Here is a 57,671-nt window from a genome sequence, read left to right as displayed (position 1 = left end):
TTGGAGAAAGCTGACCGTGAGCGTCGCGCGACGATGAGCGAGCTGCAGTCCCTCTACGTCATCGGACTCGAGCATGCTGCGGACGCGCTCTATAAAATCCGCGACTACACCCCGCGAAATCCGTGGGCCCAGGACCTCGCCGTCGCGGACGCCCTCACCATCGTCAGCGCCTTGGACGCCCGGCACCTCGCTAGGGTCGAGGAGTTGCACCAGGACTTCTACGACCGTCACCAGCCGCAGCATCGAGACGCCGTCGTCACGGCCCGATTCGCCGTCGGGCAGGCGTTGAGAGACACTGACGCCATCATCATCCCGGGTGGACACGTGGGGGTGCTGCTCGGTCTGATGCACATGTTCAACCTGGCCCCCGCCCTTGCGCAGTTCGGCCACGACGAGGCGGGACGGCAGGTCTCCACCCCGCGTTTGCACCGACCCATCATCGCCTGGGGGGCTGGCGCGATGGTGCTGACCGAGCGCGTCCTACTCTTCTATGACGACGCCGTTCAGGGGCCGGATGTGGCGGAGATGCTGATGAAGGGCCTCGGCCTGACGCGGGACATCGTCGCACTTCCCTCGCCCAGGGACCGGCTCGACCTCAAGAATGTGCCACGGATGGCCGGGCTGGTCTCTCGAATCGCGCCCGCGCGTGCCCTCCTGCTGGACGAGCGCGTCACGGTCACCCTCGAGGCCGACGGTCGGCTGCCAGCCGGGGCGCGGATCCTCGGCGCCGACGGGACAGTGACGACCTACCAACCAGCGCCTCCTGACCAGCACGAGACGGAGCCGGCTAGCGACACGTCATACCCGGATCATGACCCGCTCAGCACCGACTTCGGAGCGACGACCCCGTGAGCCTGCTACCCCCACCGCTGCCCATCCCGCCGCGCCACAATGGCAAGCTGGCAATCAACGAGCTCAAGGCGCGCGCGCAGCACGGACAGGCGGACATCGACGCCTTCATCACCGGGCGCGTGATTCCTATCGTCGAAGGCCCAAAGTGCACCTTCCTCTATCGCGGCAACGTCGATGCGGTCGCGGTGCGCCACCGCATCGTCAACCAGCCCAACCATGTGCCGATGAAGAAGCTGGAGCAGGTCGAAGGCCCTCCGCTGTGGTACGTCACGATCGAGCTGCCCGCGCACTCGAGGGTGGAGTATCAGATCGAGGTCCGGGTCGGGGCCGCAGTCGAGGTCTTCAACGATCCGCTCAACCCCCATGTCGCCCACAGCCCCGTCGGTTCCTCCAGCGTGCTGCAGGCTGCTGGCTACCAGACGCCGGAGTGGGTGCTGCCGCAAAGCGATGCCCGTCCCGGAGAGCTGATCGACTTCAAATTTGCGTCCAAGGCGCTACGGCGGGTCACCACCAACCGTCTCTACCTGCCGGCACGGTTTCGGCGGTCCAGCCGCTATCCCCTGCTGATCGTGCACGACGGCTCCGACTACATCACCTATGCGGCGATGAAGGCGGTGCTCGACAACCTCATCCACGACCTCGACATGGCCGAGACGATCGTGCTCTTCACCAACTCCAACGACCGGTTGAAGGAGTATCCGAACTATGCGTCCCACGCGCGACACATCGTCCGTGAGCTCCTCCCGGCGGTCGAGGCCAAGCTGCCAGTGATCCCGCGGGCGGACGCGCGCTGCCTGATGGGCGCCAGCTTCGGAGGGGTCGCCTCCCTCTCCACGGCCTTCCGCAACCCAGAAACCTTTGGCAGCCTCTTCCTGCAGTCCGGGTCGTTCGTGTTCACCGACATCGGCAGCGACCACGGGGGCGGCCCAGCCTTTGACCCCGTGGTGAAGTTTATGAACCGCTATCGTGAGAAGCCGCGGAAGGTCGCGGACCGGATGTTTATCACCTGCGGGATCTATGAGCCTCTCATCGTCGCCAACCGCTCCATGGTGCCGGTCTTCGAGTCAACGGGCGCGCAGGTGAGGTATGTCGAGTCCCGCGACGGTCACTCCTGGGAGAACTGGCGGGACCGGCTGCGGGGCGGGTTGTCCTGGATCTTCCCCGGCCCTAAGAAGCTTGTCTATGAATAAACTGAGAAATGTATATATTTTGATAGGAGGCCCTTCATGGCCCTGACATATCTGCTCGTCGACGGCGAGAACATCGACGCGACCCTCGGCAACTCGATCCTGGGCCGGCGGCCCACGCCGGACGAGCGCCCGCGATGGGACCGGCTGCTGAAGTTTGCCGAGAAAACGTGGGGGCAGACCGCGCAAGGCCTGTTCTTCCTCAACGCCAGCTCCGGCCTGCCCATGGCCTTCGTCCAGGCGCTGCGTGCGCTCGGCTATGCGCCGGTGCCGCTGTCCGGCACGGCCGACCAGTCGGTCGTCGACATGGCGATCCAGAAGACCCTCGAGGCGCTCCTGGACCGCGACGACGACGTGATGCTGGTCAGCCACGACGGCGACTTCCTGGAAGCGGTGGAGCCCCTGCTGGGTGGCGGACGTCGCGTCGGCGTGGTCGCCTTCGAGGAGTTCCGTAACCACGGCTTCACCTCCCTGCGATCCAAGGGCCTGGAGTTCTTCGACCTCGAGCACGACACCAAGGCGTTCAACACCACGCTGCCCCGCCTGCGGATCATCCCCATCGAGGAGTTCGACCCGCTGCAGTTCCTCTGACCGGACGGTCGGTCCTGCCACTCCGGACGGCCGGTCCTGCCACACCGGGCGGTCGCCTCTGCCACGTTGCGGGGCCAGCGGCCGGTTTCACCTAGAATCGGGCCGTCCTAGCGCGACCTCGATCGCTCCCGCGAGTGCTTCCACCACTGGCCATGCGCCCTGCGAGCTGTTCCCAAGCACGCTCGCCGTGGTCTCCTCGCCGACGATGTGTGTAGACCGGAACGACGCTCCGGCGTCATACCCCTCCAGGATGAGTGCCTGGTGCCTCGCATGTATCCAGAACCCCATCCCGTATCTCATGTCTTCCTCTGGGACCTCGTGGCGCGGACGCGTCATTTCCTCGACGGTCGTCAGCGACACGATGCGGCCCTCGAGCAGCGCCAGCCAGAATCGGTGCAGGTCATCGGCAGTGGTGAACGCGCCGCCGTCCCCGTTGCCGAGCACCGGCAGGTGCAGCGTATTCACCAGATCGCCCTCGTTGAGCAGGTAGCCGAGCGCGGCATCGGCTGGTAGGTCGTTGAGCGGCAGGAATCCCGTGCGTTTCAGGCCGGCGGGCTCGAGGACCAGGCGCTGCACCGCGTCGTGGTAGGTGCCGCCCGTGGCCCGCTCGAGCAGGACCGCGAGCACCATGTAGCCGCCGTTGCAGTATGCGAACCGCTCGCCCGGAGCGAACTTCGGCAGACGCCCTTCGAGCATCGGCAGGAATGCCTGTGCCGTCGTCAACGTGTGCACCGGAAGAGTGAGGACGTAGTCGGAGATCTCTGAATCGCCGTCCTCATCGAGATAGTCGCCGATCCCCGATGTATGGGTAAGCAGGTGCTCGATCGTGACGCCGTCGTCGATGAGCGGCAGGTCATCGCCGAGCAATCCGCGGACCGGATCTCCGAGCCGCACCACGCCGTTTTCGACGAGCCGCATCACCGCCAGGGCCGTGAATGCCTTGCTGCCGCTGGCTATCGCGATCCGCGCCGCTGGCTTCATCGCCACCCTCAGCGCACGGTGGAGGAAACCCGCGCAATGCTCTAGGACGCGACGGTCTCCCACATCGAGCGTCACCACGCCAGTGAACGCCCGCGCAGCGACCGCTTCGTCGAGCGTCGAGCGTCTACGTCCATGTCATACCTTTCGGAGCCATCGCGCCTTCCGTCTCCGTCACGGCGAAGAGGGAAGATAGAGCTCCCACGCTCCCATATGGATGGCGAACACCGCGCGATCTGACGGGATCGCAACGCGCAGTCCCATGCGGAAGAGGCCCTCCCCGTCATGGGAAGGGCCTCTGATCTCGGTGGAGACTAGGGGGCTCGAACCCCTGACCCCTGCCTTGCAAAGGCAGTGCTCTACCAGCTGAGCTAAGTCCCCTTGATGGGTCGATATGAAGTTGTGGGGCCCGCTTGCCAAGCAGATGCTTGGCCCGGCGAGTTACAGACCAGTCGCGTCGTCGGTGGCCTCGGCCCACAGGTCGCGCTCCGCCCGGGTGTCCTGCATCTTCTTCAGAGCGGCCAGGCCAAAGGCGGCGGCCGCGAGCAAAAGTATGCGCTTCATCGTCGCTCTCCCTCGATCGGTGGACTAGATCCCAGTGGGGATGAAGTGGTGGGCCTAACAGGACTTGAACCTGTGACCTCTTCCTTATCAGGGAAGCGCTCTAACCGACTGAGCTATAGGCCCGAACCTGCGTCAACAGACGCGACGTCCGAGATTACCTCACGCCTCCGCAGCGCGCCAAAACACGGCCGGCCGCAGACCCGCACCCATAGCATCCCTTGTATGGAAGGACATACTTCTACTATGCTGTCCGCCATGCTGATGGAGAGGGACATGGTCGTCTCGTGTCGAGAGTTGCGGATGATGTATGGCGATCGCGTCGTCCTGGACGGAGTCGACCTGGACATCCCTCGTGGGCAGACGGTGGCGCTCCTCGGTCCCAACGGTGCGGGCAAGACGACCACCGTGGAGATCCTCGAAGGGTTCCGTCGCCCTTCGAGCGGGCACGTCGAAGTCCTGGGCCAGGACCCGGCAAGGGCACCGGAGGCCTGGCGCGCACGCGTCGGCGTGGTCCTGCAGAGCTGGCGCGACCACGGCACCTGGAGGGTCCACGAGCTCCTCGATGTGATCGGCGGTTACTACGCGCCCTACTCCACCCCGCAGATCCGTCGCCCGTGGCCCACCGAGGAGCTCCTGGAGAGGGTCGGCCTCAGCGAGCATGCCCGTCAGCGCATCGACAGTCTCTCCGGCGGTCAGCGCCGTCGACTGGACGTCGCCGCCGGTCTGGTCGGGCGCCCCGAGCTGCTGTTTCTGGACGAGCCGACCACCGGGCTCGACCCAGCGGGACGGCGCGATGTCCACGACCTGCTCAGCGATGTCGCCGACCTTGAAACGACGGTCCTGATGACCACGCACGACCTGGCGGAGGCAGAGACGGTCGCCGATCGGTTGCTGATCCTGGCCGGCGGGACCATCGTCGCCGACGGCACTCCTGACGCTCTCCGCCTCGGCCTGTCCCGATCGAGCGAAGTGCGCCTGCGCGATCTGAGCACGGGAGAGGTGAGTGTGCACGCAGAGCCCGACCCCACGGCATACCTGGCCACGGTGCTGGCCACGCGCGCGGACGAGGTGCAGGTCGTCGAGGTCCGTGCCGCGTCCCTTGAGGACGTCTACCTCGACATCGTGCAGCACTCTGACGCGGGGAAGAGTCTCACCCAGCTCGAGGCGTTGGCACCGCGCCCAACGCCGGGCGCTGCGTTGGGAGCCACCCCCGAGGAGACGTCCCGATGACTCGGCCGAGCGTCGCGGCCGCCGTCGTCCGCGCCGCCTGGCGTCAGGCGAGGACGACTCTCGTGCACAAATACACCTCCGCCACCGGCATCACATCAGTGGGCATGGCCCTGGTTGTCCTGGTCGTCTTGTGGTTCGTCCGCGACATGGACTTCCAGGACGGGGCGGTGGCAGCGGGCGGTTACATCTTCACCGGGTTCCTCGCGTTCGGGGTGATCGCAGCCGCGGTCATGGGAGTCTCCGGCGAGCTGCAGACCGAGCGTGAGGACGGCACCCTCCTGCGCGCGAAGGCGGTGCCGCACGGCATGAGCGGTCACCTGCTCGCCAAGCTCATCGTCGCGCCCTTCGACGCGTTGCTGCCGATCCTCCCGGTGGTGATCGGCGCGGCGCTGCTCTTGCCGGGCACCATGCCGACCGACCCATGGCGGTGGCTCCTGCTCGGACTTGTCTTCCTGCTGAGTGTGGCCGCGATGTTGCCGTGGGGCGCGGTGCTCGGGTCGGTGTTCACCTCGATGATCGGCCTGGCGTGGTCGATGATGGCGATGTATGTCGTGGCCGCCGTCTCGGGCGTGTTCTACCCCGTGACGGCACTGCCGGTGTGGTTGCAGTGGGTCGCGCAGGCCACTCCGCTCTACTGGATCGGACTGGCCGTCAGGGCAGTGCTTCTGCCCGAGAGCGCGGCCGCGATCGAGATCGGCGGTCAATGGCGGAGCGGTCTGACGGTCGCGGTGCTGGTCGGCTGGGCGGTCATCGGGCTGGTGGTGGCGCCGATCCTGCTGCGGCGTATGGCCAGGCGTCAGTCGGGCAGCGTCGTCGCCGCTGCGCGTGACCGGGTGCTGAGCAGGGGATACTGACGTCGATGTCGATCACGCCGGAGCAGGTCCACAACCGGATCGCCATGCTGCGTGCAGAGCGGGGGATCAGTCGGCGCGAGCTGGCCGAGGCTCTGGGAGTGCACTACCAGACCGTCGGCTATCTCGAGCGCGGCGAGTATAGTCCCTCGCTGCACCTCGCCCTCCGCATCGCCGGCCACTTCCAGGTGCCCCTCGAGGTGGTGTTTTCCCTGGAGGAGTTCCCGCGGCTGGGCGCACTATCGTGACAGGGCGCTCGCCCGGTCGGCCGCAGCGAGCACGACCCACTCAGGTGAGTGGCGCGTGCCAGGTATGCGGTGCCGCAGCAGGCGCAACCCACTCAGGTGAGTGGCGCGTGCCAGGTATGCGGTGTCGCAGCGAGCACGACGCACTCAGGTGAGTGGCGCGTGCACCGGTGACCGTGTGGTCCCGGCCGTCGAAGCCGGCTGGCTCACTCGTCGGAGAGGGTCACCTGCGCGCCACCAACGAGCGCCGCGCAGATGTTGTAGAGGAAGGCGGTCAGGGTCGCCAGGGCGGTGAGCAGGAAGACATTCAGGACGCCCATCACCGCCGCCAAGGAGATGACCCGACCCACTCCGAGGTAGTCCATCAGATCGAAGGACGCACCACCCGTCTCGCCGCTCGTGACCCGGGTGAAGAAGTCGCTGATCGTGGAGAAGACATTCATCCCCGACAGCACGGTCCACAGCACCGCGATCATGACGACGCCAGCGATGCCGAGCGCCACCGACACCAGGAAGCTGATCTTCAGGACTGACCAGGGATCGACCCGCTGGGCGGTGAGCCGCACCCGGCGCGGACCTCCGCGACGCGGAGCGCGAGGCTGCGGCCGCACCGTGTTGCCGCTGGTGCGAGCGCTGGAACTGCCGGCTGTCGACGTGCCTAGCCCGGAGCCACCCGGCCCCGAACCACCAGCGGCAGAACCAGCAGCCAGCCCACCAACGCGGCCCGAGGCTGCGGACCCCCTGCTGGCGGACGCACCAGCAGCAGAGCCAGAGGCGAGGCCGGCCGTGGCACCGCGCAGGGCGCGTGCGCGACGAGACGCGAGATCACGGCCCTGGGCCGTCCGCGCCATCGCTCCGTCACGCATCTTGGCAGCGGTCGATCGCTCGTCGTCGGCCTGACCATCCGCGTCGCCACCAGCCCGCTCGCGGACGTCGTCGGCACTCACGTCGGCGGAGACTGCGGTCTCATCGCCAGACGTGGTTGAGCCTGCCTGCGCGTCTGTGCTCATGCATCGTCTCCCGTGCCGGAGTCGTCGGTCTGCTCGTTCGAGTCATCCCCGATCGGCTCCTCGAACGGTACGCCATCCGCGCCATCGGCGAGGACTTCCGCGCCGTCCTGCGCCAGCTCGGCACCGCCGGGCTCCGCGCCCTGCACCGGAGCGGCCTGCGTCTCCTCGCCTTCAAGGAGGTCGATCCCATCGACCTCCTCCGCCTCGGCGTTGCGGGCCACCGCGACGATCGAGTCACCCTTGGTGGGGGTCGCAAAGATCACGCCAGAGGTGTCGCGCCCGGTCGCGCGGACCTGGTCGACGGAGGACCGCGTGACATTGCCGCGCTCCATCACGACCATGACCTCGTCGCCCTCATCGACGGTGAGCGCCCCGACGAGGTTGCCGCCCTTCTCGGAGGCCTTGGCGACCTTGATGCCCAGGCCACCACGACCCTGCACGCGGTAGGCCGACACCGGCGTCTTTTTCGCCATACCAGTCTCGAACACGACGAAGACATAGGGATCGTCGCCGTCGTGGACCACCGACATCGCCAACAGGTGGTCGTCCTTGCGAAACCGCATGCCGCGCACGCCCGACGTCGCCCGCCCCATCGGTCGCAACGTCTCGTCGGTGGCCGTGAAGCGCACCGACTGACCCTTGCGCGAGACGAGCAGGATGTCGTCCTCGGAGGAGGAGAGTGCGGCGCCGACCAACTCGTCGCCATCGCGCAGGTTGACGGCGATCAGGCCGCCGCTGCGGTTGGAGTCGTAGTCGGCCAGGCGCGTCTTCTTCACCAGGCCGTTGCGGGTGGAGAGCACCAGGTATGGCGAGGTGTCGTAGTCCGTGATCGCGAGCACCTGAGCGATCTGCTCGTCGGGCTGGAAAGCCATCAGGTTAGCGACGTGCTGACCCTTCCCGGTCGGGCCGCCCTCGGGGATCTCATAGGCCTTGACCCGATAGACCCGGCCGCTGTTGGTGAAGAAGAGCAGCCAGTGGTGGGTGCTAGTGACGAAGAAGTGCTCCACGACATCAGCCGAGCGCAGCGCCGCACCGCGGCGACCCTTGCCGCCACGGTTCTGGGCACGGTACTCCCGCACCGGCGTCCGTTTGGTGTATCCGCCCCGGGTGATCGTGATGACCACGTCCTCCTCGGGGATGAGGTCTTCCATCGACATGTCGCCGTCATAGGGCACGATCTGGGTGCGCCGGTCGTCGGCATACTTGTTGACAATCTCGGCCAGCTCGGTGGAGACGATGTCTCGCTGCTCCTGCGGGTCTGCCAGGATCGCCTCGAAATCGACGATCTGCGCCTCGAGCGCGTCGTGGCGAGCGAGGATCTCCCGGCGCTCCAGCGCCGCCAGGCGACGCAGCTGCAGCTCCAAGATCGCGCGCGCCTGGTCGTCGTCGATGTCCAGCAGCGCCTTCAGCCCGAGCCGCGCCTCCTCGGCATTCGGGCTGCGGCGGATGAGCGCGATGACCTCGTCCAGGCTGTCAAGCGCCTTGAGATAGCCGCGGAACACGTGGATCTGCCGCTCAGCCTCGTCCAGGCGATACTGCGTCCGCCGGACGATGACCTCGATCTGGTGGTCCACCCAGTGCCGGATGAAGGCCGACAAGGGCAGCGTGCGCGGCACGCCGTCCACGAGGGCCAGCATGTTGGCACCAAAGGTGTGCTGCAGCTGGGTGTGCTTGTACAGGTTGTTGAGCACGACCTTGGCGACAGCGTCCCGCTTCAGGACGATGACGAGCCGCTGACCGGTGCGCCCCGACGTCTCGTCGCGCAGGTCGGCGATGCCGTTGATCTTGCCGTCGTTGACCAGTTCGGCCATCTTGCGGGCCAGGGAGTCGGGGTTGACCTGGTAGGGCAGCTCGGTGACCACCAGGCAGGTGCGCCCCTGGATCTCTTCGACCTGGACCACCGCGCGCATGATGATCGAGCCGCGTCCGGTGCGGTAGGCGTCCTCGATGCCGCGACGACCGGTAATGAGCGCGCCGGTCGGGAAGTCCGGCCCAGGGATGAGCGTCAGGAGCTTCTCGAGCAGCTCCTCCTTGCTGACGTCCGGGTGCCTCAGCAGCCACTGGGCACCAGCGGCGACCTCGCCCAGGTTGTGCGGTGGGATCTGGGTCGCCATACCGACGGCGATGCCGGCCGAGCCGTTGACGAGCAGGTTCGGGAAGCGCGCCGGCAGAACGGTGGGTTCCTTGTTCTTGCCGTCGTAGTTGTCGACCATGTCGACGGTGTTCTCGCGGATGTCGCGCACCATCTCCATCGCGAGCGGCGCCATCCGGCACTCGGTGTATCTCGGCGCAGCCGCCGGGTCGTCACCGGGAGTGCCGAAGTTGCCCTGCCCCTGGATGAGGGGGTAGCGCAGGGACCACTCCTGCACCAGGCGCACCATCGCGTCGTAGATAGCGCTGTCGCCGTGCGGGTGGTAGTGACCCATCACGTCGCCGACGACGCGCGCGCACTTGTTGAAGCCACGGTCGGGCCGGTAGCCGCCGTCGTACATCGCGTAAAGCACGCGACGGTGCACCGGCTTGAGTCCGTCGCGGACATCCGGCAGTGCGCGAGCCACGATCACGCTCATGGCGTACTCGATATAGCTCTTCTGCATCTCGTCGTTGAGGTCGACGATCTCGACCTTGTCCGTCTCCCCGGGACTGCGGTCCACGGGCGCGTAGCCCGGGTCCACAGGCTCCTGCTGGGTCTGGTCGCTGCCCCCGTCGTCGGTGGGCAGGTCGGGGGTCTCGTCGTCAGCCATGGATTCCCTTGGTCATTACATGCATGTGCAGGTATGGAGATGGAGCGGGCGCAGCAGCGCCGGCCCCGGTCGGTCTAGATGTCAAGGAAGCGGACATCGCGGGCATTGCGCTGGATGAAGTTGCGTCGGGACTCGACGTCCTCACCCATCAGCACCGAGAAGATCTCGTCGGCGGCGGCTGCGTCCTCCAGGCGCACCTGGAGGAGCACCCGGGTGTCCGGGTTCATCGTGGTCTCCCACAGCTCGGTGTAGTCCATCTCGCCCAGACCCTTGTAGCGCTGGATCCCGGTCTCCTTGGGCAGCCGGCGGCCGTTGGCCAGACCGGTCGCGATCATGGCGTCGCGCTCACGATCGCTGAAGGAGAACTCGTGCTCGGCGTTGGTCCATTTGATCCGGTAGAGCGGCGGCTGCGCGAGGTAGACGTAGCCGGCCTCGATGAGGGGCCGCATAAACCGGAAGAGCAGGGTGAGCAGCAACGTCCGGATGTGCATGCCGTCGACGTCGGCATCGGCCATCAGCACGATCTTGTGATAGCGCGCCTTGGTGATGTCGAACTCTTCGCCGATCCCGGTGCCGAAGCCGCTGATCAGCGCTTTGACCTCCTGATTGACGAGGATCTTGTCGAGCCGGGCCTTCTCGACGTTGAGGATCTTGCCGCGGATGGGCAGGATCGCCTGGTTGTGCGGGTTGCGGCCCCGGACGGCGGAACCGCCAGCGGAGTCGCCCTCCACGATGAAGACCTCGGAGATGGTCGGGTCGTTTGACTGGCAGTCGCGCAGCTTGCCCGGCAGGCCGCCAGACTCCAGCAGGCCCTTGCGCCTGGTGGCGTCGCGCGCCTTGCGAGCCGCCATCCGGGCGGTCGCGGCATGGACTGCCTTGCTGATGATGGCCCTGCCCTCACGGGGGTGGGCCGTCAGCCAGTGGCCGAACTGATCAGTCATCGCGGACTGCACGAAGCCCTTGACCTCGGAGTTGCCGAGCTTGGTCTTGGTCTGCCCCTCAAACTGAGGATCGGCCATCTTGACGGAGATGACGGCGGTCAGACCCTCACGGACGTCATCGCCGGTGAGGTTGGGGTCCTTCTCCTTGAGGATCTTGTGCTCCCTGGCGAAGTCGTTGACCAGCCTGGTCAGCGCGGACCGGAAGCCCTCCTCGTGGGTGCCGCCCTCATGCGTGTTGACCGCGTTGGCGTAAGTGTGGACCGACTCGTTGTAGCCCGTCGTCCACTGCATCGCGACCTCGAGCTCGAGCATCCGCTCGTCGTCCTTGACGTCAAAGGCGATGACCTCATCATGCACCGGCTCGGTCCGCTTGGACTTGTTGAGGTGCATGACGTAGTCGAGCAGCCCGTTGTCGTAGCGGTAGCTGACGTGGCGGGCCTTAGTGACGACTGCCTCGGCCCCTGCGGTCGGCTCACCGACCGGGGTCTCGGACTGGTCCTCGGCGACCTCGTCCTCGTCGACGTCGAGCGCGTCCACCGGTGCGGCCACCCGCGGGCGCTCGTCGGTCAGCGTGATCGTCAGACCCTTGTTGAGGAAAGCCGTCTGCTGGAAGCGCGCCCGGATCGTGTCGTAGTCGAAGTCAGTGGTGTCGAAGATGTCGACGCTGGGCCAGAAGGTGATCGTCGTGCCGGTGTCCTCGGCAGGGATCGCCTCGTCCTTGGACAGGGGAGCGACCGGCACACCGAGGTGATAAGTCTGACGAAAGACGTGGCCCTTCTGGCGGACTTCGACGTCCATCCGCGAGGACAGCGCGTTGACCACGGAGGAGCCGACGCCGTGCAGACCACCGGAGACCTTGTAGCTTCCGCCGCCGAACTTTCCGCCGGCGTGCAGCTGGGTGAGCACGAGCTCGACGGCAGATTTGTTCTCCGCCGGGTGGATGTCGGTCGGGATGCCTCGGCCGTTGTCCTGCACGCGCACCGCGCCGTCCCGCTGGATCGTGACGTCGATGTGGTTAGCATAGCCAGCGAGGGCTTCGTCCACGGAGTTGTCCACGACCTCCCAGACCAGGTGGTGCAGGCCGCGAGGTCCGGTGGAGCCGATGTACATCCCCGGGCGCTTGCGGACCGCTTCCAGTCCCTCCAGCACCGTGATCGTCGAAGCGTCGTAGGCGCCCTCGACGTCGTGCAGCCGAGGGTCAATCTGGTTCGGGACGACCTCCCAGTGCACAGCCGTGGCTAGCTCCGGCGTGGACGCTTGGTCCGGGACTTCGGGTCCGCTCTCAGACACAGTGCTCCTTGACGTGCGGGATGTGGACAACAGATCCATATTACCCGTAGGGGAGCCTCAAACCGTCATTGGACCGGCCTAAAACGGGCTTTCTTGGCCGATCTGAGCAAAGTTTGGGGCCCTTCCTGATCCCCGGCACGAACCACGGGTCCTCAGCGCCCCTACGAGGCCTTCTTGTCACTCACCCGTAGGTGTCGCGCGGGCCCCGTCCACCGGAGGAGAGTCGCCCCTTGCGCCAGGTCGGTCCGCCGGGGGCATGGACCACGATCTCGGTGACCACCCCGATCCCCACCTCGTGCTCGATCCTCGCCAGCACCGTCGAGCAGAGCAGCCTCATCTGGGTTGCCCAGGAGGTTGATGCGGCCCGGACGGTCAGCACCGTCCCCTCGAAGGCGACGACCTCCACGTTGGCGGCGACCGTGGCCCCCACGATCGCGGCCCACCGTCCGACGACGGATCCCACCTGCACGTCACTGTCCCAGCCCCTGCTGGCGACGAGTCGGTCGATCTCAGCTCCGACCTGGTGGGGATCGCGCCGGTCGCCCTCCTTGACCGTCTCTCCCACCGCCCGCTTGCGCCGACCCGCGCCGGCAGGGGCGCCAGGACGCAAGCCTCGGGAGCGTGCGCTGCGGCGGGCCCGGGCCAGGGCGTCGTGAGCGGCGTGCAGCGGGTCATCTTCTGTCGCTGGCTCGTCTGTGGACAGCTCGTCTGTCGCCGGCATACTTGCCGTCGGCTTATGCGCCGTCGCCTCGTCGGTCGCCCTCTCGCCAGCGGAGGGATCGGCCTGGGAAAGTCCGTCGGTGCTGGTCAACGGGGGGTCACCGTGCCCAGCAGGACGTCAAGGATCTGGCCGTCGTCCCCGAGCAGATGCTCCGGGACGTCCTGCGGGACGGCCGCGGTCACCAGGACCTGCTCGACGTCGCCCACCAGCTCGGCCAGCCGGTCGCGCCGTCCGATGTCGAGCTCGGCGAAGACGTCGTCGAGCACGAGCACCGGATCGGTGCCCAGATCATGCTGGAGCAACCGGAACCCAGCCAACCGCATCGACAGCGCCAGACTCCAGGACTCCCCGTGACTCGCGTAGCCCTTGGCGGGCAGATCTCCCAGGGTCAGGAGGAGGTCGTCACGGTGCGGTCCGACCAGGCACACACCGCGTTCCTGCTCCTGGCTGCGAATCTGCTCCATAGAATCGAGCATCGCAGCGACGAGGTCGTCCTGACTGGGGACGTCGCCGGCCGCGACGGCCTCGGTCACCGGCAGTCCCTGCGCCAAGCTGGAGCGGTAGGTGGCATCAGCGGGCGTCTCGCTCTCGCTGATCGTCTGATAGGCCGAGGACAAGTACGGCTTGAGGTCACGCAGCAAGCGAAGACGCGCATAGAGCAGAGCCCCACCGATCCCGGCGAGCTGCTCGTCAAAGACGGCGAGCGTAGTCAACGCCGAGGACCGGGCCTCCTCCAGGCTCTCCCCAGCCGCCAGTCTCGGCCCGGCAAAAGCGTGAGAGCCACTGCGGCCACGCCGCGGTGCCCGCCACAGGTGGGCCGCCGACTTCAGCAGCGCCCCGCGTTGTCGCAGCGCCTTGTCATAGTCGGCCCGGACCCCAGCCCACCGGGGCTGCCTGGCCACCAGCAGATCGTCCAGGAAGCGACGTCGCTCCGACGGGTCTCCCTTGATCAGGGCCAGATCCTCGGGAGCAAAGAGCACCGTCCGCAAGGTGCCCAACACCTCCCGCTGCCTTGCCACGGGCGAGCGGTTGAGTCGAGCTCGGTTGGACCGACCAGGCAGGATCTCCAGCTCCACGAGATTCTCGTGACCGTCGCGGACGACAGTCGCGCGCACGATGGCGCTGTCCGCACCGGCCCGCACCAGGGGAGCATCCGCAGCGACGCGATGGCTGGCCAGCGTGGCGACATACCCGGCCGCCTCAACCAGGTTGGTCTTGCCCTGGCCGTTGCCGCCGAGCAGCACCGTCACCCCGGGCCTGAGCGCGACCGACGCCGAGGGATAGCTGCGGAAGTCGGTGACCTCCAGGTGGCTCAGGTACACCGCGTGATCGAGCGCCTCAGGCGTGATCGGTCGCGTCGCGGGTGCCCGAGGTAGGACCATCGGTGTCCGTCGTCGACCCCGTGCCGCTGGACGGGCCCGCGTCGGAGGCCCCGGAACCCGACGACTGTGGTGGAGCGCTGTGGCCACCATCCTGCTTCGCCTCGGCGCCTTGGTGCACCTCGACCTGCCCTTCGTCCAGCCGCGGGTCATCAAGCAGCTTCACGGCGTGGCCACCGAACTGGCCGCGCAACGCAGAGACCATCTGCATCGCCGGGGAGTTTTCCTGCCGGCTGGCGAAGCGCGCAAACAGCGCAGCGCTGATGACCGGCATCGGGACCGCCATCTCGATGGCTTCCTCGACCGTCCAACGGCCTTCGCCGGAGTCGGTCGTATAGGCGCTCACGCCTTTGAGCTCGGGGGTCTCGTCCAGCGCCTTGACCAGCAGGTCCAACAGCCAGGAGCGGACGACGGTGCCCCGGCTCCAGGCCTGGAAGCAGCCCTTGACGTCCTTGACGATGTCCTTGGCGGCGAGCAGCTCATAGCCCTCGGAGTAGGCCTGCATGAGGCCGTACTCGATGCCGTTGTGCACCATCTTGGCGTAGTGCCCGGCACCGACCTCGCCGGCGTGGACGAAGCCTTCCTCCCGCGGACCCTCTGGGCGGAGTGCGTCGAAGATGGGCATCGCGATCTCGACGTGCTCCGGTCGGCCGCCGCACATCAGGCCGTAGCCGTTCTCCAGTCCCCAGACACCGCCGGAGACGCCGCAGTCGACATACCCGATGCCCTTGGGCGCCAGGATCTGGTCGAGCTCGACATCCTCGGTGAACTTGCTGTTGCCGCCCTCGACGACCAAGTCACCCTCGGAGAGCAGCTCACCCAGCGTCTCGACCGTCGTTCGCGTCGGCTTGCCGTGGGGCACCATCACCCAGACCACCCGCGGAGCGTCGAGCTCGGCGACCATCGCCTCAAGGCTGTCCGCGTCGCGCAACTTCTCGTCGAGGTCGTAGCCGACCACCTCGTGGCCCGCGCGCCGCAGCCGGTCGCGCATATTGCCACCCATCTTGCCCAGGCCGATCATGCCGATCTTCATGCTGGTTCGCTCCTCTGGGTGTCCGGATAGGTCAATACAGTTGGTGCGTGCCCACCCTGTGTCAGCCGGCGAACCGGACCGGCATCAGGACGTAGCGATAGGACTCGTCGGACTCGCCGTCGATCTCGGTCTGGCCGGAGATCACGGCGGGCCGGGAGGGCTGGGTGAAGGAGAGGCGAGTGAAGGGGGCGTTGAGGACCCCGAGCCCGTCAAGCAAGAACTGCGGGTTGAACGCGATCTCGACGTCGGGGCCGGTCAGCGTCGCCTCGACCGCCTCGCTGCCCTGCGCGTCATCACCGGTGCCGGCCTCGATCGCGACCTGACCTTCGGTGAACCGGAGCCGGACAGGGGTGTTGCGCTCCGCGACCAGGGCCACGCGGCGCACCGCCTCGATGAGGGAAGCGGTGTCAACCACGGCCACCGTGTCCACGCTGGTCGGGAAGATCGAGGTGACCTTGGGATACTCACCGTCCAGCAGTCGGGTGGTGGTGCGCCGCTGACCGGCCTCGAAGCCGACCAGTCCGTCGCTGCGCTGGTCGTCGCCGAAGGCGACGTGGACGGACGCGGCCGCACCGAGGGCCTTCGCGGTCTCGGACAGGGTGCGCGCCGGGATCAGGCTGACGTGGCTGGCGTCAGGATTGTTGGGGCTCCACGTCAACTCGCGCATCGCTAGGCGATAGCGGTCGGTGGCCAGCATGGTGATCTTTTCGCCCTCGATCTCCACGCGGACACCGGTGAGGATCGGGAGGGTATCGCCCCGGTCGGCAGCCACCGAGACCTGGTGGACGGCCTGGGTGAAGACGTCGCCAGCGACGGTGCCACTGGATTCGGCCTGCGAGGGCAGCTGTGGATAGTCGGTCACCGGCATCTGGATGAGCGAGAACCGGCTCGAGCCACAGGTCAGCTGTACTTTGGCGCCGTCCGTGGCGATCTCCACCGGCTTAGCCGGCAGGTTGCGGGCGATGTCGGACAGGAGTTTGCCGAGCACCAGGACCTGACCGCCCTCGCTCACCTCTGCCTCGATGGTGACCGTGGCCGACACCTCGTAGTCGTAGGCCGACAACGTCAAGGTGCCTTCCTCGGCAGCCGTCAGCAGGACACCAGCAAGCACGGGCACCGGGGGCCGGCTGCTCAGGCCGCGAACGACCCAGGCGACGGCCTCGGAGAGGACCTCGCGTTCGACACGAAATTTCACGACACACGGCCTTTCGGCTCACACGGAAACAGGCAACCAGCACCGCCACGCCTCCGGACAGACAGCGTGCGGAAGTGCAGCATGTCACGACTCTCGTCTCGTAGTCCATGTGGGTGCTCCGGTAGTCCTTTGTCATTCGGCACGGAGCGCGCTGTCCCCAGGGACGTGGGACGAGATCTCATAGTTGAGGGTACTCGTCGTAGTCATAGGGCCTGTGGACACTGTGGATAACTACATCGGGGAGGGTATGTCGTCGCAGGTCCGATGCCGTTCGGCGCGGGGGTTCCCGATGTGCACAGGCGGGGGACATCCGTGGGACCCGCGAGGTCGTGCTGTGGAGGACCTGACCCGGTCCACAGGTCTGGTCGGCAGACCTCGGTGTTATCCACAGGTTGACCTGCATCGATACGCAGGACGTCCCCCGGTTGTGCACACGCCGTCGAAGGTGTGATGGATCGAGTCGGAAGGGAAGAATGTGACGACGGTGAACAGGTGAGCAACAACCCACAGGGTTATCCACAGGTGTGGATAAGAGGGAGACGCACGGCGTCAGCGGATGGACGCCTTGCGGATGATGCCGGTGAGCTCGCTGATCTGGTCGTACAGCGCGCGCCTTTCACCGATCAACTGGCGGATCTTGCGCTCGGCATGCATCACGGTGGTGTGGTCCCGGCCGAACTCCCGGCCAATCTGTGGCAAGGAGTTCTCGGTGAGCTCACGACACAGATACATAGCGATCTGTCGGGCATTGACCAGGGCCCGGGAGCGTGATGTCCCGCACAGGTCGTCGACCGAGATCTGGAAGTAGTCGGCAACCTCGGTGATGATCGTCGGCCCGGTGATCGCGACCGACTCAGCGCTGGGGATGATGTCCTTGAGGACGTGGGCGGCCAGCTCGGCGTTCGGGGGACGGTTGGACAACGACGCGAAGGCCGTGACGCGGATCAGGGCACCTTCGAGCTCGCGGATGTTGGTGGCGATCTTGGTGCCGATCAGCTCCAGCACCTCGTCCGGCAGCTCCATCCGCTCCTGAGCAGCCTTCTTCTTCAGGATCGCGATGCGCGTCTCCAGGTCCGGCGGCTGCACGTCGGTCAACAGGCCCCACTCAAACCTGCTGCGGAGCCGCTCGGCAAAACCAGACAATCGCTTCGGGGGCTGGTCGGAGGTGATCACGACCTGCTTCTCGGCGTTGTGCAGCGTGTTGAAGGTGTGGAAGAACTCTTCGACCGTCTGTTCCTTGCCCTGCAGAAACTGGATGTCATCGACGAGGAGGAAGTCGACATTGCGATAGCGCCTTTGGAAGGCACCGGCCTTGTCGTCACGAATGCTGTTGATGAAGTCGTTGGTGAACTCCTCGGAGTTCACGTAGCGGACGCGGACGCCGGGATAGAGGTTGCGGGCGTAGTTGCCGATCGCGTGCAGCAGGTGCGTTTTGCCCAGGCCGGACTCACCATAGATGAACAACGGATTGTAGGCCCGCGCAGGTGCCTCGGCCACGGCGAGTGAGGCCGCGTGCGCAAAGCGGTTGGAGCTGCCGGAGACGAAGGTGTCGAAGGTGTACTTCGGGTTGAGGCGGGACTCCTCGGCGCTGGTGGCCGGCGCGGAGTTCGCCCTGCTCCCGGTCGGGGAGGGCGCTAGCCTCTGCGGATCGTCGAGGCTGCCCGGCCCACTCCCAGAGTGATCGACCATGTAGCCCGGACGGGTCGAGTCCCGGTCCTGCGTCGCCCCCGGGTCCTCACTGCCCTCCTGCTCGATCTGCCGGCGCAGGTCGTCATCGACGGTGATGGCCAGGCGCACCTCGTGCCCGATCTGAGCGGAGAGCGCGTCGACGATGGGCTGGCGCAGGCTGGTCTCGAGGATGTCCTTGGTGTGCGGGTAGGGCACGGCCAGGAGAGCGGTGTGGTCCAGGAGGCCCAGGAGCCTGGTCAGGCCTAGGAAAGCCCGCTCCCGCGGGGCCAGGCCGGTCTCTTCCAGGGAGTTAATGACGTGTTGCCACACGGCGGAGGTGTCGACCGCGGGCTGCTGAGTCATAGTGTCGCAATCCTCTGGGTCGGTGCGAGGGAACATCCACAGAGTTATACACAACCTGTGGATAACTCAGTGGACAACGGTGACGAAAGCGTGACGTTAACAAGGACGACGGCCTGTGGCAAGTGCACTGTCGGGTGATTCTTCCACTCTGCGGCGTGTCGTGCAGTGCGAGCGACGCGATAGACCGACCATAGCGGGTTCGGTAGTTGTCCGGACGTGCCCGGGTCTGCAGTTTGACCCGCAGGAGCGGCTCCCGTACCGTGGGGTAAGCCGATCTTCCGGACACTTTCGCCTGCCCATGGGTCACGCGTTTTGGCGAGTTCACCCGTCAAAACTTCGAGACTGCCCCTGGGTTGTCGTGGGTGGCCGACTGAGCTCGGTCCCTACCAGACCACCAGGTCGTCGCCGGTCGATTCCGACGGGCCTGATCCACGGACGCAATCACGTCCCTGTCTCCGGAGCACCCAGCCATGAGCAAGCGCACGTTCCAGCCCAACAACCGCCGCCGCGCCAAGAAGCACGGCTTCCGTCTGCGTATGCGGACCCGCGCCGGTCGCGCGATCCTGACCGCCCGCCGTCGCAAGGGCCGCGCCGAGCTGTCCGCCTGAGTCGGCTGACGACTCAGGCGGTCGCATCTCTTTATGCTTCCCCAGCGTCACCGTCTGACCAACCCAGCGCACTATCGCGCCGTGATGCGGGGCGGCGACGGTAGGCGTAGGCAGCGCGCGGGCACTGACCTCTTGGTCGTGCATGCGGCTCTCGACGACGATTCTGCACTCACGCGCCCACCGCGCGTGGGATTTGTGGTGTCCAAGAGCGTCGGCAACTCGGTCGTGCGGCACCGTGTCGTGCGACGCTTGCGTGCCCTCGTGGCGGGAAGGCTGGAGGGTATGGCGAACGGGTGCGACTTTGTGGTGCGCGCGCAACCCGCCGCGGCGACGTCCACCTCGGATCAACTGGGAGAGGCACTTGACCGGGCGCTACGACGGATCGCCAGGTCGTGCTCAGCGGGTGTGCGATGAGTGGTGCGCGATGAGTAACGACCTGAGGGATGCGCACCGTGGTGGTGTCCCCCACGGTGAGCATCGAAGTGTGAGCGCTCGGCCTCTTATCTGGCTGGTCATCCTCTACCAGTGGACGATTTCCCCCATCCTGGGGCCAGTCTGTCGTTACTACCCCTCCTGCTCGGCCTACTCGCTCACCGCTCTTGAGCGGTTCGGCCTGATCCGCGGCACCTGGCTCACGATCCGTCGGCTGCTGCGATGCCACCCGTTTGCACCCGGGGGCGTCGACCATGTCCCGCCCCGTCCCGACGAGGGCACCCCACCTAGCCACGTCCACACCAAGCAGGGCCTCATCAGCCCCGCGGTGTCCACCCCGGTGAGCCCAGCTCACCATTCACGCTGAGGACCCCATGGGATTCTTCGACACGCTGCTGTTTCCCTTCATCTGGTTCAACTCGGCCATCCTGGTGGGCTTTGAATGGGCCTTCGTCAGGCTCGGCATGTCCGACACGAGTGGATGGACCTGGGTCCTGGCCATCGTGGGACTGGTCATCACGCTGCGAGCGATGCTGACGCCGCTGATGGTCAAGCAGATCAAGAGCCAGCGGCGGTTGCAGATGGTGCAGCCAGAGCTGATGAAGATCCAGAAAAAATACAAGGGCAAGAAGGACCAGGCGTCGCAGAAGGCTTTCCAGGAGGAGACCTTCGGGCTCTATAAGGGAGCGGGCGCGAACCCGTTCAGCGCATGTCTGCCGATTCTGATCCAGATGCCGTTCTTCTTCGCGCTCTTCCGGCTGCTCAACACCGCCAAGGCGGTCTCGCTCGGCACCGCCGAGCCGATGGGACTCTTCTCCACCGAGCTGGCTACCAAGATGGCCAACTCGGAGATCGTCAGCGCGGGCCTCACCTCAACCTTCCTGCACGACCAGGACTTGTCGGCCAAGATCCTGGCTGCAGTCTTGATCGTGATCATGTCGCTGACGCAGTTCGTGACCAGCCACCAGATCATGCGCCAGAACATGTCCGAAGAGGCGCTCAACAGCCCCATGGCGCGTCAGCAGCGGATGCTGATCTACCTGCTGCCGATCATCTTCGCGGTCACTGGCGTGAACTTCCCGATCGCCCTGCTCATCTACTGGACGGTGAGCAACTTCTGGACGATGGGACAGCAGTTCTTCATCATTCGCAATATGCCGTCACCCGGGACTCCGGCAGAGGTCGCCTACCGCGCCCGCATGGAACGCAAGGGCAAGGAGCCGGTCGGCATCCAGCTCAAGAACCCAAACCTGATGGCCGAGCGGGCAGCCGTGCAGACCGATGGTGACGAAGCGCGGGCAAGCCGCCAGCGCGTCCAACCCAAGAGCAAGAAGCGCGCCAAGCGCCGCTGACCTCCCCCTCAGACTGTGGTCGACCGGTCGCCACCACTCCCAGTGGCCCGCCGTGCGACCGTGACCCAAGGAGAACGATCATGAGCACAACCCCGCAGGCCTCTGCTGCTCCCGAGTCCACCGACGACTCGGCGGCGACCACCGAAGTGATGACCAGTCTGCAGGAGACAACCATCGCTCCCACGCCCGCCGCTGTCGCCAGTCCGGAGGCGGAAATGTCCGAGGGTGAGCAGGAAGGTGGACCCGAGAGTGAGGATGAAGAGCAGGCTGAAGGTGGGGACACGCCTGGCGTGCCGGGCCGCCGCTCGGCCCGGACGGAGGACCTCGTCAAGGAGGGCGAGATCGCGGCGGACTTCCTGGAGGCGCTGCTCGACATCGCCGACCTGTCCGGGGATCTGGAGGTCGACATCGAAGGCAACCGTGCCGCGGTCGGCATCGTCGACTCCGAAGATGGCGCGGCACCCAGCCGTCTGGTCGGGACTGGCGGTCAGGTCCTTGAAGCCCTGCAGGAGCTCACCCGGCTGGCTGTCCAGGCCGAGACGGGGGAACGCAGTCGGTTGATGCTCGATGTGGCTGGCTACCGCGCGGACCGTCGCGCGCAACTAGTGAAGGCGGCGCACGCCGCGATCAGCGAGGTGCAGGAGTCTGGCCGCCGCCGCGAACTGGAGCCAATGACCGCCTTCGAGCGCAAGGTGGTCCACGACGAGGTGCTCGCAGCCGGCTTGCACTCGGAGTCTGAGGGCGTCGAGCCCTCCCGCTTCGTCGTGATTCTTCCTTCGGCCTGATCTCGCACGACCACGACGACCAGCTAGATGAGCCACATCCCCGAGCCGGTCCAGAAGGCCCCGGCCCCGCCGGCAGAGGCGAGGGAGATTTTTGGCGACCGACTCGAGCTGGCAACCCGGTATGCCGACCTGCTGGCGACGACAGGCATCTCACACGGACTGGTGGGCCCCCGTGAGGCGCCACGGCTGTGGGAGCGGCACCTGGTCAACTGCGCGGTGATGGAGTCGCTGCTGCCCACGGGAGCGCACGTCATCGACATCGGTAGCGGTGCCGGCCTTCCTGGCATCGTCCTGGCGATCGCGCGACCGGACCTGCAGATCGACCTCGTGGAGCCTCTGCTTCGGCGCACCGTGTGGTTGAGGAGCACCATTGAGGCACTGGAACTGCCTCACATCAGAGTGCACCGAGGACGGGCCGAAGACTCGTGCCTGACAGCACCGTTCGTGACAGCCCGGGCGGTAGCGTCCCTCGACAAGCTCATCCGGTGGACCTTCCCGCTGCTTGAGCCCAAGGGCCACCTGCTCGCGCTCAAGGGTGAGGCGGCTGCCGCTGAGCTAGCCGCTGCACAGAAGTTGCTGCGCAAGCTGGGTGTCGAGCGCGCCGAGCTCCGGGTGATCGGGCAAGACAGTGTCAGCGAACCCGTGCGTGTGGTCGACATCGAGGTCCCGCGTGGGCACCACCCGAGGGATGCGCGTCAGAAGGGCGCAGGCGGACGTCAAGGCGCCGGTGGGCACGTTGAGACAGATGGGATAGGTGAGGTGAGAGCAAAAGCGAAGGACCGACAGGACACTGCAGGCTCTCAGTCCCGGGACAAGGCCGCCAAAATGCGCTCCAAGTCTTCCTGACCGGCGAACTCCACGGTGATTTTCCCCTTGCGACGGCCCATCACGACCTGGACCCGCGTCTCCAGACGCTCCGAAAGGTCATGAGCGGCCCGTTCTAGCTCCGGAGCGACCTCCCGGGCGGCAGTGGTCCCACGAGTGCGCGGCGCCGCGTCGCCGCCGAGCAGCACAATCTCTTCGACTGATCGGACCGACAGCCCTTCGGCCACGATCCGCTGCGCCAAGCGTTCCACCGCGGCCCCGTCGCCCAGACCGAGCAGCGCGCGAGCATGGCCAGCCGACAGTACGCCAGAAGCGACCCGCCGCTGCACCAACGGAGGCAGCTTGAGCAAGCGGATGGTGTTGGAGATCTGCGGGCGTGAACGACCGATCCTGGTGGCCAGGATGTCGTGGGTGCATCCGAAGTCGTCCAGCAACTGCTGATAGGCAGCCGCCTCCTCCAACGGGTTGAGACCGGCCCGATGGAGATTCTCCAAGAGGGCGTCGCGGAGCATGTGCTCGTCCTCGGTGACCCGGATGATGGCGGGGATGGTGTCCTTGCCGGCCGCCCTGCAGGCGCGGAGCCGACGCTCACCCATGACCAACTCATAGGGGGGACCGTCGACCTCGTCTGTCGGACGCACCACCACCGGCTGCAAGACGCCCAGCTCGGTGATGCTCGCGACGAGCTCGGCCAGGTCGTCCTCATCGAAAACTTGGCGCGGCTGGCGAGGGTTGGGCGCGATGTCGTCGATCAAGACCTCGGCGAAGTGCGCACCCGGAACCGTCCGAAGGCCAGATTCTGGCGCGTCAGACTCGGGCGCGTCAGGTTCTGGCGCGCCAGAGTCGGATCCCACGGCCGATCGGTCTTGCTGCCTCTGCGAGGTGCTGATGTTTCCCGTGAAACCTTGGTCACCACGCGGGAAGAAGACGTCCGAAGGACGATCCCCCGTTGGTGCGGACGGGATGAGGGCGCCCAGTCCCTTACCAAGACCTCGGCGACGGTCGGTGCTCATGGGGAAACCTCCTGGAGCCGCATCTGGGCGGCTGCCTCTATGTAGGACAATGCCCCGGAACTTCCCGGGTCGTAGGTAATGACGGTTTCGCCGTGGCTTGGCGCTTCACTGACGCGAACCGACCGCGGGATCGCGGCGCGGAGCACCCGGTCACCGAAGTACTCACGGACCTGACCTGCCACATCGGAAGCCAGTTTGGTCCTGGCATCAAACATGGTCAGCAGGATGGTGGAGACCTCAAGGTCGGCATTGAGATGCTGCTGGATCAGGCTGACATTCGCAAGGAGCTGACTGAGCCCCTCCAGCGCGTAGTACTCGCACTGGATGGGGATGAGCACCTCACGGGCTGCGACAAAACTGTTGACCGTGAGCAGTCCCAGGCTGGGCGGACAGTCGATGAGCACCAGGTCCACGTGTTCGCCAGGCCTCAGCCCGGAGAGGTAGGACTGAAGAGCCCTACTCAGTCTGCTTTCACGAGCGACAAGGGGGACCAACTCGATCTCGGCGCCGGCGAGGTCGATGGTCGCGGGGACGCACAGCAAGCCGGGGACGTGGGGACACTCCTGCACCACCTCCGCCATCGTCAGACCGTCGATCAGGACGTCGTAGATCCCCAGAGCCCCGCTCAGGTGCGGGATGCTCAGAGCGGTGCTGGCGTTGCCCTGGGGGTCCATGTCGATCACGAGGACACGCAGCCCAGCCATGGCCATGGCAGCCGCCATATTCACTGCGGTCGTGGTCTTGCCCACGCCGCCCTTCTGGTTGGCGACCGTCACGATCCGAGTTCCGGTCCAGGCGTGGCTGACGATCGGATCCACCCTGAAGGCGTCCGGGAGGGCGGCCGTGGAACTACTGCGGCTATCCACAGGGGGCTCTGGGGTCTCCGTTTCACGTGAAACGAGCTCTTCCTCTGTTTCACGTGAAACGGCGCCCGATACATTGGGTGGGATCGACTCCGGTTCCACAGTCAGGGTGTGGGGCCACCCTAAGGAGCTTGGCCGCTTCGCAGGACTTTGACCTGCAAAGATGCGTTCATCACTGGTGCTAGGCCAACCGAGTGCGGCGCTATCCGTAGAAGTCATGAGAGTCCTATCATCCCCTACGCTCTCGGGCTGCACGCCCACTGGGGTGGATCCGTCGGGAGTGTCGTCGAGACGCCACACACAGAGAACGGCCGTCCACAGGGCTGTGGATAACCCGTGGACGGCCGTGGCTGGGCGCTGAACGTTGCAGCGTGCGTTATCAGCCGGTGAAGTCAGCCAACTCGGCCGCCAACTTACGCTTCGGCAGCGCCCCGACGAGAGTCTTGACGACCTCGCCTCCGGAGTAGACGTTCATGGTCGGGATGCCGGTGATGCCGTACTGCTGCGTGATCGCAGGATTCTCATCCGTGTTGAGTTTGACGATCTTCAGCTTGTCGCCCCACTCTGCGGAGAGCTCTTCGAGGATGGGAGCGATCATCTTGCAGGGACCGCACCAGGGCGCCCAGAAGTCGACGAGCACCGGCCCGTCGTGCTCGAGGACGTCCTGAGAGAAGTCATTGTCGTTGGTCTCGATGATGGCCATGGTGGGGTTTCCTTTCGGCGGTGCGTGGATCAAGCGTAGGGGAAGTGCAAGTGGCGCCTTGCGAGGTGGCTCAGGCGTCGTCGAGAAGAGCCAGGTGTCGCTCAGCGTCGAGGGCAGCGGCGCAGCCGCTGCCCGCGGCAGTGATGGCCTGGCGGTAGATGTGGTCGACCAGGTCGCCGCAGGCGAACACGCCGGGGAGGTTGGTGGCCGTGCTGCGGCTCTCGACGAGGACGTAACCTTCGTCGTCCACGTCCACCTGACCGACGACCAGCTCGTTGCGCGGGTCATGCCCGATAGCGATGAACAGACCGGTGGCTGGCAGGTCGCGAGTTTCGCCAGTCTCGGTGTCCTGCAGGGTGACCGAGGTTAACTTCGGGGATCCGTTGAGGGTGGCGACCGCGGAGTTCCAGGCAAAGCTGATCTTGGGGTCGTTCTGGGCTCGATCGACCATGATCTGGCTGGCACGCAGCTCGTCACGACGGTGGATGACGGTGACGGACCGCGCAAACTTGGTCAGGAAGGTCGCTTCCTCCATCGCCGAGTCGCCGCCCCCCACGACCGCGATGTCCTGGTCGCGGAAGAACGCGCCGTCGCAGGTCGCGCACCAGCTGACACCGTGGCCGGAGAGCTCCTTCTCCCTGGGCAGACCGAGCTCGCGATAGGCCGAGCCCATGGCCAGGATGACCGTCCGCGCTCGATGCACCTTTCCGTCACCGTCGGTGACCAGTTTGATGTCGCCGCGCAGATCGAGGGCGATCGCGTCGTCGCGGACCAGTTCGGCACCAAAGCGTTCAGCCTGCTCCCGCATGTTCATCATCAGCTCGGGACCCATGATGCCGTCGGCGAAACCGGGGAAGTTCTCGACGTCGGTGGTGTTCATCAGCGCCCCACCTGCGGTGACCGAGCCCTCGAAGACGAGGGGCGCCAGGCTGGCTCGCGCCGTGTAGACGGCAGCGGTGTAGCCGGCGGGACCTGATCCGACGATGATGACGTCACGCACCTGCCCGGGCTCGTCCGTCACAGGCGGCGTCTTCGACTCGTCCTGCGGCTGTGGGGAGATCTCGATGATCATGTCGTCCTTCTTCGGGCAAGGGAGTGCCCGGGGTGGTGGTCGGCGTGCATTGGACTCAACCGATCCTAGGTGCCCGATGTTCCCGAGCGACATCGTCTCCTGCGTCGGCGGCTTCGGGGATGAGGTGGCCGGTCAGGGCGCGATGGCGGCGTCGGACAAGGGCTGAGTGTCTGCCGCGTCGACGCATCCTGCGGGCAGGACCCATGCGTGTCCTGAGCCATCGAAGTCACGCCCCAGCAGCACGACGACCGGTTCCTTCGCAGCGTGGGCCGTCGCAGCGAAGTAGTTGTCCCAGGCCCCGTCGCCTGCGACGGCGATCCAGCATGAGTTCGCTTGTGTCACAGTCAAAGTCGACGCCGAGGAAGGTTTGGAGGCGGACTCTGCGGCGGCGCTGATGAGGGGCGCGTAGCCGTCCGTGCTCAGGGCAGGAAGGTCGCCGAGGTCGGGCACCAGGATGATGGAGCGTGCCGCGTAAGGCAGGGAGGTGTCGGCCTGACCACTATCGGTCTGGCTCCCCTCGTCCGCTGCTCCGGCAGCGGCCTGCTCCTGCGCCTCCCCCGACGCGGCTGCTGCGGGCGGTCCTGCCTCAGCGCCGCCGCTCGCATCGTCAGCCTGAGCGCCGGAGTCCGCCCCAGCACCGTCGTCGGCGGAACGCCCGGTGGTAGGGGCGAAAGCGGCAGAGTCCGCCCCGGGGGTGCCACCGAAGCCGACGAACTGGTTGATAGCCACCGTGGTGAGCATGAGGCCGACCGCAGCGGCGCCGAGGATAGCCAGCGTCCGTCCAGGCCGGCGGGAGGAGCGTTCGGCGGCCAGGTCGATGAGGTTGTCCCCCCGACCCAGTGCGGCCGCCGGAGAAAGGTCGGAGGTGCCATTGGTCCGGTGCTCCTGCTCGATCGCCAACCGAGCCTGGATCCGGGCGATCAGCTCTTCCGGCATCGGTCCTGGCTCCGGGAGGGCCCGTAGTAGTGCGCGCATCCCCGTAGGGTCGGCCTCCCATGGCGTTTCCTCGCCGGGGACGAACGTGCGTCCTAGGTCGTCAGGCACCATCGGTGACCTCCGTTCACGGTTGCATGCTCGAGTGACTCGAGCTGGGCTGGCGGTGGTGGCACGGTCCGGGCGTGCTCATCGGGTATGACGAGCAGAGGCGGCCTTCGGTTCCGAGCGCGGGCGTATGACTCGGGCGGTGCAGGAGAGTAGTCATGGGTCCTCCTTCGAGGGCCGGGATTCGTCGGGGCCCAGCAGTGCTGCCATAGCCTCCCGGCCACGGGAGCATCGCGATTTGATCGTCCCCTCCGCCACCTCGAGGATGGCTGCGGCCTCCGCGACGCTCAGGCCGTGCATGTCGACGAGGGTCAGGGCGAGGCGCTGCCCTTCCGGGAGTTGAGCCAACGCAGCCTGCACGTCCAGACGCACGTCCACGGAATGATGCCGATCCCGTGGCTCGACCGGGTCATGGTCGGCGATGTCAGCAGTCGGCCGCACGCGACGGATCCGATCGAGGCAGGCATTCACGGTGATCCGATGAAGCCAGGTGGTGACCTGGGCATCTCCGCGGAAGGATCCAGCTCGGCGGAACGCATTGAGGAAGGCGTCCTGCACGGCGTCGGAGGCCACCTCGGGGTCCCGTGTCGTGCGCAGCGCCACGGCCCACATGCGATCGCGGTGCCGACGGAAGAGCTCACCGAAGGCGTCCGGGTCGCCGGCTGTATGCCGTTGCAGGATCGCGAAGTCGTCGACTCCTGCGAGCCCTTCCACGTCCGTCATCTGCGTCCACGCGGCCTTTGCTCATGCGCGCCGGGTCCTTGCGTCACACCAGACCCCAGCGGCTCGTGGGCGATCAACGCACCGTGATCTCACGCACGCTGACGATCTCGCCGTCGGGTGAGGTGAAGGCGCGATCAAACCAGAGGATGAGATAACGCCCGGTAGCGGTCTTCTCGGGGGTAGCGGTGAAAGTGCCGCTCGCGGTGTCGTCGGAGCCGAGCACGGTGGCGTCGGTCAACGATGCCTGGTCACTGAGGTAGGCCTTCACGCCCATGTCGCCCTCGCCCAGCAGGACCTCCACCTTGGAGACCTGCGCTCCTTCGCCGAGGTCCAGGACGAGCCCGGTCCCTGTTTTGAGGCTTCCCCAGCCAGGTGAGAGATAGGTGTGGGACTTCCACTCGGTGGCCTCGTCACCATCCACAGCCAACGGGGCCAGAGAGTTGTTCTCGTTGCCGTCACCTTGCGGGTCGAAAGAGGTGATCCCCAGCACCGGTAGCGCTTCGCCATTGCTGACCGGTGCCTTCGGCACGTCCGAGGTCTGGTTGGCCTTGTCGGTCTGGTTGGCCTTGTCGTTGCCCTTGTCGCCCTTGTCTGGTTGGGCAGGAGTGCTGTTGCTGGTGGTCGGTGCGGCTGCGCTGTCCGTGGGTGAGTCACCCATCCCGTTGAGCACGCTCCAGCCAAGGACGGCGGCAAGGCCGAGGATGCCCAGCACGACGAGAAGGACGGCCAGGGTCTGGCCACCAGTGCCGCGTTCCTCTGGCAGCCCGTCCGGATCCGGCTCAGATCCCGAACGGCCAGGTGGCTGCGCCCGTCGTGGGCGACTCTCAACGCGCTCACCCGTGCTCCGGATGCCGAGCAGGTCGGCGGTGGAGGTGCGATCAGACCCGCGCGCGCCAGCGCCTGCCCCGGAAGCAGCCAGCGGGGCGTCGGTGTCATCGCGGCCCCCGAGCAGCCGGTCCACGTCACCGGTGCCCTCCCGGTCGGCTTGCGGACGGGCATCGCCAGCCTCGCCATCGGACTGACGGTCGGGTCCGCCGCGGCTCCGGTCTGCCGGGTTGAAGGGCGCACCCCCCGCTGCTGCGGACCGGTAGAACGGCTTAGGCACCAGCGACGTCGCGTCGTCATCGGTCCTGGTGGGGTGCGCGGCCGTGGCGGCGGCGCTGGCGCCTGCCACTGCGGCCATCGCCCCCTTGGTCGCATCGTCCAGCCCGTGCTCTGGTGGAGGCGGCGTCAACGCAGCGGGGCGCTGGTCCCGCACCATCTCCGATGCCCAGGGCGAGAGCTGCCGGGCGAGCTCACCTGGCGTGCCGGGTGCCTTGGCCAGGTCGGCGTCCGAGCCGTGGACCAGGCGGCAGAGCGCGTCAAGGTCGCCGGGCACGCCACCGACCAGCTCCGACGGGGCGGGGAAGGAGCCGTCCTCGAGCCTACGGGCGCTTCGAACCCCCACGAGCTCTTCTGCAGGCCACTGGCCGGTGAGCGCGACATACAGGAGGGAAACCAGGTCGGCGGCGTCGATGAGGGACGCCTCCACTGGCGTCACATCGTCGACGCCCTCCAGGGCCGCCGACATCCCGACCCCAGAGACCTTGACGGTGCCGTCGCTGGTGCGCAGGACCGAGTGTGGGTTGAGGTAGAGGTGGTGCAAGCCTCTACGGCGGGCGGACTCCAGGCCTGCGGCACTCTCACCCACGATGCGCCGGGCCTCTTCAGCTGGGAGCGGCCCGGTGGCGACGAGGGAGGCGAGAGACTCAGCCTCGCTCAGACCCTCCTCGATGATCCACGCGAGCCCGTCCTCCTCGCCGACGTCCAGGACGCGGACCAGCCGGGGGTCGTCAACAGAGGCGACCTGTCTCGCGGCGTCGAGCACGGCGTGCGCGGACTCGGTGTGCTCCGCTCCCGCGGGCAGGGCGGTCACGGCCACCAGCCGCCCCAGCGTGATGTCGTGCGCCGACCAATAGTCGAGCGTGCCACCCTCGCGCCGGGCCAGCAGCTCGTCGAGGATGTAGCGGTCGCCCAGCCGGGTGCCCACCTCGAGCCGGTCCATCTCGCCGTCCTTCCCAGCCACCCCGGTCGGGGGGCCGTCCCACCCTAGTGTGTCAAGGACAGGCACCGTCTCGGTCACAGACTCGCTGGTCAACTGATGGCCGATGGTGCCCACGCCCGGTCGGCTCGTGTCGTCGGGGTGCGTGGCCGTGCCGGCAGGTAAGTCTTGGGCAGGGGCAGGGGCAGAGGCAGAGGTTGGGGGCGGGGGAGCCGGCGCCCACCGCTTGAGCCCCGGAATGCGGCGTAGGAGCGGGCTGGTCACCTCGGCGACCTCGCGGACTCCGAAGAGGTGCGCGAGCACGGCATACACGAGGAGAAACACCGCCCCCGAGACCGCGAGGGTGATCGCTGCTCCCGCGAATCCGGGGCGGTCCAGCAGGCGGATCAGCAACCACATCGGGACCAACGCCAGCGCGGCAGCGGCGGCGGCACGCAGATAGCTCATCCCGACGGCCCGCAGGCCGATCCAGGGGAGCCGGCGACGGACGGCACGCAACCCCAGCACCGCGGCGGTGACCTGGCCCAGAGCCTGACCAAACGCGATGAAGACGGCGACGTGGATGGGGGCTTGCAGGAAGGCGAGGAAGCAGACCGTCAGCAGCACAGTGGTGATGGCCACCTGGAACAGGAAAGGGGTGCGCGCGTCCTCGAAGGAGTAGAAGACTCTGGCGCAGAACAGATAGACGCCATAGGGCACGAGGCCGAGGACCAGCGCGATGAGAATGGTGCTGATCGCGCGGTGCGACTCGGGACTGTTGCCGGGATAGATGACGCGGGCCAGCAGTGGGGCCAGCACCAGCATGCCGATGGCTAGCGGCACCATGGCCGTCCCGAGCAGCCGGAGCCCGCGTGCGACGTGGACCGCCATGCCGCGGCGGTCACCGACCGCGGCCGCCTTGGTCAACACCGGGTAGATGGTGGTGAGCAGGGAGAGCGCGATGAGCGAGTGCGGCAGGACGAAGATGGAGAAGGCGTAGTCGTAGGCGGCCTTGCCCGGCGCGTCGGGGACGATCTTGACGGCCCAGTTGAGCAGGTTGGTCGCGGTGATCACGCCCGTCTGGGAGAGCGCGACGTCGGCCAGGGCCCAACCGGCCATCACGGAGGCGGTGCCCAGCCCGACCCCGCGGAAACCCCAACGGAAGCGCCACTGAAAACCGGTGGCTCGGACCGCGGGGAAGAGCACGAGCGCCTGGACGACGATGCTCAGCGTCGCGGACCCCGCGAGCAACCAGATCATCCCGCTCGTCCACTCCTGCAAAGGGAGCAGGGCCGCGTCGGGATAGCGCCGCATGAAAACGAGGATGCCGGCGATGGCGATGACGTTGGCCAGCGCGGGGGACCAGGCGAAGGCGGCGAACCGGTGATAGACGGCCAGGATCTGTCCGAGCAGGGTGTGCAGTCCGTAGAAGAGCATCTGCGGGATGCACAGGTAGGCGAAGAGGATCGCCAGGTCGAGCATGGGATCGCCCCACGGGAAGGTCAGCATCGTGACCTTGGTGGCCAACGGCGCAGCCAGCACGAAGAGCACGGTGCCGACTCCGAGGATCACCACCGACAGGGTGAGGAGCCGGTCGCTGTAGTCCTGCCCCTCCTTGCCGCGCGTGAGCGCCCGCGTCAGCTGCGGCAAGAGGAGCACGTTGAGGACGCCTGCGGCCAGCAGCAGATAGATCGTGTTGGGGATGGTGTTGGCGGTCTGCCAGACGTTGGCGGCCGGCGTCAGGTTGCCGATGGCGTAGGCCAGCAGCGCCATCCGGACCACGCCGAGCACCCGGGAGACCAGGGTGCCACCGGCCATCACCACGCTGGAGCGGGCCAGGGAGCTCGTCGAGGACGGGTTGCCGCTCATGGATGTTTCTCCTGGTGCTTCGCCTCGGGCGGGGTGCTGGCGGCTGCGACGACCCGGCGGGGCGTCGATCGAAGCGTGCGCACCAGACCCAGGACCAGGACGATACCGGCGATGCTGCCGAGCACCCAGTAGATCCACACCCCGGTCGGTTGCACGCGGACCTCGACGGCCGTGCTGTCGCCGAGCGTGGTGCCGTTGGGCGCGGTGAGCCGGGCCGTCACGGTGGTCTGTCCCCGGGTGACGGCGCGCGCGGTGAAGGAGACCGTGGCCCTGCTGCCGGCACCGATCGAGACGGGCTCTGGCTGATCCACGATCTGCAGGATGCTCGATCCGGAAAGCAGCTCCACCTCGACGTCCTCGACTGCGACCGGCAGATCGTTGACGATGGTGACCCGCATCAGGCCTTGGTCGGACAGAAAGTTGACGGTGCTCGGGTTGACGTGCAGGGCGGCGCGGGAGGCCAAGCTGTCATCCCGGATGTGACGCCAGATCCTGGACCAGTCGTCGGTCGAGGCCCGCCAGCGCGTTGACCACATCCCGGCCAGGACAGGTTGCCAGGAACGGACGGCGTCATCATCGGCCAGGACCTGCACGAGACCTTCCAGCTCTTGCTCCAGACGCGTCAGGCTTGCAGCCGAGCGTGGGTCGAGCGGGCTGTCAGGGGTCTGGAGGTAGGTCGTGAGGTCGCGCAGGGCGCTCGGGTCGGGACCGACCTGGGTCAACTCTGCCGGCGCAGTGGTGGCCGCGCCCGCCAGGATCGAGCCCGCCGAACGCGGCTGCACCCAGGGCGCCGAGGCGATGCCGTCCGTCAGTTCTTCGAGCACCGCGGCAGGGGCGAGCGTGCCGCGCTCCGCCGCCACCAGCAGGGAGCGTTCGGCCTGGGGGTCTTCCAGCCAGGCCGCGAGACTGTCGCCCAGCATCCGTTGCACGGTGGCGCCCGCGCCGGTGTCCGCGGCGATCTGCCGGGAGCCGGTCAGCAGCGCCGAGGCCCGGGAGTCCGCGGCGAGGGCGATCAGGTCGTCAGGATTCTGCAGGGGGACTCCGGCCCGCGTGGTCGGGGCGTCGGTGGAGCCTGTCACCGACTCCCGCGGCAGCACCACCGCACGCAATCCCTCCTCGTCCTGGCTGGACGTCACCCTCGTCGTCATAGCGCTCGCGGCCGAGTCCTGGTCGGACGTCCTGCTTGGCGTCGCAGCGCTAGGAGGGCTTGCAGTGCTCGTAGGGCTCGTAGTGCTCGCAGCCGACCAGAGAGTCTGCAGGAGGCGAAGGTCGGTCGGGGTGGCGGTCGGCAGCAGTGGCCAGGCGATGTCGGTGCGACCGCGCCGCAGCAGCCTCTCGACCTGCACTGATCCCTGCGGCGAGCGCTCAAGCAGGGCTGCCATGGTGGCGCGCGTGCGCTCGGAGACAGTGCTGTCGCGCTCCAGGCCGACCATGGCCGCCAGGTCCGGGTCGTCGGTAGGCAGCCACCACAGGTTGTCGTCCGGATGCGCAGCGAGCAGGCCGCGCAGCGTGACCAACACGTCCTCCACCGATCTCTTGGTCGGGATGTCTGGGGCTGGAGGCGGGGAGTCCTCCCCGGTGGTGCTCGGTGCCGATGGCGTCCCCGGCTCCCCGCTCGTCACCGCGGCACTGTCGTCACTGGTGGCAGTGTCGTCACTGTTGGCACCGCCGCTCCCGTCGGCACCGGTCGACGCCTCCGCGCCATCCTGCCCGGTCGGGGCCGGTGCGCCAGTGCCGGAGACGCCAGGCGCTGCGGTCGTTGTGGCGGTGGGTGGTGCCGGCTCCTGGGTGAGGTCCGTGGTCGGTTCGGGCGTGGGTTGCGAGTCGGGTGCCTGCGATGGCTCCGGTGGGCTCACCACGAGAGCGCTCTGGGGATGGCGAGCCACCAGGAGGGCAGGGTCGACCATCCAGGTGATCCCGGGGACATCCATCCTCTCCAGCCACGTGCGGGCGGGGGAGCCGGGTCCGGTCGCCTCCACCCAGGCACGGTTTCGCACCTTCTCCACCGGGTCGCTGAGGTCGGGGTCGGCAGGCACGGTCAGGGGGACCAGCCACGACATACCCAGGGGTTGGTCGACCAGTTCGGTGCCAGTGACAACCAGGACCGTGCGCAGCATGGTCGAGCCAACGTCCTGTTCCACCTGCTGGCTTGCAGAGCTGTCCGCCACCGTTGCGACCTCGGCCGGCGGGGCGTCGAAGGTCTCTAGCTCCAGCGCCAGGACCCCTGGGTCGGCGGGCAACCCGGCCAGCACCTCTGCCTCGAGGGTGACTGTGAACGGGATCTGCGCACCCGCGGCGACGACCGGCCCGACCGTGTCCTGGCCCAGGCGCCAGGTTGCCTCCCGGCCCGGCGACTCGGGGTCACCGACCCAACGGTCGATGGCCCGGCGATCGCGCAGGGTGGTCCAGGAAGCGTCCACGACGAGAGTATTGACCCGGCGGGACGTCGTCGAGCCGTTGACGATGTGACCTCGGAGCACCACCGGATCACCGCGCCGCGGCACCGTTGGCTCGACGTCGTCGAGCAGGATCTGCAGCTGCCCGTCGTTGGCGAGGTGGCTGGGGATGACGCTCTCACCCAGAGGGCGATGCGGCCCGGTCAACGGGCTCGACGAGCCGGCTGCCAGCGCAGACGAGCCGACGGCCATCGGCTCGAATGTCAGGAGGAATGCCGCGACGGCCCCGATAGCGGTCCTGGATCGGAGCGCCCACGCGCGTCGGCGGGCAGAGCTGGTCACCGGTCGTCAGGCGCTGCGCGTCAGGCGGGTCCACGCCTCGCGCGCGATCCGGCGTTCGTTGGGGAAGGTGAGCTTGCGGTGCACCTCGTCAAGCGGCACCCAGATCGCGTCGATGGCCTCCTGGTCCGGATCGTTGTCGATCGTGAGCGTGCCACCGGTCGCCTCCAAGAGGTAGTGGTGGACCATCTTGTGGATCCGGTGCGACGGAGTGGTGAACCAGTACTCGATCGTGCCCAGGGTGACGAGGACGCGTCCCTCGATGCCGGTTTCCTCCGCGACCTCACGCTCGGCCGTCTGGATGAGGGTCTCGCCAGCCTCCACATGGCCCTTGGGCAGGCACCACTCGACTCTCCCAGAGCGGTTGCGGCGGGCGATGATCGCGATCCGGGCACGGCCCTCGTGGACGTCGATGACCACGCCCCCGGCAGAAGTCTCGCTCACCGACGGCAGGCGCCGCGCGGACGCTTCAGGCCGTGATGAGGTGGTCATCGCCCCACTGTAACCAGTGTGCCTAGACCTGCCCATGGTTACGCTGCCCGGGTCGAAGGTCGCCTACCCTGGATCCCAATGTCCACTCCCAGCACTCTTGACGACGCCGCCCTCCTCGTGCGGGCGTTGCGCAACCTCACGCCGACCCTCCCGCTGCTCACCGAGATCGGTGATCTCTTTGCAGCTGCCGGGCAGGAGGTGGCGCTGGTCGGCGGTCCGGTCCGCGATGCCTTCCTCGGGCGGACCTCGCCAGACCTGGACTTCACCACGTCAGCCTCACCCGAGCAGATCGAGGCAATCCTGACCGGATGGGCGGAGAAGACCTGGGACATCGGTCGCGCCTTCGGGACGATCGGTGCGCGCCGGGGCCATCGCACGCTGGAGTTCACCACCTACCGGGCGGACGCCTACGACGCCGAGTCACGCAAGCCGGTGGTGGCCTTCGGGGACAACCTGGACGAAGACCTGGTGCGCCGCGACTTCACCGTCAACGCGATGGCGCTGCGGCTGCCCGACCTGACGTTCGTCGACCCCCACGGAGGTCTGGCTGATCTGGCCGAGAAGGTCCTGCGGACACCGCATACCCCCCAGATCTCCTTCAGCGATGACCCGCTGCGGATGATGCGGGCGGCCCGGTTTGCGTCGTCACTGGGTCTGGTTCCCTCCCTCGACGTTCTCCACGCCATGTCAGGTATGGCGAGCCGCATCAAGATCGTCTCCGCCGAGCGGGTGCGTGACGAGTTGGTCAAGCTCATCCTGGGGCAGCATCCCCGTGCCGGCCTGGAGGTCCTGGTGGAGACCGGGCTGGCTGCGGAGGTGCTCCCGGAGCTGCCGGCGCTGCAGTTGGAGGTCGACGAGCACCACCGCCACAAAGACGTCTACGAGCACAGTCTCACCGTGCTCGACCAGGCTATCGGCCTGGAGGACCCTCCGGAAGCGACCGGCGAGGACGAGGTGCCCGGTCCTGACCTGGTGCTGCGCCTCGCCGCCCTGCTGCATGACATCGGCAAGCCGGCGACGCGCCGGTTCGAGCCGGGTGGGGGCGTGAGCTTTCACCACCACGAGTTGGTCGGTGCCCGGATGACCCGGGTCCGGCTCAAGGCGCTGCGCTTTGACAAGGACACCGTGAAGGCGGTCTCTGCGCTGGTGGAGCTGCACCTGCGCTTCCACGGCTACGGCGCGGGAGAGTGGACGGACTCTGCCGTGCGTCGCTATGTCAGTGACGCGGGCGATCTCCTGGGCCGGCTGCACAAGCTGACCCGCGCCGACTGCACCACGCGCAACCGCCGGCGCGCGGCCCGCCTCGCCGCGAGCTATGACGATCTCGAGCGGCGGGTGGACCGCCTGCGTTCGGAGGAGGAGCTCAAAGCGATCCGTCCGGAGCTGGACGGCAACCAGATCGGTGAGACGCTGGGCATCACTCCGGGGCCGGTCCTCGGCCGTGCCTACAAGCACCTGCTGGCCTACCGGCTCGACCAGGGCCAGGTCGGGCAGGACGCGGCGCGGGAGGAGCTGCTGCGATGGTGGCTGGAGCAGCCGGAGTCGGGGGATGGCTAGGCATCGGCAGAGCGCACGCTCCCGAGCTGGAGAGTCCTCCCAGGACGCCCGGCGCGCCCGGGCCGCTCAACGCGTATGGTGGCCTGCGCTGGCGTCGCTGCCCTGGGTCACCGTGGTGCTCGTCGCCCTAGTCACGGTGCTCGGGGTCGTGCTGGCTGGACCGGACACCTACGCCTCGACCGCCACGATCACCAACACGACCGACCACGTCGGCCAGCGGGCCGCGGTCGCGCTCACGGCCCTGGACCTCGAGCCCCGGGTCGAGCAGGAGATGGAGCTGGACCAGCGACGGCGGGGAGAGGTCCGCCTGTCCGTGGACCGGATCCCGCAGGAGCACCTCATCCTCGTCTCGGCCCGCGCGAACGACCCGCGGCTCGCGGCGCTCGCGGCCGACACGGCGGCGGCCCTGGTGATCTCGCAGTTCCCCGGCGAGCTGGACCTGTCCATGGCCGCCCCCGTGCCGACGGCCGCTGAAGGTCGCCTCTCGGGCTGGTGGATCGGTGCGGCCGCGGTGTCCCTGACCGTGGCTCTGCTCACCGAGCGACGGCACCGGAGGTGGGAGCAGCTCGCGACCCAGCCCGGCGCCCCAACCCAGGTCGCCGCGTGAGCCCCCTGTCCGCCTCCACCCGCGGCGGCCGCGTCGACCAGCAGACACCCGGCCCCGACACGGAGGCGCCGCTGACCCGAGCCCGCCTGCGAGCCCTCCGAGCAGCCCGGCACGCCCTGCAGGTGCCACCGATCCGTCGAGACTTCCGCACCGACATCGAGGGCATGCGCGCCATCGCGGTGATCGCGGTGATGCTCTGGCACGCGGGGGTCAGCGTGGTGCCGGGCGGTTTCGCCGGGGTCGATGTCTTCTTCGTGGTCAGCGGCTTCCTCATGACCGTGCTCCTGCTGGAGGAGGGTCGTGCCCGCGGACGGATCGACGTGCCGAAGTTCTACGCCCGCAGGGCGAGGCGGCTGCTGCCCGCGTCGTTGACCGCGCTCCTGGGCAGCACCGTGCTGACGTTGGCGGTGCTTCCCCGCACCCGGTGGGCCGACATCGGCGCAGACATCCTGTCCTCGGCCGCCTATGTGGTCAACTGGCGCCTCGCGAGCGGGGCAGTCGACTATCTGGACGTCTCGCGCGCGCCCAGTCCGGTGCAGCACTACTGGTCGCTGGCGGTGGAGGAGCAGTTCTACCTGCTCTGGCCGCTCTTGCTCCTCGCGCTCCTGGTGCTGGCCAGCGGCCGCGCCAAGGTCTTCCTGGTTGGCTCCTGGGTCCTCACGCTGGTCCTGCTGATCGCCTCGCTCGGGATCTCGTGGTGGTGGACGCAGGTCTATGCAGCGCAGGCCTACTTCGTGACGCCGACCCGCATCTATGAGCTCATGCTGGGCGCCGTCGTGGGGTTGGGCGCGCTGCGGTGGTCCTCCATCCCCCGCTGGTTGATGTTTGCGCTGGGCTGGTTGGGGTTGGGCATGGTCGTCGCCTCGATGTTCGTCATCAACGCTGACATGGCCTTCCCCGGCACCGTGGCGCTGCTGCCCACGGTCGGGGCGGCGCTGGTGCTGATCGCGGGCTTCCGCAGCAACCGCTTCGGTCCGGACCTGCTGCTGCGCGCGCGGTGGATGCAGTGGGTCGGTCGGATCAGCTACAGCCTCTACCTGTGGCACTGGCCCTTCGTGGCGGCGGCGGCCTCGCTGGCGGGCGTCGGCCGGGGCGGTCCTGAGACGTTGCCCGTCCACTGGGGGTTGCTGGCGGTGGTCATCTCGATCGTGCCGGCATGGCTGTCCTTCAGGTATGTCGAGGACCCTATCCGGGTCCGCGGGCGGCTGCTCAGCCGTGCGCTGGGCCCGGGCGTCGCGACCCGCAGGACCTTGCTGCTGGGGATCAACTGCACCCTCGCTGGCGTGTTGGCGGGGATGGTGCTGCTCTTCAGCGCGCCACCGTCGGCCACCACCGACGCGGTGGCCTGGCGCACCCCGGAGCTGGTCGATCAGTTTCGGGCGCCGGTAGGGGCCGGGATGCTCTCCCCCGAGGACCTCGCGGGCGCCTTCGATGATCAGCTGCTAGCGGGGTCAGACCTCGGGGAAGGAGCGCAGGGGATGCTCCCCGCGCCCGCGCCGAGCCCCCGGCCAGACCCACCAATACCCGACCAGCTGGGCACCCTCGCCATACCCGTGGAGCAGGTGCCCGACGACCGTCCCGTCAACGAGCCCGAAGGTTGCTTCATCGGGCTGGCTCAGAGCAAGCCCGGCGTCTGCCGCGCCGGCGACCCTGACGGGGACGTGACGGTCGCCCTCTTTGGGGACAGCCACGCCGGTATGTGGATCACCGCGCTCGACGAGATCGGCCGCGACCGTGGGTGGCGCGTCCTGTCGATCACCAAGTCTTCCTGCCCTCCGACCGAGGAGCTGACCTTTGCGCGTGACGCCGGTCCGGCGGGCTACCAGCAGTGCCAGGCCTATCAGCCGCGCGCCTGGGAGCAGCTGATCGACAGCAAACCGGACGTGGTCGTGTTGTCCTCGGCGGCCTACCGCGTGTCGGGGGGGACGATGGCAGAGGCGCTGGCCCGGCGGGTCGACGGACTGCGGGCCGCCGGCATCATGCCGGTGCTGATCCGGGATGTCCCACGCCCCGACTTCGACGTGCCCGAGTGCCTGCTGGCGCACCCGGACAAGGCGAGCGCCTGCGCCTTCGACCGGGCGGAGGGACTGCAACGTGCCGGCACCGGGCAGGGGGAGCTCGAGTCCATGCGGCCGGGGCTGCCGATGATCGATCTGACCGAGGCGATCTGCCCCGGAGCGCGCTGCTCCCCGGTGCTCGGGGACGTCGTCGTCTGGCGCGACACCAACCACCTGTCGGCGACCTATATCCGCTCCCTCACCGACCTCGTCGACGAGGCACTCACCCCGTGGGTGGAGCTCAGCCGGCTCCCGGCACCCGCTGGATCGACGCTGCTGGAAGGTCGGCGGATCGGCGAAGAGTGATCGGCAGAGCGTCCCCGGCAAGGTCGGATCTCCTGCGTGGCTCCTCCCAGATCCGCCACAGGATCCAGGACCACGCCGCCAGCCGGAGGACGATCACCAGGGCGTAGGTCTCCCCAGGCAGGCCACGGCCCGGGTCAGAGGCGAAGGCGATGTGCAGCCAGGTCATCACGAAGTGCAGAGTCTCCGCGGCGGCCCACACCAGGTGCTCCCACCATGGACGGGCCGACAGCGCGAGCAATGGCAGCACCCACAATCCGGACTGCACCGACAGCGACTGTGCGGATAGCACGACCACCAGCATCATCAGGGCCGCGACCTGCTGCTCCTGCAGCCGGCGCCACGCTGACCGGCGGACCACGACGGCGCCCAGGATGAGCGCGCATGCCCACCCGGCCGACGCGATCCAGGCGCTGGGACCGTACGGGAGCCCGCTCAGCTGCGGCACCATCTGCAGCGCGCCATACCCCGCGCCCTGTCCCCACCAGCCACGGACGGCGGTGAGCGACTGCGGCTCAATCGTGACCAGCGGGACCAGGACGAGCAGGACTCCCAGGAGGCCACCGACGACCACCTGGGCGGCGCGCATGGCTTCTCCTCGACGCCACGCCAAAAGGGCGATCGCCGCCAGAAAGACGATGGGGAAGGGCCGCACCAGGCAGGCGAGTCCCAGCAGGACCCCAGCCAGCCAGGGTCGGTCTCTTCGCCAGGCCCACAGGCCGATCATCGTCAAGGCCACCCCGAGGAGGTCGGTCGAGACCAACGCCAGGGTGACCAGCACCGGGCTGGCGCCCAGTTGGGCGGCCTGCCAGGGGCGACCAGGCTGGAGCGCGACGGCGGCGACGATGGCGGCCGCCAGGAGGAAGACGGCGATGAGCACCCAACCGATGAAGATCGCCTGCTGCGCGTCGACCCCCTGCCCGACCCGTGGGGACACCTGCGCGAGGACCCACATCACTAGCCCGGACAATGGTGGCTGGGTGGAGGGTGTGGACCCCACCCAGGGCAACTCTCGCAACGCCAGTGACGAGCTCACGTGCGTGACGGGCAGGTCGGAGTAGCAGGCTCGCCAGAACTGGCTGGGCGTGCTCCACCCCTTCATCAAGCAGTGGCCCTTCTGCCACACGCCCAGGGCGAGCATCGCGGTCCCCAGCGACACCAGGGCGATCGCGACGCCGAGCAGGCCACGACCCCCGATCACGGCATACCGCCCGACGGGTCCGCCGATGATCCTGGTGGCCCTGGCCACGACGGGGTCGGTCCACGACGGCACGACGTAGGGGACGTCACGCCGCGTGCGCTCGCGAGGCACCGACGTCATGACAGCCAAGAGTAGGTGGTGCTCAGCCGGTCGGTGCGGGCGTGCTGCCGTTTCCCTGCCCCGGGGGTTCATTTCCGGGGGGACTGTTGCCTGGGCGGGGGGGTGGGGGCTGGGTGGGTGGGGGGATGGTTGGTGCGGCCGAGGTCGGGGCCGGCGGGGGGGGGGCGGGGGGGGACGGCTCGGGGGTAGTGGGCTCCGGAGCGGTGGGCTCGGTGGTGGTCGGCTCCTCCGAGGTCGTCTCCGTGGGCGCGTCGGAGGTGGTCTGCGTCGGTTCGTCCACGGTGGTGGGCGCCACGGTCGCCGGCCCCTCGTCGATGACCGGTGGTTGCGTCTGCTGCGTCACATCGCCGACGCCGGCGCGCTCGGGGAAAGCCTGCACCGGCTCGTCCTCCATCGCCCGACGCATGAACTCTCCCCATACCTGAGCGGGGAAGGAGCCACCGGTCACCTGGTCGACGCCGCCGATGTCCTGCATCGGCACCGTCCCGTCTCCCTTGTACATCACGACACCGGCTGCGAGCTGGGGGACGAAGCCGTCGAACCACGCGGAGACGTTGTTTTCGCTGGTGCCCGACTTGCCGGCGCTGGGCCGACCGAGGTCGCCGGCGGTGGTGCCCGACCCCTGCGTCATGACGTAGGTCATCGCGTCCGTCACGTCCGCAGCCACGTCTGGATCAATGCCGCGGGCGGTCTCTGGTGTGGCCTCGAAAATCGACTCGCCCTTGGCGTCCAGCACCTCGGAGACGAGGTATGGCGTGGCGCGCTCACCCTGGGCTGCGATGGTCGCGTAGGCGTTGGTCATCTCGACCAGGGTGGGGCTTGCCGTGCCGAGCACATTGGTCAGGTCGGTGCCCAGGCCAGGGGTGTCTTTGGGCAGCCCCAGGTCGAGGGCGGCCTGGACCGTCTTCTCCGGACCGATCTGCTCGTTGAGCTGGACATAGATGGTGTTGACCGACTCGGCCAGCGCCACCCGCAGGTCCAGCGTGCCGAAGGAGAGGTCGCGGAAGTTGCGGACGTCCACCGTGCCACCGTCGTTGCCGAACGTCATCGGGCTGGGCCCTGAGAAGGTGGACAGAGTGCTCACGCCGTCTGCGACCGCTGCCGCAAGGGTGATCGGTTTGAACAGCGAGCCGGCCTGCACCTGGGCGTCCGTCGCCGCGTTGAGCTGGGTCTTCTGGAAGTCGTCGCCGCCATACATCGCGGTGATCGCTCCGTCGCCGGGCCGGACAGCAGACAGCGCCATGGTGATGTCGTCGGCACCCTGGCCCGTCGGTCGAAACTCCTTGATGGCAGCCTTCGCGGCGTCCTGGTGCGCCTTGTCGATGGTCGTGGTGACCCGCAGTCCACCAGAATCGATCTGGGCGTCCTCGATCCCGAGCACCGATCGGAGGTCCTCGCGGACGGCCTGCGCGACATAGCCGTTGACCCCTTGGACCGCAGTCGCGGGCGGTGTCTTGGCGATCTTGGGGAAGGTGGCGGCGGCGCGGTCAGCGGCGGAGAGCCAGCCTTCGTCGACCATCCCGTCCAGCACATAACTAACCCGTGCCTGCGCCCGTTCCTTATTTCCTTCGGCGGAGTCGGGGTCGAACAGCGACGGGGCGTTGGTCACTGAGGCGAGGAAGGCGCCCTCGGCGACGGTCAGGTCCGCGACATCCTTGCGGAAGTAGGCGCGGCTGGCAGTCTGGATGCCGTAGGCGCCGCGGCCGAAGTAGATGGTGTTGAGATAGTTCTCCAGGATCTGCGACTTGGTCTGCTCGTTATCGATCTTGACGGCGATGAGCAGCTCCTTGACCTTGCGGTTGAGGGTCTGGTCGGTGTTCAGGTAGTAGTTCTTGACGTACTGCTGAGTGATCGTCGACCCGCCCTGCAGTCCGCCACCAGTAAAACTGCGATAGGCCGCGCGGGCTGTTCCAGTGATCGAGACCCCCTGATTCTCGTAGAAACTGCGGTCCTCGGCTGCCAGCACCGCCTTCTGCACGTGGTCAGGCACGTCGGTGAGGGCGACGTCCTCCCGGTCGTAGCCTCCGGTGAATCGCGCTAGCTCGGTGCTCCCGTCGGCGTAGTAGAGGATCGTGCTCTGCGCGTCAGCGAAGTCGTTGGGTGCGGGCAGCGAGGTCCGTGAGTAGGCGATGGCAAAAGCCGCCGCCAGGCCGGCGACGGCAGCCAAGCCGAGCGCCAGCAGCCAGATCAGGACGCGGCGAAGTCGACCTGACCTTCGAGCGGGACGACGGGCAGCTGCGCGGGCCTCGCGGCGGGTCGACGGAGGGGAAGTCTTGGGGCTCACCGAGCCATTGTGCCCGCAGACGCTGGGCAGTTTCTGGACCTCACCGGAATCTGGAGGGGTCCAGCGGTGTTGTGCAGGGGTGGTAGGCGCCCGCTCTGGGGCGACCGCAGACATTTCATCCGCACGAAGGAGTTCGAGTCAATGACATCGATACGGGTAGCGATCGTTGGCGTGGGCAACTGTGCCAGCTCACTGGTCCAGGGGGTCGAGTACTACAAGGACGCCGACCCGCAGGCCACCGTCCCTGGGCTGATGCACGTCAAGTTCGGCAACTATCACGTCAACGACGTCGATTTCGTCGCCGCTTTCGACGTGGACGCACAAAAGGTCGGGTTGGACCTTGCCGACGCGATCGGGGCGAGTGAGAACAACACCATCAAGATCGCTGACGTGCCACCGACTGGCGTCACGGTGCAGCGTGGACCGACCCTGGACGGCCTGGGCACCTACTACAGCCTGACCATCGAGGAGTCTGACGCCGACCCGGTCGATGTCGTGCAGGTCCTCAAGGACGCACAGGTCGACGTGCTGGTCTCCTACCTGCCTGTCGGCAGCGAGGAGGCCGACAAGTTCTATGCCCAGTGCGCGATCGACGCGGGCGTGGCCTTCGTCAACGCGCTCCCCGTCTTTATCGCCTCCGACCCGGAGTGGGCGGCCAAGTTCGAGGCAGCAGGCGTCCCGATCGTCGGAGATGACATCAAGAGCCAGGTCGGCGCGACCATCACCCACCGCGTCATGGCAAAGCTCTTCGAGGACCGTGGCGTGGCCTTGGACCGCACCTTCCAGCTCAATGTCGGCGGCAACATGGACTTTAAGAACATGCTGCAGCGGGAGCGGTTGGAGTCCAAGAAAATCTCCAAGACCCAAGCGGTGACCTCCAACCTGCACCAGCACATGGCGCCTCGTGACGTGCACATCGGCCCCTCCGACTACGTGCAGTGGTTGGACGACCGCAAATGGGCCTATGTGCGCCTCGAGGGTCGGGCTTTCGGTGACGTGCCGCTGAGCCTGGAATACAAGCTCGAGGTCTGGGACTCCCCGAACTCGGCGGGCATCATCATCGACGCGATCCGCGCGGCCAAGATCGCCTTGGACCGCGGCCAGGGTGGACCGGTCGTCAGCGCCTCGGCCTACCTGATGAAGTCCCCGCCGGTGCAGCTGCCCGACGAGGAGGGTCGCGCCGCGGTCGAAGCGTTCATCCGCGGCGACATCCCGGCCTCGGCGGAGAGCACGAAGTCCACCGACGCCAGTGTCGTGGCGGAACAGATCGGCGTCTAAAGCCACTTTTGGAACGCCGAGGTCTCTCCGACCGGTGCCACACTGGTGCCATGTCGTCCCCCTCTCGGCCAGTGCGGCTCGACTCCCGGCGGGTCCTCTTCGTGGCCAGCGACGTGGAGTCGCTGGAGCGGGTCGCCGGGTGGGATCGGGGATCGCCGTGGTGGCCTTGGTCGGTGGCGCTCATCTGCGAGGCATCGACCCCGTCGACGAACATCGACTTCGTGCCTGTCCTCGCGCGACCTGTCGACGGCTGGCGGGCCAGGCTGCGCCTCATACCTACACTCGCCCGAGCGGCAGCTATCTCAGCACGTGTCCATGCTCCTTTCCGGCTGGTCTGGGCCGTCAAGCGGAGCCGTGCGCTGCGTGAGGAGCTGCTCGACGCGCAGATCGTCTGGAGCCTGGATCCTGCTGCGGCGGCAGCTCTAGGGGCAGTGGATGAACTCTTGGCCGATCGTGCCGTGCTGGGACCCGTGCAGTGGTCCGCGGCCCAATCCGATGTCGCTGCGCTGGAGGCGATCCTTACCGGCCTGCTGGAGGACCCGCTTTGCGCCGCTGCAGACCGAGTGCGCGCACCGAACGTGCCGTCCTCGTTGCGGCCGCTCGACGCCGTCGTCGACGCGTGCCACCAGTCTCGCGGTCGGCACGGTCTGATCCAGAGTGAGCACGTCGTACTCGATCTTGACTCCGCCGGCTGGCCCCCAGCCGAGCGACTCACTTCGGGGCTCGCCGCGTGCGCGGCCGCTGCTGATCTTTCCCTCGGACTGATTGACGGTGAGGCCGTGGACAACGCCCAGTTGGCCCGGATTGTTGACGCAACCCTGGACGGCGCAAACACGGCCCTTGCAGCGGGACTGTCGATGCGCGCCCTCAGCAGGCTCGGAGACGCGATGTCACTGCTGTTCCATCGGGCTCGCCACAGCGAGGTGTCGCAGACCCCGTTGGTTGACGATCCGGAGTCCTTCCTGAGCTCCCTCGTCCGCTCGGACACCTTCCGCGAGCTCCTGCCCCCCTGCCGCGAGCCGGGACCGGTGCAGAACGTGGAGGGTCCCGACCGCCCACAGGGACGGCGGCAGCGGGTGCTGGTCGTTACCGGCGCCTACGGCCAGTTCCACCGAGGTGTAGTCGCGGCGTTGGAGGGAGTCGCCGAGGTAAAAATCCGCGACTACACCCGCAAGCACCCTCACCTAGGTCGCAAGATCCTTGACCCCACGACATTGCCGAGGCTGGCCGCGTTGCTGAGCTCCATCAACCGCGGTGGAGGGGCCTTGGCCGACGAGGTCGGCGCGCAACTGCAGCAGGAGGCCCAGGAGACCAGGGAGGGGATCGGCACGATGCTCGCGTGGGCCGACGTCGTCTTCAGCGACTGGGCCGACCCAGCCACCGTGTGGGTTTCTCACCTGTGCCCACCGGACGTACGCCTGATCCTGCGGATTCACGCACTCGATGCTCTGGATCCTTGGCTGCATCTGGTCGCATGGGACCGGATCGAGCAGGTGGTCGTCGTCAGCCAAGCCATGCGAAGCGTGGTGATCGACCTGCTTCGCTTGCACGGGGTGAGTGTCCCCGTGGAGGTCCTGGACGTCGTGACCTCACTCAAGGAAATGGCTCGCCCCAAAGTGGCCGACGCGCCCACCACCCTGGGGATGATCGGGTGGGGGAGACGAGTCAAGGACCCGCTGTGGGCGTTCGATTTGGTGGAACGGGATCCGAATTGGCGTCTCGTGCTGATCGGGCCGGGATTCAAGGACGACCCGGGGCCGATGACGGCCGACTACGTCGAACTATTCCGGGAGCGCCTGGCGTCGCCGGCTCTGCGCGACAGGGTGCAGATCGTCGGACCCTCCCGGGACGTCGCCGAACCCATGCGCCAGGTGGGGATCATCTTGTCCACGAGCCTCCGAGAGGGCTGCCACCTCGGTCTCGTCGAGGGCGCCGCGTCAGGGGCCGTTCCGGTGGTGCGCAACTGGCCAATGCTCGCTGCCCGCGGGGGACCGCGCACCCTCTATCCGCCAGAATGGGTGGTGGACGATCTCGACGCTGCGGAGCGACGCATCCGGTTAGTGACCCAAGAGGAGCGTTGGCCGGAGGAGTCCAGGACGGCGGTTGAGAACGCCCTCAAGCTCTTCCACCCTGATCGGGTAGCGCAGGACTATCGCGACCTCATCCTGGGACAGCGCCTAGCACCTACATGCCTGCGCCACGACCGACGGCGAGACTGAGCGCATCAGTAGCCTCTGCGATGTCTAGTCCGGGCAGGCTCGATCGGACGTGCTCGCGCTCGTCGTCGTTCAGAAATGGTGCGAGCACCCACTGGGGGCGGGTGGACCAGAGCTCGTACACCAGGTCTGAGATCCCGAGAAGGTCCTCGGGCAGGAGCGAGTGGCCCGGCTCGACGACGGCGGGCGTGAGCCAGACCTGGACCTCCCGCACATCGACGTGGCAGTCCTGCCCCGCAACCAGGGGAAGGGCCCCCGGGTCGACGAGTGCGAGCAGGCCGACGTTGACCCGATCGATTCGGGAGACTGGGACCAGGTGCGGTCGGTGCACGACCTTATCCAGCCAGGCCGTCATCACCGACGGTCGCGCTGCGCTCTGGGGGACGGGCAGTTCGTGGTGCCACCACCCGGTCGGAGAGTGGGGTTGCCCCGCTGCGCCGATCATCGACTGGAGCCAGACCATCGCCGACGAGACCTGCTCCGTAGAGAAGTTGCCGAGGTAGGTGACGGGCAGGTCCGTCTGGATAATCCTCTCGCCCTCCAATCCACGGACCCAGGAGGGCGGCACTGCGAACGGCAACGCGTCGAGATCGCCTGTGGTGATTCGAACCTCACCCTCGGTCTCCCGTTGGGCCGCTAGCCTCCGATGCCAGGCCATGAAGGCGTCCCGGAAGTTCAGTCGGTCGGGCGCGAACCAGGAGTAGGTAAAGTCACCGCGCGACAGCGAACCGGAGCGGAGTCGGGTGATCGCTAGGGGCGTACGAGTATCCGCGATAGGTCCGGCGAGGGCTCGAACTCGGTCGGCGAACTCGGAGTCTGCACCCTTGCGGATGGGCAGGAAGCCGCCCAGCTGCTCGAGGACCGTGCGACGGACCAAGAGCGAGGAGGCATTGGCGCGCATAGGTCGATAGCCCAGCCACTGGTGCGTGAGATCGTCCTTGGCGCGGATTGCATGACTGCGACTCATCGGTGCCGACTGCTCGTGCAGGACCGTTACCTGGCGCTCGATGCGTGAAGGGTGGGACCAGTCGTCCGCGTCCTGGAAAGTGATCAGGCTGCCCGTGGACTGGTCGATGGCGGCCGCGCGGCAGCGGTAGGAGCCACCGTTCTGAGGCATCGAGATCAGTCGGGCTCGGGGATCCAGGGCCACGGCCGCCGCGAACAGGTCGGCATAGTCGGGACCTGATGCGTCGTCGACGACGAGGATTTCCAGGTCGGCCCAGGTCTGTCGGCTGATGGAGCGGATGGAAGTGATCAACCCGCTGTCCGGTCGGTAGCAGGGCATGATGACCGTGACGAGTTCCCCACCGACGCAGCCGGGCGCGGCCCCCTTGACCGCCAACAGGTCGAAGGGGGGCAGGCCATCGTGGGATTCCTGCGTTACCACCGGGGCCAGGCCGGCCTTGACGAATACGGCGCTGAGGCCCTTCGTCCACGGGCTAGCGTCGGCAGGGGCGGGCGCTGTTGCCGGGTGGGGGGTGAAGGGATTAAGCAGATCCGTGCGCAGGTAGTGCGCGACCTCCCACTTCAGCTTGTCGAACGAGGGCAGCCACCGGGTGAGCTCTGCGTGATCACCCGCGAGAAACATCGCCTGAGCACCCACCAGGTGGTGCTCGGCCCCGAGGCCGGCCATCAGACCCTTTTCGCACAGGGCCGTCGCAATACGGGAGGCGCCAGCCATCTCGTCGACGTTCCTCATCATTCCCGCCCACGCCATGCCGACACAGCCGAGGGCACGAGCCCGTGAACCGGAGAGATAGGCCGCCGGCACACCGTCCTGGAGAATGAGACGCAGTAGGGGTGCTGCTCTTAGCCTGCCTCCCGTGACGACAGATACGAGCGCCTCTAACGCGGGTAGCGACTTCATCCGGAGCGCCTGGTAGGCGAGGTTCTCCGGATGGGCGCCGTCCCATCCCCTGCGGAGCCGCCAAGTTAGCCAAGGGTCGGATAGGCGTGGCGCGGTGATGTGGGCCCTCCTGGGAGGTGGTCGAACTGGGCGGAGAACACAGATGCAGTGCGAGACTCCTGAGGTACAGTCAAACACTGTTCGTCAGCCGGTCGGTCATTCGGCACGCGGCTGTAGAGGAGAAAGGAACCTGGGTGGGCGCTCGCCTCCTCCCGACCGTGGGCGCTCTGATCGGCCTGTCCCTCGGGGGACTGTTGGTCGTGGGGGTGGTGCTTGAGATATGGGTGCTCGCTGCTGCTGCAGGGGCGCTTCTTGGGGCCGCCATCTTGGCTGTGCAGGTCGACACCTTGCGTCGGACCCGCAGCCTGCGTAACTTCGTCCGCGATGAGATTCGCCGGTCACTGGCCGATGGGGCTCAACGGGCAGCGGTAGAGCCGATGGTCACTCAGGAGGACGTGGTCGGCGCGGTGCGTCTACTGCAGGCCCAATACACAGGCCGGCTCGACCGGATGCAGCGGGGGATTGACGACGCGCTTGTCGAGTTGGCAGCTCAGCGCGTCGACCGCAACGAGCCGTGAGCGTGGACCACCATTTCCACGCGACGACCCAGGGGGTAGCTGCCGATCACGCGAAAGTCGCGGCACGGCGACCTCGAGCCTTGGTCAGCACTGCGCTGCGAACAAAGTCCCGATATGCGCGAGAGATCCTGGCCGAGGTGGCCTGGCCAGGCCACGGTCCCGCAGAGCTGGAGGCCTGGGCGGCGGACCCTGCCCACCGACTGCCACCAACAGACAGCGATGCCCGAGCGGTGGCGGACTACGCCAAGGTCCTCGCCCTCCAGCTCGAAGGCGAGTTTCGCAACGCTCGCTTGATGCTCGACCAGTTGTCCCGTGCTGCTGAGTGGGCCACGCTGCCGCGGGACAAAGTAGAACTGCTGGCCCAACTCCGTTTGCTGGATGGAGACGTCAACGGAGCTCTCCACCTCGTGGGGGACGAGAGGGTCCGCCGCGGGGTGGCTGCTTCGATTCGTGCGGATGCCCTTCACCCCCGGCTGGCTGGCGACACTGATCGGGCCGACTGGGCGTCTGCTTTCTCGCGGGCTTTGCACTCGCAGCGTTTGGCCCCGTTCGAGGCGCCGGCACGGGACAAGATGCCCAACCTCGACGACCTTCGGGTCGAGCATCGGCCCGCCGTCGAGTCCCCCCTGCGAGTCACGGTGATCATGAGCACCTTTCGCCCCGGTCCCTCGCTGCTCACCGCGGTCTCTTCGGTGTTGGCCCAGACCTGGGCCAACCTGGAACTCTTCGTGGTCGATGACGCCTCGGGGCCGCATGACGGGGGGGCGTGGGATGAGCTTCTGGACCGCGTCGAGGCCATGGACGAGCGTGTCACGCTCATCCGCAAAGCCGTCAACGGCGGCACTTACCGCGCCCGTAACACGGTCCTCAGGCAGGCGAGTGGTGACCTGGCGATCGTGATCGACTCCGACGACTGGTGGCACCCGCAGACCCTGGAGGTCTGCGTCGAGCCCTTAGTCAACGACCCTGGTTTGCTGGCGACCCGCGCCCAGGGTGTCCGTGTCACTCCAGATCTCGTGCTGACCCGCCCGGGTTACGACCCGCGCTTCCCCTCAGCCGCGACGGTGCTTTTCCGGTTGCGTCGGGTGGTTTCGCGAATCGGCTTTTTCGACCCCACGCGCAAAGGCGCCGACACTGAGTTCACGCGTCGACTGGTCGCCTCTTTTGGTCAGGTCGTGCTTGATATCGAGGAGACGACGACCATCCTGCGTGCCGGCGATGGGACGCTATCTGCCGAGGAGTTCTCCCACGGCTGGCGACATCCTGCCCGGCATCAGTACAAATCCATGTATTCGCAGTGGCACCAGCAGATCAGCAGAGGTGAGAGCGACCCCTACCTCGACCCGGACCTGCCACGTAGGTTCCTGGAGCCCCGTCGGTGGAGCCGTGCCGTTGAACCTTTGCTTGCTGCACCAGCGCACTTCCACCTCTGCCTAGCTGGTGACTGGCGAAGGGACGGCGGCCCGCAGCGCTCGATGCTCGAGGAGATCCGCGCGGCGCGCGAAGGTGGTCTGCGGGTCGCGGTCATGCACCTCGAGGCGCTGCGGTTCATGACCAACAAGGACCAGGTTTTGTGCGCGCCGCTCCTGGAACTGATCCAGGCGCGGGAGGTCGAGTGGATCCACGCCGACGACGACGTCGACATCGACGTGCTGATGATTCGTTATCCGCCGATCCTTCAGTACCCGCCCTACCTGACGCGCTCTGTCCGTGCTGCGAACGTTCTGGTGATGGCGAACCAGGGGCCGCTCGAGCTCGACGGCAGCGACCAGAGGTATGTCGTGAGGGACGTCTCCGCGCGGACGCAAGAGACCTTCGGCGTCACTCCGCGCTGGGTTCCGCAGAGTCCGACCATCCGGCGAATCCTCCAGCAGGAGGACGCCGAGGTGTCGCTCACAGACTGGGACAGCCCCGGCCTGATCGACGTCGATAGTTGGTCGGTTCGACCGACGGGGCACCCCGGCGCTGACGGGCGACCCATCGTGGTAGGGCGTCATTCGCGCGACGACCGGATCAAGTTCCCAGGGTCGTTCGAGGACCTGCTGCGTGGCTACAGTTTCCCTGACAGCTACCGGGTCCGCATGCTGGGTGCCGCGCACACGGTGAGCAGGCTTCGGCAGGAAAATGGTCGGTCTGCCCCGCCTATCCCGCCGGCTTGGGAGATCCTCCCCCATCGGGACGAGGACGTCCGAGAGTTCTTGTCTGGGTTGGACTTCTTCCTGTATCTGGACAACCCGGACGCTCACGAGGCTTTCGGCCGGACGCTGCTGGAGGCCGCTGCCAGCGGGGTGCTGGTGATCGCCCATCCCAAGCACCGTCCCACCTTCGGAGACGCCCTGGACTATGCCAAGCCAGGGGAGGCGCAGGCGCTCATCGCCGCCTACGTGTCGGACCCGCAGGGGTATGCCGCCCGCGTGGAGAGCACGCGCGCCGCCGTCCGCGAGCGGTACGGACACCAAGGTTTCGTCCATAAGCTGGCCCGGATGCTCTCCTCACGCGCGGGAGCAATCAAAAGTGAGGCGCCGGTGCAGGAAGCCTCCATGGCAGACGTGCGGTTGACCTTCTCCTGCGGTGGAGTTGTCAGGCTGCAGGCAGGGTCGGGCGTGGACGTGGAGCGCCTTGTCTTGAGGTCGGCGGCAGATGCCGAACGGGCCGACGGCGCGGTCATCCTGCACCACGGTCTAACCCCTGAGACGATCCGCCCCTGGCTACTCGGAGGGTTGGCCGGGATCAGCGAGCCCTCGTGGTCCCCCGCGAGGCTCGTGTGCACTGCTCCCGAGGGGGTGCTTGCGGTCCTCCTGGACCGGGACGGTCTCACGCTCGCCGCGGGCCGCGGCGCGTGGGAGGGACATGCAGAGGACGAGGAATTGTGTCGCCTGGCGGGTGCTGAAGTGCAGGAAGGATGGTCGACGCTGGCGTGGTGGAGCGCGCGTCCCCCACGGGAGTTGGTGCTGCGGCAGGTCAAGCCGCCTCAGTCGTCGTCCACCTGCAGCAGCGGCGCGTCCCGCAGCACCCGCGCATAGAGCGCCTTACCGACCCGCTGCTCCTCGGGCAGGCTCAGCATCACCTCGAGCAGCCGACGGTCGTTGAAGGGCGGCAGGATCCGGTGGGAGAGGTCCCCGTCCAGGAACTTCGTCCATCCCCAGCGGCCCATCCGCAGCTCCCAATAGAGGACGTCGTAGTGGCTGTAGCCCAGGAGCCGGGCGTCGTCCAGGTGGGCGTGCTCGAGATAGTCGGCCAGGAGATCGACATACCTGGGCGTGGAGGCAAAGACGCTGCCCAACCAGATGCCCGCAGCCTTGGCGGGTGTCAGCGGATCGGTGCTGCGGTCGCGCCGGAAGACGGTGCCGATCTCGCCCCCGTTGCCCTGCACCTCGAAGATGTCGTGCGGGAGGTCGGCCCACATCGCGTGCGCCGCCCCGTGAGACAGAGGTCGGACCGGGTGGGTCGCGTCGTGGATGCGCCGGAAGGTGGTGCCTTTCTTGGCCTGCCGCCAGCGCAGGACTCGATGCCGTAGGCCGGTCCGGTGCGCCAGGAGGTTGGCGACGAAGACGTCACGGATCGCTCCACCCGTGGGGTCACGCTCGACGTCGCGAGGGTTGAGGTAGGTGAAGGCACAGCTCTGCTCGGCCGTGGCAAGGTCCAGGTGCGCGAGGGCGACGCGGCAGTCGAGCCCGCCAGTCAGGCTCCAGGCGAGCGGGCCGAGCTCGGCAAACAACGCCAGTTGCCGGCGCATCCGGTCGGCGAACTCCGCGTGCACCGCCTCCAGGTCGCCCTGCTCCACGCGCGGCTCGAACGGCCAGTAGCGTCGGTGCGTCACCGTCGGTTCCTGGGTCAGCTCGAAGGTCAGCAGACAGTTGGGGACGACCTGCGCGACGCCCTCGAAGCAGGTCACCTTCCCCGGGAGATAGACCACGCCCCGGGGATGCAGCTCGCGGATCTCCTGCTCCAGGCTGGCCAGGCGCGGCTCGACCGGCAGGTCGTGGGCGAGCGCCACCAGGACGTCGGAGGAGGCGAAGGTCACCCCATCTGTGTCGTGCGTGTAAAAGACCGGCTGGGAGCCCATCGCGTCGGTGAGCACCGTGCACCGTCCACCGGAGACGAGCACGGCGGTCCACCGGCCAGCCAGGTATGCGGCGCTCCGCACCGCGAGGTCGTGCCCGTTCTCCAGCCCGAGCAGGTCGCGCAGCCGGTCGGCGATGGCCGCTGCCCTGGTCGTGTGCAGGTCCACGTCGACCGGGTGACCGAGCAGGATGACGATGTGCGTGGCACTGGCGTCGCTGTCGTCTCTCGACACGGTGACCACGGTGCGTGGTGCCGTCCGCAGCCATAGCGGACCCACGCGCAGGCAGGCCCACTGGTCGAGGAAGCCGGGGAGCTGTGGGGATCCCGTGCTGGAGAGCAGATAACCGTGGCCGAAAGCGCCGTCGAGGACGGCTGCCACCGCGTCGTCGGGTATGTCGTAGCGCGACCGGTCCAGCTCGGTCGCGGGGACCGGGAACGGCCGGGTGGAGGGCGACGCACCGGGCAGGGTCGCGGATCGTGAGCGGTTGCCGGGCAGCAGCCGGTGACGGCCCCGGACTCGGCGCCACACCGCACCAGCGGGACTGCGCGCGAGCCGGCGGCGAGCGTCGCGACCGAGCTGACGCAACTCCTTCACCGCACTTCCAGCTCGGCAGGAAGGCGGCGTCGAAGCTGCTCCAGCACCGCGACGTCGAGCGGTCGCAGGTGTCCGTCCTCGGTCAGCGCCAGGTGCCACAGCTGGTAGTGGTCGATGAGCGAGGCGAGACGATCGCCGGCATAGTCTGACCAGCTCGGCCAGGTGGGCGCGGCGTCGTCCCACTGCGCCGCCGAGGTGAGCACCTCAAGGACATAACCGTGCTCGCGCGCGGGGCCGAACGCCGCTCTGTCGAGGATGAGCAGCGGCCGGAAGGAAGCCAGCTCACGCTGTCGAGCGGCCACCTCCTCGATCAAGGCAGCCACGCTCGCGTCGTCCAGGCCGAGGCCCACCACCCCGATGATCGGCAGCCGGTTGACGTCACTGCCCTGCAGGTAGCGGCCGCCATGGAACGGGACGTCGATCTCGCCGACAGTGGTGCCGGGGACGAAGATGCGCCAGGCCAGGTCGGTCAGGACCGGGTTGCGGCGGACCTTGGGGAGCAGCTCGTGCAGTGCCCAGTCGTAGCCGGGTGCCCGGCGGACCAGACGTGCCAACGTCTGCTGACGGCGTCGGGTGCGGGAGGGCAGCGTCATCGTGCTCGGCTCCTCTGGTGGGCGCCAGCGTCAGCGAGCTGGAGGATCGTGGCCGCCGCTTGCGCCGCCCCGTTGCCTGGGTCGTCCGCCTGGGCGCGCGCGGCGAGGTCCGTCCCTCGGGCCAGCAGCTCGTCGATGACGGCCTCGGCCCGGCCCCCGGTCAGGGTCGGGGTCGAGAGCGCCCAGCCCTGCTCGTGGGCGTGTCGAGCGCGCGCGCCTTGGTCGTCCAGGGAGGTCTGGTCGTTGGGGACGAAGACCGTGGGGACACCGAACCGCAGGGACTCGTGGAAGGAGTTGTAGCCGGCTGCGGCGACCACCTGGTCGAAGGCCAGGAAGTGCTCGGACAGCGGGAAGTGGCGGACCAGGTGCACGCCGTCCCCGGAGTAGGCGCGCTCGGCGATCGAGGGTGCGGTCACGCAGACCCCGATGCCTCGACGGCGAAGAGCTGCTGCCGCGGCGCCGACCTCGTCATCGGTGTCGTTGATATTGCCCGCGCCCAGGGACACCAGGGCAAGCGGACCGTCCGCCGGCAGCCCCAGGGCGGCGCGGGCCGCCTCGCGAGGGGTGAGCTGCTCCGGATCCACCAGGGTCACCGGACCCACGCGGAGGGCGTCGGTCGCGGAGGCTGTCTCGCCACGGTCGGCCGCGAAGGAGAGGTCGCCGGGCTCGATCACCGAGTCGAACCAGCCAGCCTTGTCCAGCTGTGCGGCGTTGCGCCCGGGCCGCCACATGCCCCGCCGGGACCAGACCGACCGCGTCCGTGGATGGCTTTCCAAGGCCTTGTCCAGCCCTGCGTAGGGATGGGTGCCGTCGAAGACGAGCACATCGGGATCCACTCGGTGCAGGATCTCGCTGACGCGCTCCGCAAACAGCGTGCGCCAGAGCGCAGGGCGGAGGCCGCTGGCGCCCTGGCTGGGCAGATACTCCCACTCCAGGCCCTCCTGCTCCACGACCGGCACCGCCTGGGACAGGGACAGCACCCGGCAGGTCACCCCTGCCGGGAATCTCCTGGCGTAGGCGAGCAGCCGGGTGAGGTGCCCCATACCAGCGCCGTTGCTGGAGACGAGAAGCACTGAAGGGGCTGCGGGCATGGCTCGATCATGACATGTGACGTTCACCTGCTCATGGGTATGATGACCGCGCGCCAACGTCGAGGTATTGCTGGGACAACGCAGTGACCGTCAGTCGGTGCGCGAGCACGGGAACAGCGCCGGACGACCCAAGGAGTTACCCACATGGCAGTTGATGCCGTGATCATCGGACAGGGCTACGTCGGTCTCCCGCTGGCGCAGGAAGCGACCCGGGCAGGTAAGAAGGTGCTGGGCTTCGATATCAACCAGGGCCTCATCGACGACCTGAACGCTGGCCGCTCGCATGTCGACGACCTGTCCGACGCAGACATCGCGGAGATGATTGACGGCGGTTATGAGGCCACCACCGACCCCTCCCGCATCGGCGAGGCGCAGGTCGCGGTGATCTGCGTGCCCACCCCGCTGTCGCAGGAGGGTGGGCCGGACCTGACGGCGGTGGAGGCAGCTGTCGACGCGATCGCCGACACCCTCCGGCCGGGCATGCTCGTCATCCTGGAGTCCACGACCTACCCCGGCACCACCGACGAGGTCGTCCGACCCAAGTTGGAGGCAGGCGGGCTGGTCGCCGGCACGGACTTCCACCTGGCCTTCTCCCCGGAACGGATCGATCCGGGCAACGAGAAGTTCGGCGCGAAGAACACCCCGAAGGTCGTCGGCGGACACACGCCGGCGTGCGGAGATGCGGCAGCCGACTTCTATGGCGCCTTCGTTGACTCCATCGTCCGGGCCAAAGGCACCCGTGAGGCCGAGGCGGCCAAGTTGCTGGAGAACACCTATCGCCACATCAACATCGCGTTGGTCAACGAGATGGCGCGGTTCTGTCACGAGCTGGACATCGACCTGTGGGACGTCATCGACGCCGCAGCCTCCAAGCCGTTCGGTTTCCAGGCGTTCTACCCGGGCCCCGGCGTCGGCGGGCATTGCATCCCGATCGACCCCAACTATCTCTCCTACAACGTCCGTGCGCGGCTCGGCTACCCCTTCCGTTTCGTCGAGCTTGCCCAGGAGATCAACTCCGGGATGCCCGCGTATGTGGTCTCCCGCGCCCAGGACATCCTCAATGCCGAGGGCAAACCGCTCAAGGGTTCTACCGTGCTGCTGCTCGGCGTAACCTACAAGCCGAATATCGCCGACCAGCGCGAGTCCCCAGCGGTGCCGCTGGCCACCCACCTGCTCGCCAAGGGTGCCACGGTGCAGTTCCATGACCCGCACGTCGCGACGTGGCGCGCCGTGCCCGAGGCCAGCGCCGTCACCGACCCGGCCGAGGCGGCCAGCCGCGCGGACCTGACCATCCTGGTCCAGAACCACCGCGACTACGACCTTTCGGCGCTGGCCGCCGCCGCCCAAGTCTTCTTCGACACGCGCGGCAAAGTCACTGGCGGGGAGAAGGTCTTCCGACTGTGACCACAGGTGTCCCCGAGGGGGGCGCCCTGCCGACCCTGACCCCACAGGAGGCCGAGGCGCTGGCAGCCCAGCATGGCCTCGAGCTCGTGGGTCAGCGCCCGTCCTTCGGGGCCTACCTCCGGGACGTCTGGCGCCATCGGCACCTGATGTTGGCGATGGCCAAAGGTGACTTCGTGGCCGCGCACCAGGACAACTACCTCGGGCTGCTCTGGTCCGTGATCAACCCGATCCTGCTCGGTGTCTCCTACTTCCTGATCTTCGGCCTCCTCATCGGCACCCGGGCCGGTATCGATAACTTCATCAGTTTCCTCACCATCGGGTTGTTTACCTTCATCCCGATCTCGGCGGCCATGACCTCCGGCGGAAAGTCGGTGCTTGGCAAGACGGGGATGATCCGGTCGCTGAAGTTTCCCCGGGTGCTGCTGCCGATCACGGTGATGC

The 57,671-nt window shown here is 67.5% G+C and carries 45 protein-coding genes, 2 tRNA genes and 1 pseudogene (1 of these 48 only partly in view); 21 read left to right on the top strand and 27 right to left on the bottom strand.

Annotation, left to right across the window (positions count from 1 at the left end; all coding sequences use genetic code 11):
* The 3 genes in view from Q4P07_RS03440 to Q4P07_RS03430 are tightly spaced (at most 36 nt apart) and all read left to right on the top strand, a layout consistent with a single transcriptional unit that may run on beyond the window.
* Positions 1–852 carry the 3' portion of a hypothetical protein gene (locus Q4P07_RS03440; protein ID WP_303373496.1) on the top strand. Its footprint begins 240 nt before the window's first position, so only the last 852 of its 1,092 coding nucleotides appear in the window; the start codon falls outside the window, past its left edge; the stop codon is at positions 850–852.
* Positions 849–2,042 (top strand): alpha/beta hydrolase-fold protein, encoded by a 1,194-nt coding sequence (locus tag Q4P07_RS03435; protein WP_303373495.1) that lies wholly within the window; start codon positions 849–851, stop codon positions 2,040–2,042. The genes Q4P07_RS03440 and Q4P07_RS03435 overlap by 4 nt, the downstream gene beginning before the upstream one ends.
* Before the next feature lie 36 nt (positions 2,043–2,078).
* Positions 2,079–2,630 carry an NYN domain-containing protein gene (locus tag Q4P07_RS03430; RefSeq protein ID WP_303373494.1) on the top strand — a complete coding sequence of 184 codons (552 nt, stop codon included), beginning with the start codon at positions 2,079–2,081 and terminating at the stop codon, positions 2,628–2,630.
* Positions 2,631–2,717: 87 nt separating this feature from the next.
* Here Q4P07_RS03430 and Q4P07_RS03425 read toward each other — a convergent pair.
* From Q4P07_RS03425 to Q4P07_RS03410, 4 genes and pseudogenes are all read right to left on the bottom strand, one after another.
* A pseudogene (locus Q4P07_RS03425) lies at positions 2,718–3,719 on the bottom strand (serine hydrolase domain-containing protein); the annotation flags it as partial.
* 197 nt (positions 3,720–3,916) lie between these two features.
* Positions 3,917–3,989 (bottom strand) — tRNA-Ala (locus Q4P07_RS03420).
* Between the two features lie 60 nt (positions 3,990–4,049).
* Positions 4,050–4,172 (bottom strand): DLW-39 family protein, encoded by a 123-nt coding sequence (locus Q4P07_RS03415; protein ID WP_303373493.1) that lies wholly within the window; start codon positions 4,170–4,172, stop codon positions 4,050–4,052.
* A 46-nt stretch (positions 4,173–4,218) separates the two neighbouring features.
* Positions 4,219–4,295 (bottom strand) — tRNA-Ile (locus Q4P07_RS03410).
* 132 nt (positions 4,296–4,427) lie between these two features.
* On the opposite strand from Q4P07_RS03410, the gene Q4P07_RS03405 reads away from it, so the two are divergent.
* The 3 genes from Q4P07_RS03405 to Q4P07_RS03395 are packed head-to-tail and all read left to right on the top strand — an operon-like array spanning position 4,428 to position 6,501.
* Positions 4,428–5,402 carry an ABC transporter ATP-binding protein gene (locus Q4P07_RS03405; RefSeq protein ID WP_303373492.1) on the top strand — a complete coding sequence of 325 codons (975 nt, stop codon included), beginning with the start codon at positions 4,428–4,430 and terminating at the stop codon, positions 5,400–5,402.
* Positions 5,399–6,256, top strand: coding sequence for an ABC transporter permease (locus tag Q4P07_RS03400; protein ID WP_303373491.1), 858 nt, complete (start codon positions 5,399–5,401; stop codon positions 6,254–6,256). Before Q4P07_RS03405 ends, Q4P07_RS03400 begins: the two co-directional genes overlap by 4 nt.
* A gap of 5 nt (positions 6,257–6,261) precedes the next feature.
* Positions 6,262–6,501 (top strand): helix-turn-helix transcriptional regulator, encoded by a 240-nt coding sequence (locus Q4P07_RS03395; RefSeq protein WP_303373490.1) that lies wholly within the window; start codon positions 6,262–6,264, stop codon positions 6,499–6,501.
* Positions 6,502–6,704: 203 nt separating this feature from the next.
* Here the strand turns inward: Q4P07_RS03395 and Q4P07_RS03390 are convergent, their stop codons facing one another.
* The 8 genes from Q4P07_RS03390 to dnaA form a co-directional block, all read right to left on the bottom strand.
* The gene (locus tag Q4P07_RS03390; RefSeq protein ID WP_303373489.1) at positions 6,705–7,508 is read right to left on the bottom strand and encodes a DUF3566 domain-containing protein; all 804 of its coding nucleotides are present in this window, start codon (positions 7,506–7,508) and stop codon (positions 6,705–6,707) included.
* Positions 7,505–10,252, bottom strand: a complete 2,748-nt coding sequence (gene gyrA / locus Q4P07_RS03385; RefSeq protein ID WP_303373488.1) for a DNA gyrase subunit A — start codon at positions 10,250–10,252, stop codon at positions 7,505–7,507. Before gyrA ends, Q4P07_RS03390 begins: the two co-directional genes overlap by 4 nt.
* Positions 10,253–10,326: 74 nt before the next feature.
* Positions 10,327–12,522, bottom strand: coding sequence for a DNA topoisomerase (ATP-hydrolyzing) subunit B (gene gyrB, locus Q4P07_RS03380; RefSeq protein WP_303373487.1), 2,196 nt, complete (start codon positions 12,520–12,522; stop codon positions 10,327–10,329).
* A 142-nt stretch (positions 12,523–12,664) separates the two neighbouring features.
* A complete protein-coding gene (locus Q4P07_RS03375) occupies positions 12,665–13,294 on the bottom strand; it encodes a DUF721 domain-containing protein (RefSeq protein WP_303373486.1) in 630 nt (209 codons plus the stop codon).
* Positions 13,291–14,526, bottom strand: a complete 1,236-nt coding sequence (recF, locus tag Q4P07_RS03370) for a DNA replication/repair protein RecF (RefSeq protein WP_303373485.1) — start codon at positions 14,524–14,526, stop codon at positions 13,291–13,293. Before recF ends, Q4P07_RS03375 begins: the two co-directional genes overlap by 4 nt.
* Positions 14,527–14,542: 16 nt before the next feature.
* On the bottom strand, positions 14,543–15,616 hold the full coding sequence (gnd, locus tag Q4P07_RS03365) for a phosphogluconate dehydrogenase (NAD(+)-dependent, decarboxylating) (RefSeq protein ID WP_303373484.1): 1,074 nt from the start codon (positions 15,614–15,616) through the stop codon (positions 14,543–14,545).
* 61 nt (positions 15,617–15,677) lie between these two features.
* A complete protein-coding gene (dnaN, locus tag Q4P07_RS03360) occupies positions 15,678–16,811 on the bottom strand; it encodes a DNA polymerase III subunit beta (RefSeq protein ID WP_303373483.1) in 1,134 nt (377 codons plus the stop codon).
* Positions 16,812–17,360: 549 nt separating this feature from the next.
* Positions 17,361–18,842, bottom strand: a complete 1,482-nt coding sequence (gene dnaA / locus Q4P07_RS03355) for a chromosomal replication initiator protein DnaA (protein ID WP_303373482.1) — start codon at positions 18,840–18,842, stop codon at positions 17,361–17,363.
* Positions 18,843–19,312: 470 nt separating this feature from the next.
* On the opposite strand from dnaA, the gene rpmH reads away from it, so the two are divergent.
* The 6 genes from rpmH to rsmG all read left to right on the top strand — a co-directional run bounded on the left by rpmH (position 19,313) and on the right by rsmG (position 22,865).
* Positions 19,313–19,450 carry a 50S ribosomal protein L34 gene (rpmH, locus tag Q4P07_RS03350; protein WP_303373481.1) on the top strand — a complete coding sequence of 46 codons (138 nt, stop codon included), beginning with the start codon at positions 19,313–19,315 and terminating at the stop codon, positions 19,448–19,450.
* 33 nt (positions 19,451–19,483) lie between these two features.
* Positions 19,484–19,864: a ribonuclease P protein component gene (gene rnpA / locus Q4P07_RS03345; protein WP_303373480.1), complete on the top strand. Its 381-nt coding sequence runs from the start codon at positions 19,484–19,486 to the stop codon at positions 19,862–19,864.
* A gap of 70 nt (positions 19,865–19,934) precedes the next feature.
* Entirely contained in the window at positions 19,935–20,249 is a 315-nt protein-coding gene (gene yidD, locus Q4P07_RS03340) for a membrane protein insertion efficiency factor YidD (RefSeq protein ID WP_303373479.1), read from the top strand.
* 7 nt (positions 20,250–20,256) lie between these two features.
* A complete protein-coding gene (gene yidC, locus Q4P07_RS03335) occupies positions 20,257–21,234 on the top strand; it encodes a membrane protein insertase YidC (protein ID WP_303373478.1) in 978 nt (325 codons plus the stop codon).
* An 80-nt stretch (positions 21,235–21,314) separates the two neighbouring features.
* Positions 21,315–22,019 (top strand): R3H domain-containing nucleic acid-binding protein, encoded by a 705-nt coding sequence (locus tag Q4P07_RS03330; RefSeq protein WP_303373477.1) that lies wholly within the window; start codon positions 21,315–21,317, stop codon positions 22,017–22,019.
* 27 nt (positions 22,020–22,046) lie between these two features.
* Positions 22,047–22,865 (top strand): 16S rRNA (guanine(527)-N(7))-methyltransferase RsmG, encoded by an 819-nt coding sequence (gene rsmG, locus Q4P07_RS03325; protein WP_303373476.1) that lies wholly within the window; start codon positions 22,047–22,049, stop codon positions 22,863–22,865.
* On the opposite strand, the gene Q4P07_RS03320 is transcribed toward rsmG, so the two are convergent.
* The 9 genes from Q4P07_RS03320 to Q4P07_RS03280 all read right to left on the bottom strand — a co-directional run bounded on the left by Q4P07_RS03320 (position 22,820) and on the right by Q4P07_RS03280 (position 35,375).
* Positions 22,820–23,857, bottom strand: coding sequence for a ParB/RepB/Spo0J family partition protein (locus Q4P07_RS03320; RefSeq protein WP_303373475.1), 1,038 nt, complete (start codon positions 23,855–23,857; stop codon positions 22,820–22,822). The two genes, rsmG and Q4P07_RS03320, sit on opposite strands and share 46 nt — an antisense overlap.
* Complete coding sequence (locus Q4P07_RS03315; protein ID WP_303373474.1) at positions 23,854–24,675, bottom strand: ParA family protein; 822 nt, start codon at positions 24,673–24,675, stop codon at positions 23,854–23,856. The genes Q4P07_RS03320 and Q4P07_RS03315 overlap by 4 nt, the downstream gene beginning before the upstream one ends.
* Positions 24,676–25,099: 424 nt before the next feature.
* Complete coding sequence (gene trxA, locus Q4P07_RS03310) at positions 25,100–25,423, bottom strand: thioredoxin (RefSeq protein ID WP_303373473.1); 324 nt, start codon at positions 25,421–25,423, stop codon at positions 25,100–25,102.
* 70 nt (positions 25,424–25,493) lie between these two features.
* Complete coding sequence (gene trxB / locus Q4P07_RS03305) at positions 25,494–26,495, bottom strand: thioredoxin-disulfide reductase (RefSeq protein ID WP_303373472.1); 1,002 nt, start codon at positions 26,493–26,495, stop codon at positions 25,494–25,496.
* A gap of 132 nt (positions 26,496–26,627) precedes the next feature.
* Positions 26,628–27,470, bottom strand: coding sequence for a hypothetical protein (locus Q4P07_RS03300; RefSeq protein WP_303373471.1), 843 nt, complete (start codon positions 27,468–27,470; stop codon positions 26,628–26,630).
* Positions 27,471–27,692: 222 nt separating this feature from the next.
* A complete protein-coding gene (gene sigM, locus Q4P07_RS03295; protein WP_303373470.1) occupies positions 27,693–28,259 on the bottom strand; it encodes an RNA polymerase sigma factor SigM in 567 nt (188 codons plus the stop codon).
* Between the two features lie 73 nt (positions 28,260–28,332).
* Positions 28,333–32,148, bottom strand: a complete 3,816-nt coding sequence (locus tag Q4P07_RS03290) for a murein biosynthesis integral membrane protein MurJ (RefSeq protein WP_303373469.1) — start codon at positions 32,146–32,148, stop codon at positions 28,333–28,335.
* Entirely contained in the window at positions 32,145–34,886 is a 2,742-nt protein-coding gene (locus Q4P07_RS03285; protein ID WP_303373468.1) for a DUF6049 family protein, read from the bottom strand. Before Q4P07_RS03285 ends, Q4P07_RS03290 begins: the two co-directional genes overlap by 4 nt.
* Before the next feature lie 6 nt (positions 34,887–34,892).
* Positions 34,893–35,375, bottom strand: coding sequence for an NUDIX hydrolase (locus Q4P07_RS03280; RefSeq protein ID WP_303373467.1), 483 nt, complete (start codon positions 35,373–35,375; stop codon positions 34,893–34,895).
* A gap of 78 nt (positions 35,376–35,453) precedes the next feature.
* Here Q4P07_RS03280 and Q4P07_RS03275 point away from each other — a divergent pair, with 78 nt between their 5' ends.
* The 3 genes from Q4P07_RS03275 to Q4P07_RS03265 are packed head-to-tail and all read left to right on the top strand — an operon-like array spanning position 35,454 to position 39,902.
* The gene (locus Q4P07_RS03275) at positions 35,454–36,932 is read left to right on the top strand and encodes a CCA tRNA nucleotidyltransferase (protein ID WP_303373466.1); all 1,479 of its coding nucleotides are present in this window, start codon (positions 35,454–35,456) and stop codon (positions 36,930–36,932) included.
* Entirely contained in the window at positions 36,925–37,539 is a 615-nt protein-coding gene (locus Q4P07_RS03270) for a hypothetical protein (protein ID WP_303373465.1), read from the top strand. The genes Q4P07_RS03275 and Q4P07_RS03270 overlap by 8 nt, the downstream gene beginning before the upstream one ends.
* Positions 37,536–39,902, top strand: a complete 2,367-nt coding sequence (locus tag Q4P07_RS03265) for an acyltransferase family protein (RefSeq protein WP_303373464.1) — start codon at positions 37,536–37,538, stop codon at positions 39,900–39,902. The genes Q4P07_RS03270 and Q4P07_RS03265 overlap by 4 nt, the downstream gene beginning before the upstream one ends.
* Here Q4P07_RS03265 and Q4P07_RS03260 read toward each other — a convergent pair.
* Together Q4P07_RS03260 and Q4P07_RS03255 are read right to left on the bottom strand one after the other, a co-directional pair.
* Positions 39,838–41,220 carry a glycosyltransferase family 87 protein gene (locus Q4P07_RS03260; RefSeq protein WP_303373463.1) on the bottom strand — a complete coding sequence of 461 codons (1,383 nt, stop codon included), beginning with the start codon at positions 41,218–41,220 and terminating at the stop codon, positions 39,838–39,840. The two genes, Q4P07_RS03265 and Q4P07_RS03260, sit on opposite strands and share 65 nt — an antisense overlap.
* A gap of 22 nt (positions 41,221–41,242) precedes the next feature.
* Entirely contained in the window at positions 41,243–43,504 is a 2,262-nt protein-coding gene (locus Q4P07_RS03255; RefSeq protein ID WP_303373462.1) for a transglycosylase domain-containing protein, read from the bottom strand.
* 141 nt (positions 43,505–43,645) lie between these two features.
* On the opposite strand from Q4P07_RS03255, the gene Q4P07_RS03250 reads away from it, so the two are divergent.
* Together Q4P07_RS03250 and Q4P07_RS03245 are read left to right on the top strand one after the other, a co-directional pair.
* Complete coding sequence (locus tag Q4P07_RS03250) at positions 43,646–44,782, top strand: inositol-3-phosphate synthase (RefSeq protein ID WP_303373461.1); 1,137 nt, start codon at positions 43,646–43,648, stop codon at positions 44,780–44,782.
* A gap of 50 nt (positions 44,783–44,832) precedes the next feature.
* Positions 44,833–47,001, top strand: coding sequence for a hypothetical protein (locus Q4P07_RS03245; RefSeq protein ID WP_303373460.1), 2,169 nt, complete (start codon positions 44,833–44,835; stop codon positions 46,999–47,001).
* On the opposite strand, the gene Q4P07_RS03240 is transcribed toward Q4P07_RS03245, so the two are convergent.
* On the bottom strand, positions 46,967–48,697 hold the full coding sequence (locus Q4P07_RS03240; protein ID WP_303373459.1) for a glycosyltransferase family A protein: 1,731 nt from the start codon (positions 48,695–48,697) through the stop codon (positions 46,967–46,969). The two genes, Q4P07_RS03245 and Q4P07_RS03240, sit on opposite strands and share 35 nt — an antisense overlap.
* Before the next feature lie 401 nt (positions 48,698–49,098).
* On the opposite strand from Q4P07_RS03240, the gene Q4P07_RS03235 reads away from it, so the two are divergent.
* The gene (locus tag Q4P07_RS03235) at positions 49,099–49,482 is read left to right on the top strand and encodes a hypothetical protein (RefSeq protein ID WP_303373458.1); all 384 of its coding nucleotides are present in this window, start codon (positions 49,099–49,101) and stop codon (positions 49,480–49,482) included.
* Positions 49,483–49,484: 2 nt separating this feature from the next.
* On the top strand, positions 49,485–52,505 hold the full coding sequence (locus tag Q4P07_RS03230) for a glycosyltransferase (RefSeq protein WP_303373457.1): 3,021 nt from the start codon (positions 49,485–49,487) through the stop codon (positions 52,503–52,505).
* Here Q4P07_RS03230 and Q4P07_RS03225 read toward each other — a convergent pair.
* From Q4P07_RS03225 to Q4P07_RS03215, 3 genes are read right to left on the bottom strand one after another with little or no spacing between them, the layout of a single operon-like run.
* Positions 52,454–54,142, bottom strand: a complete 1,689-nt coding sequence (locus tag Q4P07_RS03225; protein WP_303373456.1) for a hypothetical protein — start codon at positions 54,140–54,142, stop codon at positions 52,454–52,456. The genes Q4P07_RS03230 and Q4P07_RS03225 overlap by 52 nt on opposite strands.
* Positions 54,139–54,735 (bottom strand): hypothetical protein, encoded by a 597-nt coding sequence (locus tag Q4P07_RS03220; protein WP_303373455.1) that lies wholly within the window; start codon positions 54,733–54,735, stop codon positions 54,139–54,141. Before Q4P07_RS03220 ends, Q4P07_RS03225 begins: the two co-directional genes overlap by 4 nt.
* Positions 54,732–55,826 carry a glycosyltransferase gene (locus tag Q4P07_RS03215; RefSeq protein WP_303373454.1) on the bottom strand — a complete coding sequence of 365 codons (1,095 nt, stop codon included), beginning with the start codon at positions 55,824–55,826 and terminating at the stop codon, positions 54,732–54,734. Before Q4P07_RS03215 ends, Q4P07_RS03220 begins: the two co-directional genes overlap by 4 nt.
* 144 nt (positions 55,827–55,970) lie before the next feature.
* Here Q4P07_RS03215 and Q4P07_RS03210 point away from each other — a divergent pair, with 144 nt between their 5' ends.
* Together Q4P07_RS03210 and Q4P07_RS03205 are read left to right on the top strand one after the other, a co-directional pair.
* Positions 55,971–57,230 carry a nucleotide sugar dehydrogenase gene (locus Q4P07_RS03210; protein ID WP_303373453.1) on the top strand — a complete coding sequence of 420 codons (1,260 nt, stop codon included), beginning with the start codon at positions 55,971–55,973 and terminating at the stop codon, positions 57,228–57,230.
* A partial coding sequence (locus tag Q4P07_RS03205; protein WP_303373452.1) for an ABC transporter permease occupies positions 57,227–57,671 on the top strand: 445 nt, incomplete at its 3' end. The genes Q4P07_RS03210 and Q4P07_RS03205, both read left to right, overlap by 4 nt.

This window comes from Ornithinimicrobium sp. (assembly GCF_030537745.1).
In the GTDB taxonomy this organism is placed as follows: Bacteria; Actinomycetota; Actinomycetes; order Actinomycetales; family Dermatophilaceae; genus Ornithinicoccus.
This window is presented reverse-complemented; position numbering and strand designations above follow the sequence as displayed.

Coding starts and splice junctions, on each gene's coding strand:
- Q4P07_RS03430 (WP_303373494.1), top strand. CDS start 2,079: ATGGCCCTGACATATCTGCTCGTCGACGGCGAGAACATCGACGCGACC.
- Q4P07_RS03415 (WP_303373493.1), bottom strand. CDS start 4,172: ATGAAGCGCATACTTTTGCTCGCGGCCGCCGCCTTTGGCCTGGCCGCT.
- Q4P07_RS03405 (WP_303373492.1), top strand. CDS start 4,428: ATGCTGATGGAGAGGGACATGGTCGTCTCGTGTCGAGAGTTGCGGATG.
- Q4P07_RS03400 (WP_303373491.1), top strand. CDS start 5,399: ATGACTCGGCCGAGCGTCGCGGCCGCCGTCGTCCGCGCCGCCTGGCGT.
- Q4P07_RS03395 (WP_303373490.1), top strand. CDS start 6,262: ATGTCGATCACGCCGGAGCAGGTCCACAACCGGATCGCCATGCTGCGT.
- Q4P07_RS03390 (WP_303373489.1), bottom strand. CDS start 7,508: ATGAGCACAGACGCGCAGGCAGGCTCAACCACGTCTGGCGATGAGACC.
- gyrA (WP_303373488.1), bottom strand. CDS start 10,252: ATGGCTGACGACGAGACCCCCGACCTGCCCACCGACGACGGGGGCAGC.
- gyrB (WP_303373487.1), bottom strand. CDS start 12,522: ATGGATCTGTTGTCCACATCCCGCACGTCAAGGAGCACTGTGTCTGAG.
- gnd (WP_303373484.1), bottom strand. CDS start 15,616: ATGAAGATCGGCATGATCGGCCTGGGCAAGATGGGTGGCAATATGCGC.
- dnaA (WP_303373482.1), bottom strand. CDS start 18,842: ATGACTCAGCAGCCCGCGGTCGACACCTCCGCCGTGTGGCAACACGTC.
- rpmH (WP_303373481.1), top strand. CDS start 19,313: ATGAGCAAGCGCACGTTCCAGCCCAACAACCGCCGCCGCGCCAAGAAG.
- rnpA (WP_303373480.1), top strand. CDS start 19,484: ATGCTTCCCCAGCGTCACCGTCTGACCAACCCAGCGCACTATCGCGCC.
- yidC (WP_303373478.1), top strand. CDS start 20,257: ATGGGATTCTTCGACACGCTGCTGTTTCCCTTCATCTGGTTCAACTCG.
- Q4P07_RS03330 (WP_303373477.1), top strand. CDS start 21,315: ATGAGCACAACCCCGCAGGCCTCTGCTGCTCCCGAGTCCACCGACGAC.
- rsmG (WP_303373476.1), top strand. CDS start 22,047: ATGAGCCACATCCCCGAGCCGGTCCAGAAGGCCCCGGCCCCGCCGGCA.
- Q4P07_RS03320 (WP_303373475.1), bottom strand. CDS start 23,857: ATGAGCACCGACCGTCGCCGAGGTCTTGGTAAGGGACTGGGCGCCCTC.
- trxA (WP_303373473.1), bottom strand. CDS start 25,423: ATGGCCATCATCGAGACCAACGACAATGACTTCTCTCAGGACGTCCTC.
- trxB (WP_303373472.1), bottom strand. CDS start 26,495: ATGATCATCGAGATCTCCCCACAGCCGCAGGACGAGTCGAAGACGCCG.
- Q4P07_RS03300 (WP_303373471.1), bottom strand. CDS start 27,470: ATGCGCGCACTACTACGGGCCCTCCCGGAGCCAGGACCGATGCCGGAA.
- sigM (WP_303373470.1), bottom strand. CDS start 28,259: ATGACGGACGTGGAAGGGCTCGCAGGAGTCGACGACTTCGCGATCCTG.
- Q4P07_RS03290 (WP_303373469.1), bottom strand. CDS start 32,148: ATGAGCGGCAACCCGTCCTCGACGAGCTCCCTGGCCCGCTCCAGCGTG.
- Q4P07_RS03280 (WP_303373467.1), bottom strand. CDS start 35,375: ATGACCACCTCATCACGGCCTGAAGCGTCCGCGCGGCGCCTGCCGTCG.
- Q4P07_RS03275 (WP_303373466.1), top strand. CDS start 35,454: ATGTCCACTCCCAGCACTCTTGACGACGCCGCCCTCCTCGTGCGGGCG.
- Q4P07_RS03270 (WP_303373465.1), top strand. CDS start 36,925: ATGGCTAGGCATCGGCAGAGCGCACGCTCCCGAGCTGGAGAGTCCTCC.
- Q4P07_RS03260 (WP_303373463.1), bottom strand. CDS start 41,220: ATGACGTCGGTGCCTCGCGAGCGCACGCGGCGTGACGTCCCCTACGTC.
- Q4P07_RS03250 (WP_303373461.1), top strand. CDS start 43,646: ATGACATCGATACGGGTAGCGATCGTTGGCGTGGGCAACTGTGCCAGC.
- Q4P07_RS03245 (WP_303373460.1), top strand. CDS start 44,833: ATGTCGTCCCCCTCTCGGCCAGTGCGGCTCGACTCCCGGCGGGTCCTC.
- Q4P07_RS03240 (WP_303373459.1), bottom strand. CDS start 48,697: ATGAGGAACGTCGACGAGATGGCTGGCGCCTCCCGTATTGCGACGGCC.
- Q4P07_RS03220 (WP_303373455.1), bottom strand. CDS start 54,735: ATGACGCTGCCCTCCCGCACCCGACGCCGTCAGCAGACGTTGGCACGT.
- Q4P07_RS03215 (WP_303373454.1), bottom strand. CDS start 55,826: ATGCCCGCAGCCCCTTCAGTGCTTCTCGTCTCCAGCAACGGCGCTGGT.
- Q4P07_RS03210 (WP_303373453.1), top strand. CDS start 55,971: ATGGCAGTTGATGCCGTGATCATCGGACAGGGCTACGTCGGTCTCCCG.